General features: G+C 42.2%; 53 protein-coding genes and 1 CRISPR repeat array (1 of these 54 running past the window's edge). Of the genes, 20 read left to right on the forward strand and 33 right to left on the reverse strand.

Features of this window, described 5'->3' with window-relative positions:
- Positions 1-169: 169 nt before the first annotated feature.
- The 7 genes from LKE01_RS04765 to LKE01_RS04795 all read right to left on the reverse strand — a co-directional run bounded on the left by LKE01_RS04765 (position 170) and on the right by LKE01_RS04795 (position 8714).
- Positions 170-430 (reverse strand): hypothetical protein, encoded by a 261-nt coding sequence (locus LKE01_RS04765; RefSeq protein ID WP_054769766.1) that lies wholly within the window; start codon positions 428-430, stop codon positions 170-172.
- Positions 431-855: 425 nt separating this feature from the next.
- Entirely contained in the window at positions 856-1818 is a 963-nt protein-coding gene (locus tag LKE01_RS04770; protein ID WP_056981988.1) for an ABC transporter ATP-binding protein, read from the reverse strand.
- Positions 1815-2912 carry an ABC transporter ATP-binding protein gene (locus tag LKE01_RS04775; RefSeq protein ID WP_054769768.1) on the reverse strand — a complete coding sequence of 366 codons (1098 nt, stop codon included), beginning with the start codon at positions 2910-2912 and terminating at the stop codon, positions 1815-1817. Before LKE01_RS04775 ends, LKE01_RS04770 begins: the two co-directional genes overlap by 4 nt.
- A gap of 10 nt (positions 2913-2922) precedes the next feature.
- Positions 2923-3951 (reverse strand): ABC transporter permease, encoded by a 1029-nt coding sequence (locus LKE01_RS04780; protein WP_056981989.1) that lies wholly within the window; start codon positions 3949-3951, stop codon positions 2923-2925.
- Between the two features lie 14 nt (positions 3952-3965).
- Positions 3966-4886, reverse strand: a complete 921-nt coding sequence (gene opp3b, locus LKE01_RS04785) for an oligopeptide ABC transporter permease (RefSeq protein ID WP_056981990.1) — start codon at positions 4884-4886, stop codon at positions 3966-3968.
- Positions 4887-5004: 118 nt separating this feature from the next.
- The gene (locus tag LKE01_RS04790; RefSeq protein ID WP_056981992.1) at positions 5005-6621 is read right to left on the reverse strand and encodes a peptide ABC transporter substrate-binding protein; all 1617 of its coding nucleotides are present in this window, start codon (positions 6619-6621) and stop codon (positions 5005-5007) included.
- Positions 6622-7091: 470 nt separating this feature from the next.
- The gene (locus tag LKE01_RS04795) at positions 7092-8714 is read right to left on the reverse strand and encodes a peptide ABC transporter substrate-binding protein (RefSeq protein WP_054769770.1); all 1623 of its coding nucleotides are present in this window, start codon (positions 8712-8714) and stop codon (positions 7092-7094) included.
- A 297-nt stretch (positions 8715-9011) separates the two neighbouring features.
- Between LKE01_RS04795 and hflX the strand changes: the two genes are divergently transcribed.
- On the forward strand, positions 9012-10298 hold the full coding sequence (gene hflX / locus LKE01_RS04800; protein ID WP_056981993.1) for a GTPase HflX: 1287 nt from the start codon (positions 9012-9014) through the stop codon (positions 10296-10298).
- A 59-nt stretch (positions 10299-10357) separates the two neighbouring features.
- On the forward strand, positions 10358-11731 hold the full coding sequence (locus tag LKE01_RS04805) for an APC family permease (RefSeq protein WP_054769769.1): 1374 nt from the start codon (positions 10358-10360) through the stop codon (positions 11729-11731).
- Positions 11732-11791: 60 nt separating this feature from the next.
- On the opposite strand, the gene LKE01_RS04810 is transcribed toward LKE01_RS04805, so the two are convergent.
- Together LKE01_RS04810 and LKE01_RS04815 are read right to left on the reverse strand one after the other, a co-directional pair.
- Positions 11792-12745 carry a zinc-binding dehydrogenase gene (locus tag LKE01_RS04810; RefSeq protein WP_056981995.1) on the reverse strand — a complete coding sequence of 318 codons (954 nt, stop codon included), beginning with the start codon at positions 12743-12745 and terminating at the stop codon, positions 11792-11794.
- 11 nt (positions 12746-12756) lie between these two features.
- On the reverse strand, positions 12757-13743 hold the full coding sequence (locus tag LKE01_RS04815; protein ID WP_056981997.1) for a LacI family DNA-binding transcriptional regulator: 987 nt from the start codon (positions 13741-13743) through the stop codon (positions 12757-12759).
- Positions 13744-13966: 223 nt separating this feature from the next.
- Between LKE01_RS04815 and LKE01_RS04820 the strand changes: the two genes are divergently transcribed.
- Both LKE01_RS04820 and LKE01_RS04825 read left to right on the forward strand, forming a co-directional pair.
- Complete coding sequence (locus LKE01_RS04820) at positions 13967-15634, forward strand: glycoside hydrolase family 13 protein (RefSeq protein ID WP_056981999.1); 1668 nt, start codon at positions 13967-13969, stop codon at positions 15632-15634.
- A 110-nt stretch (positions 15635-15744) separates the two neighbouring features.
- A complete protein-coding gene (locus tag LKE01_RS04825; RefSeq protein WP_056982001.1) occupies positions 15745-16593 on the forward strand; it encodes a hypothetical protein in 849 nt (282 codons plus the stop codon).
- A 120-nt stretch (positions 16594-16713) separates the two neighbouring features.
- Here the strand turns inward: LKE01_RS04825 and LKE01_RS04830 are convergent, their stop codons facing one another.
- Positions 16714-17457, reverse strand: coding sequence for an SDR family NAD(P)-dependent oxidoreductase (locus LKE01_RS04830; protein ID WP_054769138.1), 744 nt, complete (start codon positions 17455-17457; stop codon positions 16714-16716).
- Positions 17458-17667: 210 nt separating this feature from the next.
- Here LKE01_RS04830 and LKE01_RS04835 point away from each other — a divergent pair, with 210 nt between their 5' ends.
- Positions 17668-18354 carry an MgtC/SapB family protein gene (locus LKE01_RS04835; RefSeq protein WP_054769137.1) on the forward strand — a complete coding sequence of 229 codons (687 nt, stop codon included), beginning with the start codon at positions 17668-17670 and terminating at the stop codon, positions 18352-18354.
- A gap of 91 nt (positions 18355-18445) precedes the next feature.
- On the opposite strand, the gene LKE01_RS04840 is transcribed toward LKE01_RS04835, so the two are convergent.
- The 13 genes from LKE01_RS04840 to uidA form a co-directional block, all read right to left on the reverse strand.
- Positions 18446-19150 carry an amino acid ABC transporter permease gene (locus LKE01_RS04840; protein WP_054769136.1) on the reverse strand — a complete coding sequence of 235 codons (705 nt, stop codon included), beginning with the start codon at positions 19148-19150 and terminating at the stop codon, positions 18446-18448.
- Positions 19151-19165: 15 nt separating this feature from the next.
- On the reverse strand, positions 19166-19804 hold the full coding sequence (locus LKE01_RS04845) for an amino acid ABC transporter permease (protein WP_054769135.1): 639 nt from the start codon (positions 19802-19804) through the stop codon (positions 19166-19168).
- Positions 19801-20631 carry a transporter substrate-binding domain-containing protein gene (locus LKE01_RS04850; RefSeq protein ID WP_056982004.1) on the reverse strand — a complete coding sequence of 277 codons (831 nt, stop codon included), beginning with the start codon at positions 20629-20631 and terminating at the stop codon, positions 19801-19803. Before LKE01_RS04850 ends, LKE01_RS04845 begins: the two co-directional genes overlap by 4 nt.
- 26 nt (positions 20632-20657) lie before the next feature.
- Positions 20658-21398 carry an amino acid ABC transporter ATP-binding protein gene (locus LKE01_RS04855; protein ID WP_056982005.1) on the reverse strand — a complete coding sequence of 247 codons (741 nt, stop codon included), beginning with the start codon at positions 21396-21398 and terminating at the stop codon, positions 20658-20660.
- A gap of 469 nt (positions 21399-21867) precedes the next feature.
- Positions 21868-22536 carry a type 1 glutamine amidotransferase gene (locus tag LKE01_RS04860; RefSeq protein ID WP_056982006.1) on the reverse strand — a complete coding sequence of 223 codons (669 nt, stop codon included), beginning with the start codon at positions 22534-22536 and terminating at the stop codon, positions 21868-21870.
- Between the two features lie 16 nt (positions 22537-22552).
- A complete protein-coding gene (locus LKE01_RS04865; protein ID WP_054769133.1) occupies positions 22553-23377 on the reverse strand; it encodes a DUF6681 family protein in 825 nt (274 codons plus the stop codon).
- A complete protein-coding gene (locus LKE01_RS04870) occupies positions 23377-24003 on the reverse strand; it encodes a hypothetical protein (RefSeq protein ID WP_056982007.1) in 627 nt (208 codons plus the stop codon). Before LKE01_RS04870 ends, LKE01_RS04865 begins: the two co-directional genes overlap by 1 nt.
- Positions 24004-24077: 74 nt before the next feature.
- A complete protein-coding gene (locus LKE01_RS04875) occupies positions 24078-24521 on the reverse strand; it encodes a Fur family transcriptional regulator (RefSeq protein ID WP_054769132.1) in 444 nt (147 codons plus the stop codon).
- An 80-nt stretch (positions 24522-24601) separates the two neighbouring features.
- The gene (locus tag LKE01_RS04880; RefSeq protein ID WP_056982008.1) at positions 24602-25159 is read right to left on the reverse strand and encodes a guanylate kinase; all 558 of its coding nucleotides are present in this window, start codon (positions 25157-25159) and stop codon (positions 24602-24604) included.
- A 3-nt stretch (positions 25160-25162) separates the two neighbouring features.
- Positions 25163-25591, reverse strand: a complete 429-nt coding sequence (locus LKE01_RS04885; RefSeq protein ID WP_056982014.1) for a bis(5'-nucleosyl)-tetraphosphatase — start codon at positions 25589-25591, stop codon at positions 25163-25165.
- A 14-nt stretch (positions 25592-25605) separates the two neighbouring features.
- Positions 25606-26745 carry a cation:proton antiporter gene (locus LKE01_RS04890; protein ID WP_056982023.1) on the reverse strand — a complete coding sequence of 380 codons (1140 nt, stop codon included), beginning with the start codon at positions 26743-26745 and terminating at the stop codon, positions 25606-25608.
- A 278-nt stretch (positions 26746-27023) separates the two neighbouring features.
- Positions 27024-28475: an MFS transporter gene (locus tag LKE01_RS04895; RefSeq protein WP_054769131.1), complete on the reverse strand. Its 1452-nt coding sequence runs from the start codon at positions 28473-28475 to the stop codon at positions 27024-27026.
- 106 nt (positions 28476-28581) lie between these two features.
- Positions 28582-30396, reverse strand: a complete 1815-nt coding sequence (gene uidA, locus LKE01_RS04900) for a beta-glucuronidase (protein WP_056982029.1) — start codon at positions 30394-30396, stop codon at positions 28582-28584.
- A gap of 154 nt (positions 30397-30550) precedes the next feature.
- Here uidA and LKE01_RS04905 point away from each other — a divergent pair, with 154 nt between their 5' ends.
- The 6 genes from LKE01_RS04905 to LKE01_RS04930 all read left to right on the forward strand — a co-directional run bounded on the left by LKE01_RS04905 (position 30551) and on the right by LKE01_RS04930 (position 37983).
- Positions 30551-31780 carry an AraC family transcriptional regulator gene (locus tag LKE01_RS04905; RefSeq protein ID WP_054769130.1) on the forward strand — a complete coding sequence of 410 codons (1230 nt, stop codon included), beginning with the start codon at positions 30551-30553 and terminating at the stop codon, positions 31778-31780.
- Positions 31781-31819: 39 nt separating this feature from the next.
- Positions 31820-34255: a Xaa-Pro dipeptidyl-peptidase gene (locus LKE01_RS04910; RefSeq protein WP_056982036.1), complete on the forward strand. Its 2436-nt coding sequence runs from the start codon at positions 31820-31822 to the stop codon at positions 34253-34255.
- A 45-nt stretch (positions 34256-34300) separates the two neighbouring features.
- The gene (locus LKE01_RS04915; RefSeq protein WP_056982045.1) at positions 34301-35212 is read left to right on the forward strand and encodes a proline-specific peptidase family protein; all 912 of its coding nucleotides are present in this window, start codon (positions 34301-34303) and stop codon (positions 35210-35212) included.
- A gap of 189 nt (positions 35213-35401) precedes the next feature.
- Positions 35402-35770, forward strand: a complete 369-nt coding sequence (locus LKE01_RS04920) for a cupredoxin domain-containing protein (protein WP_054769129.1) — start codon at positions 35402-35404, stop codon at positions 35768-35770.
- A gap of 15 nt (positions 35771-35785) precedes the next feature.
- The gene (locus tag LKE01_RS04925) at positions 35786-36058 is read left to right on the forward strand and encodes a cupredoxin domain-containing protein (RefSeq protein WP_054769128.1); all 273 of its coding nucleotides are present in this window, start codon (positions 35786-35788) and stop codon (positions 36056-36058) included.
- A complete protein-coding gene (locus LKE01_RS04930; RefSeq protein WP_082619734.1) occupies positions 36058-37983 on the forward strand; it encodes a copper-translocating P-type ATPase in 1926 nt (641 codons plus the stop codon). Before LKE01_RS04925 ends, LKE01_RS04930 begins: the two co-directional genes overlap by 1 nt.
- A gap of 98 nt (positions 37984-38081) precedes the next feature.
- On the opposite strand, the gene LKE01_RS04935 is transcribed toward LKE01_RS04930, so the two are convergent.
- Together LKE01_RS04935 and LKE01_RS04940 are read right to left on the reverse strand one after the other, a co-directional pair.
- Positions 38082-38825, reverse strand: a complete 744-nt coding sequence (locus LKE01_RS04935) for a sulfite exporter TauE/SafE family protein (protein ID WP_056982059.1) — start codon at positions 38823-38825, stop codon at positions 38082-38084.
- 334 nt (positions 38826-39159) lie between these two features.
- Positions 39160-40734 carry an ABC-F family ATP-binding cassette domain-containing protein gene (locus tag LKE01_RS04940; RefSeq protein ID WP_491015927.1) on the reverse strand — a complete coding sequence of 525 codons (1575 nt, stop codon included), beginning with the start codon at positions 40732-40734 and terminating at the stop codon, positions 39160-39162.
- A gap of 139 nt (positions 40735-40873) precedes the next feature.
- Between LKE01_RS04940 and LKE01_RS04945 the strand changes: the two genes are divergently transcribed.
- Together LKE01_RS04945 and LKE01_RS04950 are read left to right on the forward strand one after the other, a co-directional pair.
- On the forward strand, positions 40874-41227 hold the full coding sequence (locus LKE01_RS04945) for a VOC family protein (RefSeq protein ID WP_056982070.1): 354 nt from the start codon (positions 40874-40876) through the stop codon (positions 41225-41227).
- Positions 41228-41902 carry a CPBP family intramembrane glutamic endopeptidase gene (locus tag LKE01_RS04950; protein WP_056982072.1) on the forward strand — a complete coding sequence of 225 codons (675 nt, stop codon included), beginning with the start codon at positions 41228-41230 and terminating at the stop codon, positions 41900-41902.
- A gap of 49 nt (positions 41903-41951) precedes the next feature.
- Here the strand turns inward: LKE01_RS04950 and LKE01_RS04955 are convergent, their stop codons facing one another.
- Positions 41952-42311, reverse strand: coding sequence for a YxeA family protein (locus LKE01_RS04955; RefSeq protein ID WP_054769125.1), 360 nt, complete (start codon positions 42309-42311; stop codon positions 41952-41954).
- Positions 42312-42395: 84 nt separating this feature from the next.
- Positions 42396-43577, reverse strand: coding sequence for a DUF2075 domain-containing protein (locus LKE01_RS04960; protein WP_056982074.1), 1182 nt, complete (start codon positions 43575-43577; stop codon positions 42396-42398).
- A 134-nt stretch (positions 43578-43711) separates the two neighbouring features.
- Between LKE01_RS04960 and LKE01_RS04965 the strand changes: the two genes are divergently transcribed.
- Complete coding sequence (locus tag LKE01_RS04965; RefSeq protein ID WP_054769124.1) at positions 43712-45292, forward strand: amidohydrolase; 1581 nt, start codon at positions 43712-43714, stop codon at positions 45290-45292.
- On the opposite strand, the gene arfA is transcribed toward LKE01_RS04965, so the two are convergent.
- From arfA to LKE01_RS04980, 3 genes are all read right to left on the reverse strand, one after another.
- Positions 45274-46854, reverse strand: coding sequence for an arabinosylfuranosidase ArfA (gene arfA, locus LKE01_RS04970; protein ID WP_275452996.1), 1581 nt, complete (start codon positions 46852-46854; stop codon positions 45274-45276). The two genes, LKE01_RS04965 and arfA, sit on opposite strands and share 19 nt — an antisense overlap.
- A gap of 234 nt (positions 46855-47088) precedes the next feature.
- The gene (locus LKE01_RS04975) at positions 47089-48360 is read right to left on the reverse strand and encodes an oligosaccharide MFS transporter (protein WP_056982076.1); all 1272 of its coding nucleotides are present in this window, start codon (positions 48358-48360) and stop codon (positions 47089-47091) included.
- Positions 48361-48383: 23 nt separating this feature from the next.
- Positions 48384-49349 (reverse strand): glycoside hydrolase family 43 protein, encoded by a 966-nt coding sequence (locus LKE01_RS04980; RefSeq protein WP_056982078.1) that lies wholly within the window; start codon positions 49347-49349, stop codon positions 48384-48386.
- Positions 49350-49620: 271 nt separating this feature from the next.
- On the opposite strand from LKE01_RS04980, the gene LKE01_RS04985 reads away from it, so the two are divergent.
- On the forward strand, positions 49621-50511 hold the full coding sequence (locus LKE01_RS04985; protein WP_054769123.1) for an ArsR/SmtB family transcription factor: 891 nt from the start codon (positions 49621-49623) through the stop codon (positions 50509-50511).
- 29 nt (positions 50512-50540) lie between these two features.
- A complete protein-coding gene (locus LKE01_RS04990) occupies positions 50541-51140 on the forward strand; it encodes a hypothetical protein (RefSeq protein WP_225364662.1) in 600 nt (199 codons plus the stop codon).
- Positions 51141-51221: 81 nt separating this feature from the next.
- Here the strand turns inward: LKE01_RS04990 and LKE01_RS04995 are convergent, their stop codons facing one another.
- Positions 51222-51935, reverse strand: a complete 714-nt coding sequence (locus LKE01_RS04995; protein WP_056982080.1) for an alpha/beta hydrolase — start codon at positions 51933-51935, stop codon at positions 51222-51224.
- Between the two features lie 299 nt (positions 51936-52234).
- Between LKE01_RS04995 and LKE01_RS05000 the strand changes: the two genes are divergently transcribed.
- The gene (locus tag LKE01_RS05000; RefSeq protein WP_056982082.1) at positions 52235-53302 is read left to right on the forward strand and encodes an SGNH/GDSL hydrolase family protein; all 1068 of its coding nucleotides are present in this window, start codon (positions 52235-52237) and stop codon (positions 53300-53302) included.
- A gap of 108 nt (positions 53303-53410) precedes the next feature.
- Positions 53411-54157 (forward strand): CPBP family intramembrane glutamic endopeptidase, encoded by a 747-nt coding sequence (locus tag LKE01_RS05005; protein WP_056982083.1) that lies wholly within the window; start codon positions 53411-53413, stop codon positions 54155-54157.
- A 66-nt stretch (positions 54158-54223) separates the two neighbouring features.
- Here the strand turns inward: LKE01_RS05005 and LKE01_RS05010 are convergent, their stop codons facing one another.
- Positions 54224-54607: an ASCH domain-containing protein gene (locus tag LKE01_RS05010; RefSeq protein WP_056982084.1), complete on the reverse strand. Its 384-nt coding sequence runs from the start codon at positions 54605-54607 to the stop codon at positions 54224-54226.
- Between the two features lie 133 nt (positions 54608-54740).
- Between LKE01_RS05010 and LKE01_RS05015 the strand changes: the two genes are divergently transcribed.
- Positions 54741-55301, forward strand: coding sequence for a TMEM175 family protein (locus tag LKE01_RS05015; RefSeq protein ID WP_054769120.1), 561 nt, complete (start codon positions 54741-54743; stop codon positions 55299-55301).
- A gap of 165 nt (positions 55302-55466) precedes the next feature.
- A complete protein-coding gene (locus LKE01_RS05020) occupies positions 55467-56513 on the forward strand; it encodes an SGNH/GDSL hydrolase family protein (protein ID WP_056982085.1) in 1047 nt (348 codons plus the stop codon).
- A 115-nt stretch (positions 56514-56628) separates the two neighbouring features.
- Positions 56629-57378: direct repeats of the CRISPR family, unit length 36 nt; unit sequence GGGTTTAACCTTATTGATTTAACATCCTTCTAAAAC.
- A gap of 28 nt (positions 57379-57406) precedes the next feature.
- Here LKE01_RS05020 and csn2 read toward each other — a convergent pair.
- Positions 57407-57671: the final stretch of a type II-A CRISPR-associated protein Csn2 gene (gene csn2 / locus LKE01_RS05025; protein WP_054769119.1), read on the reverse strand. It continues 407 nt past the right edge of the window; only the last 265 of its 672 coding nucleotides appear in the window; its start codon lies beyond the right edge, outside the window; its stop codon occupies positions 57407-57409.

Consider the following 57671-nt stretch of genomic DNA (forward strand, 5'->3'; position numbering starts at 1 on the left):
AAAAAAACACATTGAATTGATTGGGAGAGCTTCTCATTCCCCTTCTCGATTCAATGTGTTTTTTAGTTTTTGACCAACTTTGTTTTTAAGTTTGTCATAGGACCTTTGCATCCTGGTTAACCGCTCCCCGAGCTCGGAGTGGACTTTAAGGCAATCTAATTCAGACCATTCAGGCTTCCTGTCTTGGAACCTGCCAACCATCATCAAGTGTCTGATGATATTTACGGCCAACCGGAATCCAAATCTTTGACCGCATAATCAGCTTCATTGATTCCCAGAATAATGGATCGTGCTTTTCTTTATTGGACAAATTAAGCTGCCAGTATTGGCCATCTTCGGTTTTAATCATAATAAATGGATAAAATACTTTAGCAAGTTGAGCAGAAACAACGTTTTTAATCATTTTAGTATCATCTAGTAGTGTTGACATAATACATGCCGCCTTTCATTCATTGAATAACTATATGTTATCCAAGGTGGCTTAAACCAAGTTTAAAAATAAAGAACACTCTCTAAATTGAGGGTGTTCTTTAGGATTACTTAATGAATGGTTGGTTTGCATCTTGGTCCACCAAGCAGAAACTTGCATCTAACAAGGGCCAACCAAAAATCAAACTCGATTTTCGGTTGGAGCTCCCCTTTTACCTAGCCGAATCGTGCTCCACCAAGCAAGGACTTGCATCTAAAAGGCGTCAAGCAAAAATCAAACTCGATTTTCGGTGGCTCCCCTTCTACCTAGCCGAATCGTGCTCCACCAAGCAGAGACTTGCATCTAACAAGGGCCAACCAAAAATCAAACTCGATTTTCGGTTGGCCCTTGTTAGATTTCAGTCTCTAAACGCTTGGTTCCGCACACTACTTCTTTAACCTTGAATCCTCTTGTGCGCGTTTCTTATACATTGGAATTTCGTCTTCACTGGCACGTACCCAATGATGTGGAACGATTTCAACCAGTGAACGTTCCTTGCCGTCAAATTCTTGACTGGCATCGTATGGAATCTGCACACGAGCCCGCTCGTACTCAGGATCTGGAACTGGGACCGCAGACAGTAAGCTTGCTGTGTAATCGTGCAGCGGGTGAGCATAAATCTCATCTGAGCTGGCGATTTCCAACATTCTTCCATAATGCATAACCCCAATTCGGTCACTAATGTACTTAACCATTGAAAGGTCATGGGCAATGAACAGATACGTTAAGTTTCGTTCACGCTGCAGCTTTTTCAACAAGTTAACCACTTGGGCCTGAATGGAAACATCCAAAGCTGAGATTGGTTCATCGGCAATAATAAATTGTGGTTGAACCGCTAACGCTCTGGCAATTCCGATTCGTTGTCGCTGACCACCTGAGAACTCATGTGGATAACGGCTGGAATGGTCTTTGTTCAAACCAACAGTTTCCAATAAATCTTCAACCTGTTTAGAACGGTCCGCATCATCTTTTGCCAAATGATTAATGTCAATCCCTTCAGCAACAATATCTTTAACCTTCATTCGAGGGTTTAATGATGCATAAGGATCTTGGAAAATCATCTGCATGTTTCGTCGGAAGGTCTGTTGTTGCTTTTTAGAATCGAGCTTTGAAACATCCTGACCATCAAAAATGATCTTTCCTGCAGTTGGTTCATACAGATGGATGATTGCCCGACCGGTCGTTGTTTTACCGGATCCGGATTCACCAACCAAGCCAAAGGTTTCACCACGATAGACATCAAAGGTAATGTCATCGACAGCTTTAACTTCGTTTGGTTTACCAATGTTGAAGTACTGCTTCAGGTGTTCAACTTGCAATATTTTATTTTCGTCTGAATAATCGATCACAGTTGTTCCTCCTGTTCTTCAACATGTTTGCCCTTGCTCTTATCAATTTCTTGATGAACAAGTTTAGCATAGTGCTTTTGACGTTCGATAATTGGTTCTGGTGGCGTCACTTTTGGCGCTCTTGGATCCAATAACCAGGTAGCAGCATAATGCGTATCCGATACCTTGAAGAATGGTGGCTGCTTTTCAGTATCAATTTTAAGGGCATATTTGTTTCGGGCTGCAAAAGCATCCCCAACTGGTGGTTCCAATAAATCTGGAGGTGTACCAGGAATTGAAGGTAACTCTGTACCACTGGTATCCATTGTCGGCATTGAGTTCAAAAGTCCCCAAGTATATGGGTGCTTTGGATTATAGAAGATTTCATCAACCGTTCCATATTCAACAATCTTACCGGCATACATAACAGCAACCCGATCAGCCATTCCGGCAACAACACCCAAATCATGGGTAATAAATATGATCGAAGTGTTGGTCTTAGCCTGTAATTCCTTCATCAAGTCCAAAATCTGTGCTTGGATGGTTACATCCAAAGCAGTTGTTGGCTCATCAGCAATCAGGATTTCAGGATAGTTAACCAAAGCAATCGCAATCACGATCCGCTGTCTCATACCACCTGAAAATTGGTGAGGATAGTTGTTAATCCGCTGTTCAGCATTTTCAATTCCAACTAACTTCATCATTTCCAAGGCTTGGGCATAAGCTTTTTCACGTTTCATACCTTTATGAATAATGAGTGGTTCGGCAATTTGCTTACCGATCTTCATAGTTGGGTCAAGGGAAGTCATTGGGTCCTGGAAGATTTCTGCAATATCTCTACCACGGATCTTATCCATTTGCTTACGTGACTTCTTTAATAAGTCTTGGCCTTTAAACATAATCGTTCCACTGTCAATGACAGCGTTGGGTGAATTTAGCCCCATAATACTTCTTGTAGTAACAGTTTTTCCTGAACCGGATTCCCCAACAATCGCAAGGGTTTCTCCTTTTCTCAGGTCAAAGCTGACATCTCTAATCGCTTTAACAGTACCTGCATAAGTATTGAAGTTGATTTTGAGATTTCTTACCTCAAGAACATCTTTATCGTTTTCCATCTCAAAACACCTACTCTCTACTCTTTGGATCAAGGGCATCACGAAGTCCATCACCCAAGATATTAAATGCAATCATTAATACTGAAAGAACAATCGCTGGATACCACATTTGATATGGCAGGAATTGGAAGTTCTTCTGTCCATCATTGATTAAAGTACCAAGTGATGCCTGTGGCGCACTGATACCAATACCAATGTATGAAAGGAAGGCTTCGAAGAAGATCGCCGTTGGAATGGTGAACATCAAGTTAATGATAATCACACTACTCAAGTTTGGTAACAAATGCTTGAAGGCAATCTTCCAAGAACTTTCTCCCAACGTTCGAGCCGCCAGGACAAATTCCTGGTTCTTGAGCTCCAGCGTTTGCGCTCGGACCAGCCGGGCCATGTTAATCCAACTGGTAATCGCAATTGAAAGGATGATTGCGGTCATACCTGGTTTCAAGACCAGGATCAGCAGAACCATGACAACCAGGTTAGGAATTGACAACATGATTTCAATGATTCGTTGCATCAAAGTATCAACCCGGCCGCCAATCCAGCCTGAAGTAATTCCGTAAACAACTCCGAATGCCAAATCGAAGAAACTGGCAATCAAAGCAATTTCAAGTGAAATTCGAGTACCATATAAAATTCTTGAGAACAAGTCACGGCCAAGATAATCAGTTCCTAGAATATAGAAATGATTTCCGGCGTTTGCCTGGGCATACGCATTAATTCGTGAACCAGACTGTTCGATTGTTCCATTAAACCCATTAATGTCAATACCAGGAATCTTAGGAGGCAAGTTAGCCAGGTTCGGATTGGTAGCATTAGGATTATGTGTTTCGAAGAATCCTGAACCAAATGCCAGGATGAATAAGATGATCAGGATAATCAGTGCGATCATCGCTGCTTTATTTTTTCTCAATCGACGCCACGAGTCTTGTAAGAAAGTTAAAGATGGCGTTGCGATTTTTTCGTCGTCCAGCTTGGCCCGATCCGCACCGGCAATCGGTGTGAAATCAGCAGCTGAAGTTTGTTTTGCATTGTCTGCCATTATTATTCTCCCTCCTACTTATTAATTCTGATTCGTGGATCAATTAATCCATAAACGATATCGGTAATTAACAACACAACACAAAGCATTGCACTATAGACAATTGTCAGTCCCATGATAGTTGGATAATCGTTAGTCAAAATTGACTTAACAAATTGTTCACCAATACCAGGAATTGAGAAGATATTTTCAACAACCATTGAACCGGTCATAATGTTAACGGCCAAAGGTCCAATAATTGTAACAACTGGAATTAAACTATTCCGTAATGCGTGATGATAAATGATCCCAACTTTGTTAAGACCTTTGGCTTTGGCAAGTTCAATATAATCCGAACTCAAGACGTCCACCATTTCCGTTCTCATAAATCGAGCGGTTTCAGCTAATGGTGACGCGGCCAGTGCCAACGTCGGCAGGACGGTATACATAAACCCGCCCCAGTCAGCGATTGGAAACAATCTCAACTTCAAGCCCAGGTAGTACTGCAAGAGTACCGCCAAAACGAATGAAGGAATTGAGATAAACAGAATTGAAATGATTGTAGCTGAAGTATCAACCCAAGTGTTGGCTCTGATGGCACCAACAGCTCCAACAATCAATCCTGCAAGAACTCCAAGAACCATCCCTTGGCCACCAATAATCAATGATGGTCCAAGTCGGCTGGTAATCAAGTATGAAACTGGTTGGTTACTAAACTGGAATGAAGTACCAAAGTTACCATGGATAATTCCACCAAGGTAGACCAGGTATTGTTGCCACACCGGCTTATCCAATCCATACTGCTTATAAATCTGATGAATTTGTGTCGGTGTCAATTTGGCTTGGTTAGTCAATGGAGTACCAGGCATTAATTTCATCAAGAAAAAGGTAATTGTACTGACGATAAACAAGGTCAGAATAATGTAAAATATTCGTTTTCCCAAGTATTTTGCCATAAGTGTTCCTCTCATTTCTAATTATGTTGTAACTGTTTTTTCATAAACCCCATAATAATGTAAAAGAGGCCGGATTTCAATAACCAGCCTCAAATACATCGAACTGTTCATTTAATAATTACTTAACGTAAGCCTTTGCCCAATCATATTGTGGTGAAGTTGGGAATGGTTGAACACCCTTAACAGAAGGCTTGATCAAAGCTGCTTGACCTTGTTGATAAAGAGGAACTAATCCTTGTTGGTTCATCAAAAGCTTTTCAGCTTGAACCATATCACTCCAACGAGCTGATTCATTGTTGGCATCGGTTGTTTCTGATTTCTTCATCAAAGCATCATATTGCTTGTTTGACCATTTACCATCATTTTGTGGGTTATCTGATGTCATCAAGTCCAAGAAGTTACTTGGATCTGGGTAATCGGCAATCCATGCAGAAAGTACCAGGTCAAATTGTTGGTTCTGTGCACGAGTCAATTTTGACTTGAACGGAATGTTTTGGTTGGTAACCTTCAAGCCAGGCAACTTGGTTAATTGACTTTGAACGAATTCAGTTGCTCGCTTGGTATCATCATCATCGGCACCCAATAAGGTTAAGCTCAATGACTTCTTACCAACTTGTTTCATACCTTTTGCGAATAAGGCTTTAGCTTCCTTCAAGTTGTAATCGGTACCGGCTTTTACATATGCTTCATTAGCAAAGTCTTTGCCGCTTCGTTTAGCCATATCAGCTGGAACAAAGCCCTTAGGTGTAATGTCTCCACCTTGCATAACCTTGTTAACCATTTGCTTCTTATCAATTGCTAAAGCCATGGCTTTACGGATATTGGTATTACGAAGTGCTGGAATCTTCTTGGTGTTGAATTCCATGTATGAAGTTGAAGCTTGAGGATAAACGGTGTAATCCTTGTTCTTCTTGTTGTTGGCAGCTAAGGTTCCACTCAAAGTAGTAAAATCAAGCTTGCCACTGTTGTAACTGTTCAAAGCAGTTGATGGTGTCTTAACAGCTTGGAACTTAACATCCTTAACCTTGACGCTCTTGGCATCCCAATAATTCTTGTTCTTGGTTAATGTCCAAGTATCGTTGGTACCGTTCCAACCCTTCAAAATAAATGGACCATTGTAACTGTTCTTAGTTGCATTGGTTGCAAAACTGCTGCCGTATTTAGCAACGGTCTTAGGATTTTGTGGGAAGAATTCTGGTTGAGTAACCATGTACTTGAAGTAACTTTGTGGCTTTGAAAGAGAAACAACAAACTTGTAGTTTCCTTCAGCCTTCACACCAAGCTTGGATACGGCCATCTTTCCGCTGCTGATCTTGTCTGCGTTCTTAACGTTGGCAAATATGTATGCATATTGTGACGCAGTCTTTGGATTAACGGTTCGTTGCCATGAAAAGACAAAATCTTTTGCAGTAACAGGATCACCATTGCTCCACTTGGAATGACGTAAATTAAATGTCCATGTCAATCCATCTTTTGAAACACTGTAGCTTTTGGCAACCCCAGGATTAACTTTGTTATCCTTGGCAATTCGAAGGAGTCCTTCGTTGGTACCATTGGCAACCTGTGCTGAATACAAATCAGTCATTTTTGATGTGTCCATCGTTGCGATTGGTGATGGTGTCATCCAACTGATTTCTTGTTTCTTCGACTGTGACGACTTACTTCCACACCCTGCGAGGATAAGGCCAGTAACAAGGGCAACCCCACCGAGCTTCGCTAATGAATTAATTTTCATATTGCGATACTTCCCTTCTGAATTATGAAATATATCATTTGTGATGCTCTTATTTTAAATTAAAATTTGATTAAAAGCAAATACAATCTGAGCATTTAACTCATTTAAAGATAATTAAATTGGTATATGCATTTATTTATGCGTATACGAGTGTTGTATTACCGGCAATTCATGGCATTTGCACGTTTACATTTCACAAAATAATTTATTGGTAAAAATATTTTTGATGTTAAGACAGCTCATAATCGTTTCGAAAGTTCACACCTCAGGTAAACCGATTCACATTTTTAGCCATTCTTTTACTAACAATATGAGGAAATTCCGGATCAAACAATTATGCAGTCAATCCTGCATAAAGGGAATCTGACATCGATGTAGCAGTAATAGCCTTGATATCACAAAAAATCTGGTAGGAAACGTTGGATCGCTTCCTACCAGATTTTATGAGTCAGGTTCAAATTTTCACCCGATTATTTAACTGAAATCTTGCTCCAATCCCATTGTGGTGCGGTTGGGAAGAATTGGACACCATGAATCTTTGGCTTCATTAATGTTGAAATAGCTGGTTGATACAGTGGAACAATTCCTTGATCGTTCATCAAGATCTTCTCTGCTTGAACCATATCCTTCCAACGAGCCGTCTCATTAGCGGCATCTACGCCTTCAGACTTCTTAACCAATGCATCGTATTGTGCATTGCTCCATTTACCATTGTTGTATGCGTTCTTGGAAGTCAAAATATCCAAGAAGTTGCTTGGATCTGGGTAATCGGCGTTCCATGCGGTGATAACCAAATCAAATTGGCCAGCAGCTGAACGTGCCAAACGAGTCTTGTAAGGAACGTTTTGATTGGTAATCTTAACGCCAGGTAATTTGGTCAATTGACTTTGAACAAATTCAGTTGTCCGCTTGGCAACGTCGGTATCGTCAGAAAGCAATGTCAGGCTGACTGACTTCTTGCCAGTCTCCTTCAAACCTTTTGCCCAGTACTTCTTAGCTTCGGCCAGGTTGTAGTCAACGGCGCCCTTAACGTATGATTCATCGGCAAAGTCTTTACCATTTCGTTGTGACATGTCATCAGCGACAAATCCCTTAGGGGCCTGTGAACCATCCGCAAGCACTTTGTTGGCAAGCTGTTTCTTATCAATTGCCAGTGAGAATGCTTTTCGAAGGTTCTTATTCTTAAACATTGGGAACTTCTTTTCGTTCATTTCCAGGTAATAAATTGAAGCCTGTTTGTAAACGTGGTAGTTCTTATCATTCTTATATTGTTTAACTTGGGTTCCACTTAATGTCGTGAAGTCCAGCTTACCGCTTTGATAACCATTCAATGCGGTATTTGGATCCTTAATTGCCTGAATGTTTAATTGATCAAGCTTAATCGATTTGGCATTCCAATATTTAGGGTTCTTAACCAACTTCCAGCTGTCGTTGGTACCGTTCCATCCCTTTAAGACAAATGGGCCGTTATAGCCGTTCTTTTGAGCATTGGTTCCGTATGATGAACCGTACTTCTTAACAATCGAAGTTTCTTCTGGGAAATAGTAACTTTGAGAAACCATGTATTTGAAGTAACTTTGTGGCTTGATCAAATGAACGACCAGCTTGTAGTTCCCCTCAGCTTTAACACCAAGTTTTGAAAGAGCCATCTTGCCGGCATTAATCTTTTCAGCATTTTCGATGTTATTGAAAATGTACGAGTATTGTGATGCCGTCTTTGGGTTAACAGTCCGCTGCCATGAGTTAACAAAATCTTTGGCAGTAACCGGCTTACCGTCGTTCCACTTTGAATGACGGAGATTGAATGTCCAAGTCTTGCCATCTTTAGAGACGGTATAGTTCTTGGCAACACCAGGAACAACTGAATTGTCCTTGGCCATTCTCAAAAGTCCTTCGTTGGTTGCGTTAATATGTTGACTGGAAATCAAATCAGTCATCTTTGATGCATCCATTGTGTTGATATTGGCGGCAACCATCCAATTGGCCGTCTGCTTTTTGGTACCTGAATCGGAAGACTTGCTGCCACATCCTGCTAATACAAGTGCAGTGAGCAGTCCAACCCCACCGATCTTTAACATTGCTTTAGTTCTCATAAACATGAAACTTCCCTTCTGTTATTATGTATTTATGTGAATAGATTTATTCTAAATTAGATTTTGATTAAAATCAATGGTATTTTCATTATTATTGAAATTCTTTTATATCGGCATTCTATATCAATAACAGCTGGTTTTTTACTTTAATATCAAGGCTAAAATAACATTTACTTGTGTAAATTCTAATTTCTTCTCATAATTTATCATTTAACCTATCAAATCTACCCACTTTGTCTACGATTTATTTACATTTGTGTGTTATACTTGAACACATAATTTATTAGGAGGCACCGCATGGATTTACAAGAAACTTTAACACCTGTTGTCACAATTGGGCTCAATCGAGGTTCCAGCAGTTTTGATTATTCAATGACCGAATTGAATAACTTGGCTGAAGCCAACAATATGAAAGTTGTTGAAACTTTGGTACAGAAATTGGACAAGCCCGATCCTGCCACATACTTCGGTAAAGGCAAGATTGAAGAATTGTCTCAGGTCATTATTGATGATGGTGTCGACACCGTTGTCGCAAACGATGAATTATCACCCAGTCAAATTCGGAATATTGAAAAAAATACCCACGCTCGGATCATTGACCGAACCGGATTGATTTTAGAGATTTTTGCCAACCGGGCACAATCCCGGGAAGCCAAGCTACAAGTTGAATTGGCCAAATTAAAGTATCAGCTGCCACGGCTGCATACCAGTGCCAGTCAGCGTTTGGATCAGCAAACCGGTACCAGTAGCGGTGCCGGTGGTGCAACCAACCGTGGTGCCGGTGAATCTCAATATGAGTTAAATCGTCGGACACTCGAAAAGCGAATTACCCACGTCAACCAAGAGTTGAAAGAAACCGCCAAGGCTGACCAAACCAAGCGCAAGCAGCGTGACCGCAGTGAAATGCCGACCGTTGCTTTGGTTGGTTACACCAACGCCGGTAAATCAACCGTTATGAACGGCATGATTAACCTCTTCGGTGAAAACGAAGATAAGCAGGTGATGGTAAAGAACATGTTGTTTGCCACTTTGGACACATCCGTTCGAAAATTGACCCTGCCAGATCAAAAACGTTTCCTATTAAGTGACACCGTCGGATTTGTCAGTCAATTGCCTCATCAATTGGTTCAGGCATTCAAATCAACCCTTTCAGAAGCTGCCAACGCAGATCTGTTGATTCAGGTTGTCGATTACTCAGATCCTCATCAGGAATTGATGATGAAAACGACTGAAGACACTTTAACTGAAATCGGCGTAACTGGTGTTCCAATGATCGTCGCATTGAATAAGGCCGATAAAATGGATATTTCATTTCCATCACGTGAAGGTGACAACTTGATCATGTCTGCCAAAGACGAAAAGTCCCTTCATGAATTAACCACAATGATCAAAGAACAGATTTTTAAAAATTATCAAAAGCTGACAATGCTAATTCCATTTAACGCCGGCGACGTTGTTTCATACTTAAACGAAAATACCAACATTGAAAAAACTGATTACCGCGATGATGGCACACTCATCACAACGGAATTAAACGATACTGATGCCAAAAGATTTGAAAAGTATGTTCTGCCAGTTGAATAACGTTTTGACTGACAGTTTGTTTGAGTCATTCTTAAGATGAGAAGAGAGGAAGAATAACCATGAAAGAACAAAAAGAAGTAACGTTGGACAGAGACCTTGGCCTCTGGTCAGCGTTAGCCCTTGTTATTGGAACGATTATCGGTGCCGGTGTCTTTGTTCGCCAGTCCGCTGTACTTGACGACGCCGGCTCAACATCAATGGCCTTATTTGCCTGGCTGGCAGGTGGTATTTTAACCATTACCGCCGGATTGACCATCGCTGAAATTGCCTCTCAAATGCCTGAAACCGGTGGCCTCTATGTCTATATGGAGCGAATCTATGGAAAGCTTTGGGGCTTCTTATCCGGCTGGATGCAGATTATCATCTATGGCCCGGCGATGATCGCGTCGCTTGGCGCCTACCTGGCAATCTTATTATCCGATTTCTTTGGTTTCCCAAGTAAATATAATGCCATTTTGGCAATTGTAACCGTCATTTTAGTCGGAATTCTTAATTTATTTTCTAATCGATATGGTGCAACGTTTGCTATTATTACGACTATCTGTAAATTGGTTCCAGTTGCCGCTTTGATCATTTTTGGTCTGTTCTTCGGAAACGAAAATGCATTCGGCCAAAGCCTGGTTCACGTTCATCAATCAGCCGGAAACTTCGGTGTCGCAATTTTGGCAACGTTGTTTGCTTTTGATGGATGGATTCTGGTTGCCAACTTGGGTGGTGAAATTAAAAATCCACGCAAGCTGCTTCCTCAAGCCATTACATTTGGTATTTTGGCTGTGTTGGTCGTTTACCTTCTTGTTTCTTACGGTGTTTACCGTTCCGTACCAGCAGAACAGATTCATCGTCTGGGCACCAGTGCCATTCCTTATATTGCCAACCAAGCCTTTGGTGAAGTCGGTGGTAAGATCTTGAGTATCGGAATTATTATTTCGATTGTCGGCTGTATGAACGGTAAAATCATGACGTTCCCACGGATTATGTACGCAATGGCCAAACGTGGCCAGTTGCCATTCTCAAAGACTTTGTCATACTTACATCCAAAGTCACATACCCCAATCTTCTCGACCGTTGCCGAATTAATCATCGTTGCCATCATGATTGTCTTCTCCAATGCCGATCGTTTGTCAGAACTATGTATCTTCACCGTTTACTGCTTCTACGTTATGGCATTTGTCGGCGTCTTCTTGTTAAGAAAACGCAATCCTAATCAACACCGAGTATTCTCAACCCCATTCTTCCCAGTTACGCCAATCTTGGCAATTGGGGGTTCACTGTTTGTAATTGTCAGTGAAATCATGTCGGATCTGCCTGGTGTATTGACCTCATTTGTCTTTGTTGCTGTAGGAATTCCGGTATTTTATTACGAAACCAAGAAATATCGTGAACAACAAGCTGCGATTGATAAAGCTAATTCATTAGAGAAACAAGATAACTAATTAAAATCAAAAGGACTGGAACAAAGTAAAAACTTTGTTCCAGTCCTTTTTTGCGATTATTTACGGTAAAACGATCACTTTACCAAAGCTGTCGTGGCTGTCCAAATAAGCTTGGGCATCCGCCGTATGTTTCAAATCAAAGGTTTTGGTTGGGGCAACATCAATCGAACCCCGCTTGATAAGGTCAAACAACTGATCAAACGTCGATTGGTTCAGTGCTCCTGATGAGAAGCTTGTGAGGTAAGCCCCGTGCAGACCATAAATGGGTTCCCAATGTGTCAGGTCCCAGACGCCACCAAGTTCACCGGTGATGCAGGCAATGCCATCTTCTTTAACCGCCATCATCGAGTTGGGCAGCGTTAATGGGCCAACCAGTTCAAGCAGGCGGTCATATTTTTCACCGTTGGTGTCGATCCGATTATCTTTATCTAAAACCACTTCGTCAAAACCAGCTGACTTTAACTCATCAGTCTTTTCCAAGTGACGGGTTGAACCAACTAGTTTAATTGAAGGAACCATTGCCTTGGCCAGCTTTGCAGCAGCAACCCCGACACCACTGGTCGCACCACGAACCAACAGCGAATGGGCATCCCCCAGCTTGAGCTTCAGTAAAGAGCCAAACGCCGTGCCGTATGTTTCGGGAACCGCAGCTAATTTGGAAATGTCCAGACTTGTCTGAACAGTAAATATCCGCTTGTTGGGTAACAAGGCGTATTCAGCGTAACTGCCGTCAAAGTCTCGGCCCATTCCACCCATTGTGGCGATCACCATTTCACCTTTCTGCAGGCGATCCGGATCAGTGGTTTTAACCACTTCTCCGACACACTCAATCCCTAAAATGCGGGGCAGCTTAACTGTCGGTGACCAACCATTTCTAGTGAAAATTTCAGAACGGTTAATCCCAAATCCCTTAACTTTCAGCAACGTCCAGCCATCTTTGACCTCTGGCATCGGTACTTCTTCATAAGATAAGGCGGTCGGTCCACCCGGGTGACGTAATACGATTGCTTTCATTATATCGTCTCCTAGACACTTTCACGTTCAACTATTTTAATTGGGGTATACATCGAATAGAAATCTTTAAAGGATTCACTGACCAACATGTCCATCCCTTTAGCCCCCATCTCATAAAATGACTGGGTAACACTCGACAACTTGGGCCGGACAATATCGCAGAGCTGGGTTCCGTCGACGGTCAGAATTGCCAGCCGATCCGGAACTCGCATCCCATAACTGTTTGCCTGATTCAAAATCCCGATGCCTGCTATATCACTTGAAGCAATCACAGCGGTTAAAGGTGTTTGGCTGCCATAATGCTTCATTGCCGAAACGCCATCCTGATAAGTAAAATGACCATCACAAATCCAGTCATCTTCAAATTGGAGCTGGTTATCACGCATCGCATCACGATAGCCCTCATAACGTAAATTACCAACAAATGAGTGCAGGTCGGTTGCGGCAAAGCCAATCTTCCGATGTCCCTTGGCGATTAAATATTTTGTCGCCTGATAACCAATATCGAAATCATTAGACGAAATAAACGGGAATTTACCATTCTTTAACGTCATTGAAATGAAAATAAACGGAATATTGGCGCTCTCCAACAATTCGTCATTTGACGGATCCAAGTCAATGGCAACCAACAAGATTCCCATCACCGATCGTTCAATCACGGTTCGAATGGCTTTTGCCTGAATATCAGCGTCACCTTCACCGGCAAAAATAATCATGACACTCAAGTCACGAACTTTGGCCCGTTCCTGAATACCTTTTAGAATCTGATCGGCAAAGTTGGTTTGCGTCGAGCTTACCAAAACGGCAATCACCTTACTGCGCTGGGTGACTAATTCAACCGCACTTGTATTGCGTCGGTAGCCAAGCTTTTTGACTGCCGCACGGACTTTTTTGGCGGTTTTCTCTGAATAAAACTCTTTTTGATTCGATAAGACCCGGGATACAGTTGCCGGAGAAACCCCGGAAACACGGGCAACATCTTTAATTGTGGCAGCCATGGATTCACCCCTTTACCAGCATTATTTTCGAAAATTCATCAAAATTAATTATACCACAGAGCTTAAATTTCATTTTTTACTCAAACGTTTGTGATACCATGAAATAAGGATGGCAGTCACTTGGAATTCAAGTTGAATCATCAAAAAATGGGTGCTGGATTTTACAGAACCGATTGCCTAATCCGATTAATCTATATGAAGTAAAGCGGAGGTATCGATATTTATGACACACAAATGGTGGCAAAACGCCGTAGTTTATCAAATCTATCCACAGAGCTTTCAAGACAGCAATCACGATGGCATCGGCGACCTTCCCGGGATTGTTAAACGTTTGGATTATTTAAAAAAATTGGGCGTCGATGTATTATGGCTCAACCCAATCTATGACTCTCCTTTAAAAGACAACGGGTATGATATCGCTGATTATGAAAAAGTTCTGCCAACGTATGGATCCATGGCTGACTTTGATGAAATGCTTAAACAGATCCACGCTCACGGACTGAAACTCCTGATGGATCTAGTCGTCAACCACACGTCAGACAAGCATCGCTGGTTCCAAGAAAGCAAACAGTCAAAGGATAATCAATACGCCGACTACTACATCTGGCGTGATCCAGTCGACGGCCATGAGCCCAACAACTGGCACGCTGCCTTTGGTGGCCCTGCATGGACGTATGTCCCTGAACGGGGCCAATATTACCTGCACTTGTTTGCGCCGGGTCAGCCGGACTTGAACTGGGAGAATCCTAAAGTACGAGAGTCAGTTTGGAACATCATGCGCTTCTGGTTGGATAAAGGCGTTGACGGCTTTAGAATGGACGTTATCAATTTAATTTCCAAACCCGCCGGATTGCCGGATGCCCCCGAACCTGCAACCTATGGAATGGTGGAAGATTTAGTCGCCGATGGCCCAAAATTAAACGATTATCTGCATGAGATGAACGATAAGGTCCTCTCACACTATGATGTTATGACCGTCGGGGAAATGCCCGGGTCAACTCCTGAGGATGCTATCGCGTACACTGGTTTGGATAGTCATGAGCTCAACATGGTCTTCCAATTTGAACACGTCCACCTATCCCCCAACCCCGATCCGCGCTTGGGAAAATGGGATGACACGCCTGTTAAATTAACCGAACTGAAAAAGGCCCTCTCACGGTGGCAAAAGGCCTTGGACGGTAAAGGCTGGAATAGTCTGTATTGGAACAACCATGATCAGCCGAGAGCCGTTTCACGGTTCGCAACCGATGATCCAAAGTACCGGGTCCGAGCTGCTAAAATGCTGGGTACCACCCTTCACATGATGCAGGGAACCCCATTTGTCTATGAAGGTGAAGAGTTGGGCATGACCAACGTTAAGTACACCAGACTGGACCAATATGAGGACCTGGAGGCTCTCAACTCCTATCATCAGATTGTTGATCAAGAAAAAATCATTGATGGTAAAACCATGCTCAAATATATGGCTTGCCGTTCCCGTGATCATGCAAGAACGCCAATGCAGTGGGATGATAGTTTGAATGCCGGCTTCTCCGATGTCAAGCCCTGGTTTGCATTGAATCCCAACTACAAGCAAATTAACGCCAAAGAAGCAATCGATGATAAGCAGTCAGTCTTCTACCACTATCAAAAGCTGATCCAACTGCGTCATCAGTCTGATTTGATTAAGTTCGGTAGTTATGAAGAACTTGATCCCAGTGATGATCAAGTATTCGCCTATCGTCGCCGTTACCAAGGCAAAACATTATTGGTATTGAGCAACTTTACCGCCCAGGCCGTTAGTCGTGATTATAGCCAAGCAACCGCTTCTGATTTGCTGATTAGCAATTACGATGATGACAAAGGGACAACCCTTCGGCCATACGAAAGCAAAGTTTATTTATTTAAATAATAAGATTGGATTGAGCAGCTATCTTGGGCTGCTCTTTTTTTGCGGTGGCAGTTGTGTGGTATTCTACACGTAATGACTATATACAATACTTTTGAGGGGGGATATTCATTATGAAGAAAAGAATCATGTTGGTTGCGCTAGGATTGCTTGGCAGCGTCTGCTTAACAACTTCCAACGTCTCGGCCCAAACAAAGGGGCTTCACAGATTGACATCTCACTGGGTCAATCAACATGCAAAAACTCAAAACAATATTAATCGTTATTACCGATTGAACCAAAACACCAAATCCGGCCCATTCAAAGGTTCGAAGGTCATTCTTCCAAAGGGAACCATTGTGAGTGGCAGTATTATCAATGATAGTGCCAGCAAAACGCACAACGCCTTTGTGAACGGCCAGACCGGTTTGAGTTATGCCCTTAAAAAACGGGTTGGCATGAAGAAACCCTGGACCCAACTTGTTTTCTGGCAAACATACATGCTATCCAGGTATCCGCGGGTCAAAAAGCCTGCATTTATGCCGGCACTTGGTGAAGGCGTCTTTTATACCGGCGGTGTCAAATCATTTACAAATATGGCCAAAAGATACAAATCATCCAGCAGTGCGCTTAGGCTTACTTCAGATGGTTATGTCGAGTTCTATCAGCATCGAAATCAGCCTTTGATCACCACTTATTATGAAACTTTTGCATATAATCAAAAGCCGATTTCATATGCCAAAATTAACCATACCCTGGTGAAGGGATCCAAAACTTATCTTTATTACAGTCACAATCTTAAAGGCGTTAATGATCAGAAAGTCCGCAAGTCAGGCGCGTACAAATACCGTTTAACAATCCACAACTTGCATACGCCTTATCGCTACACGATTCACTACGACACTGCCTATGGGAGTATGTACACCATTGGTGGCCATCACTTTTATAGCATGCCGTTAAAATCTGAAAACTCCGGAGAGTAATCTTCACAAATCAAAAAGGTTTCCGTTCAGTCTGATCTAAAAACTGAATGGGAACCTTTTTAAATTCAATAAATGCTAATTTCAATTGATCCTCAATACTTTAAACTGACAATTTATGAGCTAAATCGAAGTGTACCCACCGTCCATTACCATGGTGTCACCTACGATAAAGGAAGCATCATCACTTGCAAGGAAGGCAACACCCTTGGCAATTTCTTCCGGTTTGCCCAGTCGGCCAAGTGGGTGAAGTTTTGTCAATTTCGCCTTAAGCTCTGGATTAACCGCACTGAGTAATGGGGTGTCAATATAACCTGGAGCGATGGCGTTAACCCGAATGCCCTGCTTTGCATATGTTGCAGCCAAGGTTTGAGTTAAGATCTTAACCCCACCTTTGGCAGCTCCATACGCGGTAATACTTGGCATTGCAACTAAACTGTGAATGGAGCCGGTATTAACAATTGCACCGCCATTTCCTTGTTTCAGGAATTGTTCTACGGCGTATTTGTCAGCCAGATATACACCAGTCAGGTTAATGTTGATTGTTTTTTGCCATCTCTTCAAATCCAAGTCGGTGATGTCACCGTCGTCAAGGATGCCGGCATTAGCAAACATTACGTCCAATTTGCCGAACTTCTCAACAGTCTTTTCAATCAGGTTTTTAATCTGATCTTCTTGAGTCACGTCTGTCTTAACGAATAAGGCGTTGTCATCAGTATTCAAATCTTCAATTACTTGTTGTGCTTTATCTGAAAAATCACCAACAGCAACTTTTGCACCTTCTGATAGAAACTGTTTTGTTGTTGCCAAACCGATTCCAGAACCACCACCGGTAAAAATTGCTACTTTTCCATCAAATCTTGCCATAATGATGCACCCCTTTCAGTGACCCATAGCGTGATTAAGCATTTGACAAGCATATTGTAATCGTTTACACCGTTTTTAACAACCAATTAGTCCTAAAAATGACAACTTTTTTGATGCCTAGAGTGCAGATGATTTAAGCCAATTATCTTTTTATTTTTGGCAATCGACGGTCTATAATCGAACTTAGTAATAATAAAAGGAAGGATGCCCATGACCTCATACGTTTTATATCAATTGGAATGGATATTAAGGCTACTTGTGTCCGCAATCTGTGGTGGAGCAGTCGGCTATGAACGTAAGGTGCGACTGAAGACCGCCGGGATTCGAACCCACATGTTGGTTGCGGTTGGATCGGCATTATTCATGATCATTTCCAAATACGGGTTCTTTGACCTAATGGGCCGAAAAACAATTGCAATCGATCCTTCACGAATTGCCGCTCAAGTTGTAACCGGAATCGGGTTCATCGGTGCCGGTGCTATCATCACCCGCAATCATAAGATCGATGGATTAACAACTGCGGCCGGCTTGTGGGCAACCGCCGCAATCGGCCTGGCAATTGGTGCCGATATGTATGTGATCGGAATTGCCGGTACTTTAATTATTCTAATTACCCAGACAATTGTCCGCCGAATCAAAGCCCTCAAGCACTATCCAAACCGTTCAATGATTCGACTCCAAGTCACCATTACCGGTCAACTAGCGGAAATGAATGAGCTTCCCGCAAGGCTAAAAGAGATCGGCGGTTTAGACAGTAAAATGCGGATTATCGAATATAAGCCGGACTCATTTTCATTGGAAATGCAAGTCAGATTAAAGCGAAAAACCAATCCTGACGAGTTCATCAAAGAAATGAGTGACTTGTTGGATGTTCGCCAAATTGACGTATTGGATTAACACACTGAATTAATCAATAAAGAGGTTTGCCTCAACCATTTCAATAATGGCTGAAGCAAACCTCTTTATTTTAACTATCTATTCAATGATTCTATCTTTCGACACTTTGAACAACTTCTTCAACTTCACCCGACTTCTTGGCAGTGCCAAGTCTGTGGTCGAGGTATTGAGAAAGCAGTGACAGTGAGTAACACACGATAAAGTACATGACGGCCAATGCCAGGAACATTGGAATCGTGTAGTTGGTGTTTTGCCCATAAATGATTTGCGCGTGGTTCATCAAATCAGGCAGCACAATGATTGTGGCCAATGATGTATCCTTAACCAAGGAAATAAATTGACTAACAATCGCTGGAATCATGTTCTTAATCGCTTGAGGCAAAATGATGTATCTCAATGCCTGCCAATAAGTCATTCCCGTTGATCGGGCACCTTCCATTTGACCCACTGGAATTGAAACAATTCCGGCACGGACAATTTCGGCGACCATCGCCGACTCAAAGACGGCCATCGCAATGACTGACGCCCAAATTGGATCCGGCTTGAAGCCGATATTTGGCAACCCAAAGTAGGTAAAGAAGATAATCAGAATCAATGGTAAGTTCCGAATAATATCGATCACAAAGCCAACGATCGCTGATAAATATTTAATTTGAACATATCTGATAATTCCTAAAATTATCCCGAATATGTAACTCAGAATAATCGAACAAACGGAAACCAGGACAGTAACCCAAGCCCCTTCAAGAAGGAACCTGATGTTAATCCATGAATAAGCACCTAAGACTGTTAACATATCTCGATTCCTCCTTTATGCCAATTTCTTTTCAAGATAACGCATGTAATAACTCAACGGCAAAGTCAAAATCAGATATAGAACACCGACACACAAGTAAGTGCTCATACTTTGCAATGAATCAGAAGCAATGACGTTACCTTGATACATCAAATCAAATCCGGCAACAAAGGCTAAGACAGACGAGTTCTTAACCAAGTTGATGAACTGGTTGCCCAGTGGTGGAATAACGTATCTAAATGCTTGCGGTAAGACGATGTAACGCATCGCCTGCCAGAAACTTAATCCATTGGCACGAGCGCCTTCCATTTGTCCGGGATCAACTGATTGAATACCTGAACGAACGGTTTCGGCGATAAATGCTGAAGAGTATAAAATCAACCCGATTGTCCCTGAAACAAAACCACTGATTTCCACAACGTACATTGGAATAACAACGTAGAAGAACATCGTAATAACCAGCAATGGAATGTTTCGGAATACCTCAATATAAACTTTAGCGATAATTCTTAAAAACTTGTTAGGCACAACTTCCAAAATGGCAAATCCTGAACCAATGATCAGGGCGAAAATCAATGCAATAATACTGCAGAGAAGCGTTTGACCCAAGCCATACAGGAGCGCACCACCATAATTTTGAAAAATACTTATCATCGTTCTGCCCCCTTAAAGTCAAATCCTTTAACTTTGTGGAACCATTTGTAGAGAAGCTTGTTGTACTGGCCGGATTGTTCAACCTTGGTCAACGCGTTGTTCATGGCATCCCTAAACTTGCCTTGGCCTTTGTCAACCGCAATTCCATAAGGTTCTTTGGTGAATGTCCCACCAACAACCGAATAACCTGGGTTTTCAATTGACATACCATAAAGAATACCGTTATCAGTCGTTAACGCTTGACCCTGACCAGACTTCAATGCAGTTAACGCTTGAGAATAATCGGTTAACTGAAGCACCTTGGCTTTCGGCGCAAACTTCTTAATATTTTGAACTGAGTTGGAACCAACAACTCCAAGAACGACATCGCCATTCTTGTTTAAATCTCTAACGTTTTTGATTGGACTGCCGTTCTTAACAAGGATCGCTTGTCCGGCATCAAAGTATGAACGAGAAAAGTCAACTTGTTTTGCCCGCTCCGGCGTGATGGTCATGGTTGCCATGATGGCATCGATATTACCATTTCTCAACAGCGGCATCCGGGTCTGACTGGTAACTTGAATAAAGCGGGCTTTGCCATCCTTACCCAGGATTTGCTTGGTCATCGCTTTTGCCAGGTCAATTTCAAATCCTTTAATCTTATTGTCTCGTACATCCATCAAACCGAAGAGCTTGGTATCGGCTTTAACACCCCAAGTAATCGTCTTGGTCTGTTTGTCATCACGCAACACATTTTTCTGGGATGCGGAACTCGAACAGGCGCTTAAAGAGACGACCATTAAGAGCAGGGTTAACAATAACCCAATTCTTGATATGATCTTTTTCATGACGCAACCTCCAAATAATGAAATTTTTAATGTGTAATGATTTTTCCAAGGAATTGTCGTGCACGCTCATTGGAGGGTTCACCATCAAAGAATTTTTCACTGGAATCGTCTTCCAAAATTCTGCCGTCATCCATAAAGATAACTCGGTTGGCAACTTCACGGGCAAATCCCATTTCGTGGGTAACAACCAACATTGTCATATCGGAATCTTGCGCAATTTCTTTCATAACGTTCAAAACATCATCAATCATTTCAGGATCCAACGCACTGGTTGGCTCATCAAACAATAGGCACTTTGGCTTCATGGCCAATGAACGGGCGATGGCGATACGCTGTTGCTGACCACCTGATAATTGAGCAGGTAATTTATTAGCTTGGCTTTGAAGACCAACCTGATCCAACAATTGCATTGCCAACTCTTTATTTTCCTTTTCAGGACGTTTCAAAACAATTCGTGGTGCCAACATAATGTTTTCAAGAACTGTCTTATTTGCATACAAATTAAAATGCTGGAACACCATGCCGACGTTCTTACGGATCCGGTTAACATCCGTTTTCTTATTAGCCAAATCCTGCCCGTTGACGATTAACTTACCCTTTTGAATGGGTTCAAGTCCATTAACCGTTCGAATCAATGTCGATTTACCAGAACCTGAAGGACCAATTAAAACAACCGTTTCACCGGCTTCAATCTTTAAATTGATGTCCTTTAATGCATGGAAATCGCCATAATACTTTTGTACGTCTTGAAATTCGATCATTGCCATGTCATTTTCCTCCAATGCTTTAGGCTAATTATTAAAATTGCCTAAGAATGTTACTACATCCATGATATGTTAAAAATTTTGATAGGTCAAAAAAATGTTCCAAAAAGTTTGGCCTCATGTTACATTTTCTTCCAATCGCCAAGTCAAGCAACCATGCGAACTGTTGCCCCCACGCATCATAAATGTATATTTTTGGGTAATTACTTAATTATAATTCACAAACCATGAAAAAGGAAACCCTAAGTTGCATAAAATTTAATTTAATGTTCATTTTGAGTGCGAAAAATGAGAATGTAAATGGCAAAAAGGAAGAGAGTGGGACAAAAGGCGTTTTGATCCCAGAATTTATGTTCTTAAATGGCCGGGATCAGCCGATTGATCCATGTTTTAGCAAAGTAATATGCCATTACAAAAAAAGAGGATGAGGCAAAAGCATACACTTTTGTCCCATCCTCTTACAATTAAAAAGCTATTTTTCTGAAATATAATCAAGAATCTGAAACATCACATTCTTATTTTCTGCTGGAACTTGGCGTGCTAAAATCTCATCAGCCGTTTGATGAAGAACCGAGCCTTTAATATACGGGAAATCGTTGACCACCATTTCTCGGACATTGTCTTCCTTGGGTTCGAAATGAAACTGTAAGCCGACAACCTGATGATTTAAAACAAAACCCTGGTTAGCCAGATTATCACTGGAAAATAAAAGATCAGCGTTTTTTGGCATTTCAAACATATCTTCGTGCCAGTGCAACGCAGTCAGCTGACTCGGCAAACCGGGAATAACTTCGGACTTCCGGTACACCGGTGCCCAGCCGACTTCTTTAGCGGGGCCTTTGGACACTGAGCATCCCAGTGTTTTTGCAATTTGCTGGGCCCCAAAGCAGGCACCAAAAATGGGTGTGCCATTATCAAGCAGTTCCTTAATCAAGTCCCGTTCTTGTTGGATCCACGGTAAATCATCGTTGGGACTCATTGGTCCTCCGAGAACAACTAACATATCCGTCTGTTCGACGGTGGGCAAATGTCCAAATTGATATGGATGATAAATATACATTGTGTGGCCCTTTGCGTGAGCCCAATCCTGAATCGAACCGGGTCCTTCATTTGGGGTGTGCTGCAAAACGTTGATTCTCATGATAATTCCCTTTCACTTACATCTTCTTGTAAGCAACCATTGCTCTTAATTTATAATCTTGAGGGTCCTCGATAACACCGGCACGGCCAATTTGTTTGTACGGGCCGCCAACCAATGTCACGGATGCCAAATACAGCTTAACGTGGGTTAAATCCAGTGAACTGACTGATTGAAGTCCAACCCGTCTAATTTCACCGACCGGATAAGTTTCCGCTTGATTTAAGCCACAGTAAACAACCAGCGATGCGCCCTGACGCTTCATTTCGAAGTATGGAAGTAAGACACCCTTGCCAATTGCATAAACCGGCTTACCGTTAACCTTCAACAATTCAAAGATTTTCCGGTCGCTCATTCCGTTATAGTCGGCATGAAACAGCTGCTGTTGTTCCATTTGAGCGACAAGCCGGTCAACGTTAGCCTGTTGAGTGGGGCTGACTTCGATTTTTGCCGGCAGCAAATGCTGGTCGTCAAATAATCCATTAGTAGGAACATTACGTGTTTCAGGGATCACCGTTGTGCCCATTTTTGAATCAACCTGGGTTTCTTGAGAATGCTCCTGAATATGCAGTGTCTTGGCCAATTTTGGTGAAATATCAAACCACGGCTGTTTCTTCGTAAAGTAATAGAAGAAGTTGCAAACAGTGAAGTACATCAAAATAATGGCCACCAGCAATAACAGAATGCCTTTGGTGAACATCTGATTATGCAGGAATCTGAAGCTGACGTAGAACAAATAGATATCGCCAAAGAATCCAAGGACCGTGTAAATTCGGCTTTTAAGGGTAACGTTAATATTAAAGTACCCCAGGTAGTGGTTAACCATGTCCAAAAAACTAAACATTAGTTACTCCCCTCCCCTGAATTACCGGTAACGACATCCGCATCAGCGTTGGCATTCGTGTTGGTATTATTTTTTTGAGTCGTCGTATCATTGGTGCCAGACGTCGTATTACTGCTGTCACTATTGGTCTGGGTATTTGAATTGGAATTCGTGTCACCATTAGTATTATTGGTGCCACCACCAGTCGTTGTCCCTTTGTTGGTCGAGGTTCCCTTATTGGTTGTCCCGCCATTTGTAGTGGACTTGTTTGTATCCGTATTCGTGTTGGTGTTGTCATTGGTATCGTTGTCGGTTGTCTGGTCACTAGATGAATCGGCGTTCTTTTCACTCTCAGCTTTTTCAGACGAAGCTTTGGCTGCAGATGATTCTTCAGCCGCCTTTTTCTTCTCAGATTCTTCTTTTGCCTTTTCCGCTTTGTCTTTGGCATCAGAATCTTTATCTTTGTCCTTATTCTTCTTGCCATAAATTGAGTCCGAAATTTTCTTTTGATGGGTCGTTTGAGTGGTCCTAGGGGTTCCTTCATTGGTGGACGTCACATTATTGACCACAACGTTGGTAGCGCCAAGTGCCAAAGAAATGGACAGAATTGCAAACGGCGTGATTAATGGTGGAATTCTATTATCCATTCAAAAAACTTCCTTACTAAAATTTTGTAGCCTCAATTATCGCACAATAATCTGAAGGAATTCTAAATAATTCGTTAATTATTCATTAAGTTGGCACATTGTGGGCACAGGCCATAGATCTGGAACAGATGACCCGTAACTTTGCAGCCGGCTAACTGGTTGGTGATTTCAGGGCTTAATGGACAGTCCTTAAGCTCAATCACCTTGCCACAGTTACTGCAGATAAAGTGATGGTGATGCTCGTGTTGAAAATCACACTGGAACTTAACGGAAGCCCGATCGCCCTGGACTTGTCGTTCAACAATCCCGAGATTGGCAAATTCGGAAATGTTGCGATAAATCGTGTTGTGACTCATTTTGGGAAATGTTTTCCGCATGAAATCATCAATGCTGGTCACTTCTACGAATTTATGCGTTGCAGTTCCCACCAGAAATTCAATCATGGCCCGACGTTGTTTTGTGATCTTAAAATTATTTTCTTTTAAAACTTGAGTAGCTTGTTCAATTGATTCAGGCATACTGGTCACCTCTAATAAGTAATAATTACTGTTTATTGCATACTACCATAATCCCCGTGCGGCAACAACCAAACGGTCGTCTAGTGCTGATACTTTTCGACGATCTCATCAATCCGGCGGCGGGTTTGATTCAAATCATGGTTGATGACTTTATAGGCTTTTTCCTGCAATTCATACGGCATTTCCAAATCACGATTGTATTCCTTGCTGCTGATCCGTTTGGCAACCATTTCCGCATTGTCGCCACGGCCCTGCATGCGTCGTTGAAGTTCATGAGTATCTCCGACCTGTAGAAAAATGATGACAGCCTTATCACCCAACTTTTTCTTATATGTAATCGCTCCTGCCGTGTCCAAGACAATTGTAGCGAACGGTGATTTTTCCCAGGCATTTTCAAGGCCTTCATAAGACGAGCCATAATAATGGCCGGCGTAGTGGACTGATTCCAAGAAGTGATTGTCAAAAAAAGACTTATCATCTTCGAAATAATAGTCGACTCCGTCTCGTTCGTTAGCCCGCGGCGGTCTGGTGGTATGGGTAATTACCCGTGCCATTTTATATTTATCATGTAAGTAGTCACGTACGGTTGTCTTGCCGCTGCCGGCTGCTCCCGTAATGACAAACACTCGATTTTTCATCGCTTAGTCCTCAATATTTTCTTTATCACGAATGTATTCATCGGCACTTTTGAGTAGTTGACGCAAGTTATCGTAGGTCAACTTTTTGTAGGCATCTTCGTAATCAAACCAACCAAAAGAATTGATTTCTTCGTCCTGCTTGCGCACTTTAACTTCTGGTGCAACCCGGCTGACGTAGAAAGTCACGTCTTTGTGGTGGCCATTCTTCATATCATATTCAACTTTTTGCTTAAAATTCGAGTCAATTTGAGTTTTTAAGTTGGTTTCTTCCCGAATTTCCCGAACGGCAGTTTGAATCAAATTTTCGTTCGGCTCAACATGACCTTTAGGCAGCCCCCAGAAGTCTGACGTTGCACTTTGCAATAACAGATACCAAATCTTACCATCTCTAATTTGATAAACAACTGCTCCACTTGCATATTCAGTAACCATATTAACTCTCCCCTTTATACCTTCATCGTTTTCTTAAGTAACAGCGGTGCCACAATCGTTGACAGGACAATGACAATAATAATCTCCGAGTAAAGATTCTTGGCCATCAGGTTGGCTGACAACCCAATCTGGGCGATGATCAATGCCATTTCACCCCGAGATACCATTCCGGAACCGACGATAAATGCACTGCTCCAATTCATTTTGGTCATCCAAGCACCAAGCGCACCACCAAATAGCTTCGTGGCAATCGCCAAGAGCGTCATGATAATAATGAAGCCTAAATTTTTAATGACGTTATTAAATTCCATGTCCAATCCGATGCTGACAAAGAAGATTGGAATAAAGAACGTGTATCCAACCGAACTGACACTGCTGGAAATTTCAGACTGAAATTTAGTCTGAGAAACGGCAACCCCGGCAAAGAATGCACCGACTACCGAGCTTAATCCCAGTGCGTCCGCCGACCAAGCCATTGTTAAACAAAGTGCCAATGACGTGATGGCAACCGATCCGTGAACCGGCAAGCGTTCTGCCACCCGTAAAATGACCGGCACTACCCATTTGACCAAGATGATCACAACTAAAAAATAGATCAATTGATAGATGGTTGCAACTAATAAATTAGAGGAACCTCCGCCACCAACGCCAAATGAGCTGACGAAAATACTCAGCAGGACAACGGCGATAATATCATCAACCACCGCGGCTCCCAAGATAGTCGCCCCTTCTTTGGTGTTCAGCTTCTTAAATTCCCGAAGAACTTCGACACTAATTGAAACGGATGTTGCGGCAAAAATAACGCCCCAGAATATTGAACGTTCAAAACCCTGGCCCATTATTTCACCATAGATGTAAAAGGTTGCCATCGGGGAAAGAACCCCGATCGCCGCAACACTGATGGCCGGCTTGAAATATTTTTTTAACAGATCAAGGTCACTTTCAATTCCGGCAATAAACATTAAAATAATCACGCCGATTTCTGCTCCGGCGTGCATTAATTCCGTATTGTGAAGGACCCCGAGAATTCCCGGTCCCAAAATAACTCCGGCAATTAATTGACCAATCACGGCAGGCATCCCCAAACGTTGACTGATCGCAGCCGCTAGTAATGTTGCAATTAAAATTAACGCAATTTGACCCACAAACGCCATGTAAAAACCCTTTCTATAATTGAAGAAACTTCCTTAATCGACTTTTATATGTTGCACTAATCTTAACATATGAATGAGGCGGGTTCTAATTAGAAAACGATAAATTCAGGGATCCAATTGATTCGTTGTTGAGGAGATAAAAACCAGCTTTTCTTTTAGTGTCGTTTCTAAGATGGAATATAAAGTTGCAAATAAAATAATCCAAACACACTGTGTGCAAAAAAGGTCCTCAAACGATGAACGCTGAGAACCTTTTGTTTTTTACCTTCTATTTCTGTTTACCCCTGTGGATGATTGATGACACCTGCATCGGTCGTCTCTGCTTCCAATGATCCCAGAATCACATTTCCTTCACTATTATCTGATTCCTCATCCATTTTCTGGACAGCTTTTTGTTCTTCCAACTCTTTCACAATGGCATCATGTTTCTCATCGGTCAAATCGTATCCAAAGTAAAATACCAAACATGAGATTGCGCTAGCAATTGCGGGAATCAAGAAGTAAACGGCACTGATTCCTGAAATTGTGGAAGCTGATTGCTGCTGGTTGGCAACGTAACCTGTCATTGTCAGTGCTAGGCCTGGAATAAAACCAGCCACACCTTGCGCAATTTTACGAACAAAACTGTACCCGGAATAAATAATACCTTCGGAACGAATACCAGTTTGAAGCTGTCCATATTCAATCACGTCATTAACAAATGCAAAGGCAACTGTGCCACTGAACCCCAAGAACATGTATGAAATAGTGTTTACGACCAAATATGGAACAACTTGACGGCCGGTCACAAAGAAGTTCACAAGTTCCGCAATGATAAAACCAATCGTAGCGTAAATGGCAACGTTCTTCTTACCAATTTTCTTTACCAAAGGAGTTGCAAAGATCACGGCGGGGATAATTGACAATGCACTTAACAAACTCACAAGACTTACCAAGCCAACCTGTCCCAAGACGTATTGGAAGTAGTAAAGTTGGATACCCATTTTGAGGAACATCGAACCAACACTTAAAATTGTAAAAATTGAGAGAATGATGAAAGGCCGATTGGTTAGTAAACCTTTGATTGATTTGACGCCATCCCCCTTCTTACGTGGGGTATGATCAATTATCCGCTCGTGGGTTCCGGTATAACAAAGAATTTGAGAAATCACCCCAGCTGCGGCAAAAAGCGCAACAGTACTAATATACCCAATTTTTGGAGTGGCAAAGATTGCTACCATGGGAATAACCACTGCACCAGTTAATAAAGCTGCCATTTGACCAGTCAAATTCCGTGCAGCAGCCAATGAAGTCCGATCACCCGAATCCATTGTCATAGCTGCTGCTAAAGATCCATAAGGAATATTTACGACTGAGTAAAAGAATCCCATGATGTTATACGTCACAAAGGCGTAAACAATTCGACCGGTTTCACTAAAGTTTGGCGTAATAAAACAGGCAACCGTGGCAATTCCCAAGAATAGCAATCCATATAGAATGTATGGCCGGAATTTACCGCGTTTGGAAATGTGCTTTCGAGAATCTACGAATGCACCCACACTTGTGTCAACAAACGCATCAAAGAATTTGGCAATCAGAAATATTAAGCCTCCCCAATATGCAGGAATTTGCAGTACGTCCGTATAAAACTTCAATAAGAACAGCTGAGCAAATTGAAACATTAACCCATTTCCCAAGTCACCAAGCCCATACGCAACCTTTTCGCCCATTTTTAACTTTTCCGATTTCATTGTTAGTTCCTCCTTTAAACCTATCAGGGTTCTTGTTAAGCGCTTCCATTTTTGCAATAAAAAACCGGTCCGCGCGGAATCACGTGTTCCGGTTCAAATAATCACACTATTTCTTTTTATAATCAAAGTTGGGAATGTTTGTCCATCGATTCTTCAAGTAGCGCACAACCATCTTCGGCTCACGGGAGCGAGTGAAGATTCCCTTCTTGTTCCCTTGAACACGTTGAATACCGAATTTTGTCTGGAAGTCAGCAAAGTTCCAAAGCTGTTCGCCGACAAAGTGTGGAAATTCATCAAAGACTTTGCTTGCCATCCGATAGTAATCTTCTTGGAACTCTTCGGAAAACGGCTCGTCGTAGTTGCTGTGAAGTCCTGGAATTGTGTCGGCACCATACTCGGTATACATAATTGGTTTATCCGGGAATTTCTCAGAATATTCTTTTAACTCATCACGTGTTGCCCTCTCTGCAGTTTCGAGGTCGCCATTACCAACGTACCAACCGTAATAACGATTCAAAGCAATAACATCAACTAATGAAATGCAATTGTCAGTTTTTGGATTGGCCATCATGATACTCGTGTATGTGCATGGACGCTTTTGGGGATCTAGTTCATGCGCTTCATCAAACAATGGTTTGAAGTATTCATAAGCACCCTTGGAAAATGTTGCAGCTTCATTGGCAATCGACCACATGGCAACACAAGCATGATTCTTGTCACGATCGATAATCTCTTTGATGACCTGTCTATGAGCTTCAGCCGTCTTTAATTTGGTCCAAGTATCGTCTTGGTAGTCGTCGCTTTCAAGCATTGAAACATCAAATCCAAAGCTTGTCATCAAGCCAACAGCAGGTGTTTCGTCAATCACAACAATTCCTTCTCGGTCACACAAGCGCATCATTTCTTCTGAATATGGATAATGGGAAGTTCGGAACGAGTTTGCCCCCATATCTTTCATCAAGTGAATGTCCAATACGTTCACGGGTTCATTAAAGCCACGTCCATGGACATACGAATCTTCATGCTTACCAAATCCTTTGAAGTAAAATGGCTTGCCATTAATCAAGAATTGGGCATTTTTCACTTCAATTTTTCTGACACCAAATTCTTCCGAGTAAGTATCAACGACTTCTCCATTTTCAATCGCATCAACTTTTGCAGTATAGAGATAAGCATGCAGCGGTTGCCACAAATGGGCATCAACAATTTGTAATGTCTGATCAACACCGGTTCCACTGGCAACTTGAACACCATCTTGGTTCAACAATGTAACCTTAACCTCATCAAAATGACCTTCGGTTGCAACCTTGATATGAATATCCGCGTTGGATTTTTCCAAGTCAACATCGGGAACCACAGTAATGTCACCAATGTAATCTTTGGGAGTTGAATAAATTTTGACAGGTCTTTGTAATCCGGCGTAATTGAAGAAATCAAAGTTTTCGTCAACGTGACGCTGAATATGCCCATCTTTATCTCTGGTTTCTGAATAATTTCCAACAGGCAAAGTCGTGTAATCAAGAATGTTACTCAATTTAACAGTTAAACGGTTGTTACTATCTTTTAAATAATCGTTGATTTCAACCTCAAACGGTGTAAAGCCGCCCTTATGATGGGTAATTTCTTTCCCGTTTAGATAAACCCATGCTTCATGAGTGGCCGATCCAAATCGCAAAACCAACCTTTGGCTTCGTAATGGCTTAGCGATATCAAAGTTGGTTTCACACCAAACAAATCCATTATGTTCACGAATCTTTTTGGAAGCCGTTTGGTCATTGAACGATGCTGGAACTGATATCACATCTTCAATTGGTAATGGCTTTTTCGGATCGATAGGGTTAATTTCTTCATCGATCATAAACTTCCATAGGCCTGATAAGTCCAATAATGTTCTGCTGGGTGTTGTAAGTGGATATAACATTTTTAATTTCCTCCATTTGGCTAGTAATCTTTAAATTATTTCTTTTCAATGTCTTTACTATAGGCTAGAATCAAGATAGATGCTTATCCTATTTTTACATTTGTATCACTTTAATGACTTTTTATGTAACCGCTAACAAAAAGAAGAATTGCTTATGCTAACGAACAATTATGGTTCAACTGCTGATTTGATCCATTCTCTAACCCATATTGACATCATGGTTCTTGAAGCCAGTGGTCATCCGATGTTTAAGATTCAGGAGAATTGGTTACCAGAATTCCAGCAATCTTCAAAGCTGCAGACAATATTCACTTACGCGCAAAAGTATCAATATCCGGACTACTTTACCTACACCGACCCGGGACAACTCAACTACGTGACTCTCAAGCTACCCACCTCGGCAATTAAACAGCCAGTTGTGATACTCGGCCCATTTCTGACAACTGCATTTACGATTGATGAGGTGAATGACATTATCGCTGAAAATGGCTATAACATTAGTGAGCGCAGTCAATTAGAGCAGTTCTACCAAAGCTTACCGGTGCTTTCATCGACCCAAATCAATGATCTGGGGACGTTACTGGTGAATTTATTTTCCAAACCTTTGGTTCCAGCAACGCAGGGAGCTAAACTCATTAGTAATAATCCACCAACTCCCAAGGCGGGTAAAATCATTGACACGGAACATCAGCAGCAAATTGTAAACAACTATTTAAATGAAGAAAAGATCACCAATGCGATTGCATCGGGAAATGAAGTCGCCGTCAGACAATTAAGCCAAACGATGACTAAAATATTTGATTCTTTTTCAAATCGGATTCCCAATAAACCACTTCGATCATCTAAAAATATCTGTTTTGTGTTCAACACAATCTGCAGAATTGCCGCCCATAAAGGTGGGGTGCATCCCCTTTACCTAAATGACATTTCCGAAAAATATGCCCTATTGATTGAGAAACAGGTTAACTTACAGGGGCTCCACACGTTGGTCGTTTCAATGACGGATGAGTACTGTAAGTTGGTTCAACAAGTTTCCACCAACGACTTTTCGCCGATGATCAAACGGGCAGCAGACTATATTTTATTAAACCTTGGCCATCCCATTGTTTTAGATAAAATTGCCGAGTCAATCGGGACTAATCCATCCTATCTTTCCAGAAAATTTAAACAGGAAGCCGGGTTGACGATAACCGAATATATCAATACCCATCGGATTAAGGAAGCTAAGCAGTACCTGAGTAGCAGTCAGCCATCTATTACCGACATTGCCATGATGGTCGGATTTAACGATTTAAATTACTTCATCAGGGTATTTAAGAAAGTGACGGGTAAAACGCCATCACAATTTCGCCGCAAGACAACCGGTGCACCGGCTTCAAAGTAATGTATAATAGCGATAACAATCATTTCAGGAGGCTATTACATGAAAATCAATCAGTTTGCTTATGTTCCTACTAGTCACGAAAAGATCGTTCAAGAACTTGCAGATATCCATTTTCTCACTTCAAGAACCAAGAAAATGGCCGATCCGGTGATGTTGTACCGGCAATTATTACTCAAGTTCTTCATTGAAAAACAAAGTTTGGCTACCCGGATTCAAAAAGTGTCTAATTTGATGGCAACTCCCAAGCTCAATGCTTATGAGTACACCACCCAATCGGACTCGGTATCCAAATTAGCTTTCTATAATGTAGCTCTACAGTTGCTGGGATTTGAAGTCGGCTTGGATTTTGAGCTGACCGATCCATTTAAAGCAATGAAGGAATTCCATCTGCCAACTGCCATTGTTGATGACACCCTGGACCGCAACCAGGTCATTGACGCCTGGTATAAATTACTTAATACCCGCACAAAATTTGGTCAAACTTTAATCGACTACTTAGCAGGCCAGGGCTACTATCACCAATTTTTCAGAACGAATGACTTAAAGCGGCCATTGATTTTTAACGGCAAAGCTCAAGCGGTCTCCGATACCAGCAAGCTGATTCATGACGTCGTTTACGTTGAGGCCCCGCTGGATACCGATCATGACGGTAAACGTGATCTATTGAAGGCCGAAATCATTCGTCCTGCCGATACCGAAGATGGGATGAAGGTCCCGGTTGTCTTCACTGAAAGCCCCTATGATCAAGGAACCAACGATAAACAAGCTGACGCTCTCACCCATGATGTCAATAAAGAAAAATTAACCCGCAAAGAACCCAATGATTTGACCTACGACGATATCAAGTTCGATTATGATAACTCCAACCTTCCAGCTCCCCGTGAAGTCAAGGAAACCAGCAAATCAGCCGAAGAGTCATTCGTTAAGACATGGACGTACTCATTAAACGACTATTTCCTGGCTCGCGGTTTTGCGGTTGTCTACTCATCAGGTGTTGGAACTAAAGATTCCGATGGTGTCCGGACAACTGGAACCCCTGATGAAACACTGAGTGCCACCTCAATTATCGAATGGCTGCATGGCGATCGTCATGCATTTACCAATCGAAACGACCAAATCGGTATCGAAGCATGGTGGTCCAACGGCAACGTCGGCATGACCGGCCGTTCATACTTGGCCACTCTTGCCACGGCTTCTGCCTTAACCGGGGTTAAAGGATTAAAGACAGCCGTTGTTGAAGCCGGCATTTCAAATTACTACGATTATTATCGTGAAAACGGTCTTGTCGTTGCTCCCGGCGGCTTCCAAGGTGAAGATGCCGACGTTCTGGGTGAATTAACATTCAGCCGTGAACAATCAGCTGCAGACTATCTAAAAATCAAAGACACTTGGCTGGATCAACTCAAGAAGCTGACAAGCGGCCAAGACCGAAAGACCGGCAGTTACAACAGTTTCTGGGACAACCGGAACCTGCTTAAAGACGTGAATGTTAAGGCCGATTTGATGTTGGTCCACGGCTTAAATGACTGGAACGTCAAGCTGTCACACGTTTACAATCTCCGCAATACTTTGAAGAATGAAAATATTACCCAAAAATTAGTTCTCCACCAAGGACAGCACGAGTATTTGAACAATTTCCGTTCAGTTGATTTCACGGATATGGTCAACCTTTGGCTAACCAACAAATTGTTGGATGTTGATAACCAAGCCAACAAAGTGCTTCCGGATGTTTTGGTTCAAGATAACGCCGAACCCGAAACATGGACGACTTACAAGGATTGGGGTGGTGATGCTGACGTCAATAACATTTCACTAAATGACGGCCGCTTTACCAACCTTAACGAAAACCACGTCTTCAGCGACAAGTTACCGGATGATTTGTTTAATGAATACATTGACAACACCAAGAAATGGCAAAAGGCACTCTTTACCAAGAACCACTCCAAGTTAGACAAGCACGCGATTAAATTAGTTTCACAACCGTTAGATCGGGATATTACAGTTGATGGTCGGGCAAAGATCACTCTGCTGGCTGCAAGCAGTGCCGATCTCGGTTTACTAAGTGCCGCTTTGGTGGACTACGGTGATGAAAAACGTCTGACGGCCGTTCCTCAAGTTCTTTCGGCCCAAAAGATCATTACCGGTTATCAATGGCGCAAGGATGATTTGAAAGAATTCCTGCCAGAGAAGCAAGTTACCGCGTACAAGAAATTTACCGACTGCCACATGAACATGCAAAATCGAACCAATAATTACAAATCAGACGATTTAAAGCCTGGCCAGTATTATAATTTCACAATGGCCTTTCAACCAACCTTCTGGCGCTTGCTTAAAGGCCATCAATTAGGGATTATCATTTACGCAACCGATATGGATTACACCATCCGCAGTAACCAGGACATCTCATATACATTTGATCTTGGTGCCTCAAAAATTAAGCTTCCCCTACTGCCTTTCGATGATAATCAACAGTAAATGTGATATGCTTTTTATAAATAATAATAAGGATAGGTGATTTTGATGAAACAGGGAACAAAGATCATTACTTTGGATAATGGCTATCACTTATGGACCAATACCCAAGGAACCGGTGACATTCATTTGTTGGCATTACACGGTGGACCCGGCGGTGAACATGAATATTGGGAAGACGCTGCCAAGCAATTGAAGAAGCAAGGCTTGGACGTTCAGGTAACCATGTACGATCAATTGGGTTCATGGTATTCAGACAGTCCTGACTTCAGCGATCCAAAGAACCGCAAGGATATCTTGAACTACGACTACTTCTTAAATGAAGTGGATGAAGTTCGTGAAAAGCTCGGTTTGGACAACTTCTATCTGATTGGCCAATCATGGGGTGGATTACTGGTTCAAGAGTACGCTGCCAAATTTGGTCAACACTTGAAAGGTGCTATTATTTCTTCAATGGTTGATCGAATCGATGATTACACCAAGCACTTGGAACAAGTTCGTGAAAAAGCCTTGACCCCTGAGCAAGTTGCCTACATGAAGGACTGCGAAGCCAAAGGCGATTACGACAATGACAAATATCAATCATACGTTGATATTTTGAACAAAGGTTACATTGACCGTAAACAACCTTCAAAGCTTTCACATTTGATCGACGTTACCAACACCGATATCTACGGTGCCTTCCAAGGTGATAACGAATTCGTTGTTACCGGAAAGTTAGCTGAATGGAACTTCACCGACCATTTGAAGGACATCAAGGTTCCTACCCTGGTTACCTTTGGTGAACATGAAACTATGCCTATCGAAACCGGTAAGCGAATGGCTAAGATGATTCCAAACGCCAAGTTCGTTTCAACTCCAGAAGGCGGTCACCATCACATGATCGATAATCCGGATGTTTACTATGATCATCTGGCAACCTTTATTCGTCAGGTGGAAGCAGGTACGTTTAATAAATAATAGTCACATAGTCGTTTGAACAATAAATAGTTGGGATTCAACCTCGTTAAAACCGGCATTAAGCTAGTCTTTAACCAGATTGAATCCCATCTTTTTGCTTTTTAAGTTGACAGATGTAAACTTCAGAGATATGATAATCACAGTTAAAGTTTACACATGTAAACTTAAAGAAGAAATGGAGATGTCGTTTTGAAATTAATTGTATTGATTATCGGACTTTCAATCATCGGATTTATTGGTTGGTGGTTCTTTGGTAAACATGAAGTTGCCGAAGAAAGTGCTGAAGTCGCAGATGATCGTCAAGTGGTCAACGTTGAGGTCAAAGGTGGTTACTCACCCGAAGTCGTGATCCTGAAAAAAGGGGTTCCCGCCACGCTGAATTTTACCCGAAAGGATTCATCATCCTGTTTGGATCGAGTAGTCTTTTCAGACTTTGGCGTCAATCAAGCACTTCCCCAAAATGAAAAGCAGTCAGTCGAAATCGACACAAGTAAGCCCGGCGAATACCAATGGGCATGTGGAATGGATATGTTCCACGGTAAGTTGGTTATCAAATAATTGGAGGAATTCATTATGAATGAAAATAAACAAATAGTTAACGTAACAGTTGCCGGTGGCTATGAACCATCAGTCGTTAAATTAAAGAAAGGCGTCCCCGCCGAAATCAATTTTAAGCGAACCAACGCCCAGGGTTGTTTAGATGTCGTTCATTCAAATGATCTTGGCTTCTCCGAGGAACTCCCACTCAACGTTACCAAGACCGTTCAGGTACCAACGGATCAATCCGGCCAATTCACATTCAGTTGTGGAATGGACATGTTCAGTGGAAAAGTTGAGGTGGAATGATGAGTATTACAAAACGTTTTTGGATTTCATTGGTATTTTCCCTACCAATGTTACTCGAAATGATTCTCAAACTCTTCGGCTGGATGATGCCGGGTGGTGAGTGGACCATGTTTGCCTTAACAACGGTCGTCATGATCGTTGCTGCCGGCCCATTCCTACAGAGTGCCTGGTCATCATTTAAAAAGCACCATTCCAATATGGACACCTTGGTTGCCATCGGGACCACAACCGCATACGTTTACAGCATCTATGCAATGGCAACCCATCAAGCAGTCTTCTTTGAAAGTGCCGCCTTTGTGACGACTTTTGTCCTATTGGGTCAGGTCTTCGAAGAGCGGATGCGCAATAATGCATCCAATGCCGTTGAAAAATTGGTTAACCTTCAAGCAAAGGATGCTGAAGTCATCCGTGATGGCAAAGTTGTGAAGCTGCCGGTTTCTCAGATTGTCGTTGGCGATGAGATTAAGGTTCGTCCTGGTGAGAAGATTGCCGTTGATGGTCAGATTGTCAGTGGATCCTCAACCATCGACGAATCCATGATTACTGGTGAAAGCATGCCGGTTGAGAAAAAGATTGGTGATTCAGTCGTTGGTGCCACGGTTAACGGGACTGGAACGTTCACCTTCAAAGCCAGCAAAGTTGGTAAAAACACGATGTTGTCACAAATCGTTGAGCTGGTTAAAAAGGCCCAAAATAGTCATGCCCCAATTCAGGGATTAACGGATAAGGTATCAGAAATCTTCGTTCCACTGGTATTGATGATTGCCATTTTGACCTTCTTGATTTGGTATGTCTTTATTGGTGCCAGCGTTGCCAGCTCACTGATTTTTGCAGTGTCCGTCGTCGTAATTGCCTGCCCATGTGCACTGGGGCTTGCAACCCCAACCGCATTGATGGTTGGAACCGGCCGCAGTGCCCGGATGGGAATCCTCATCAAAAATGGTGAGGTCTTGGAAGCCGTAAACGATGTTAAAACCGTCATCTTCGACAAAACTGGAACCATTACCGTTGGAAAACCACAAGTAACCGATATCGTCGGTGATAATGAAAAGGTCTTGGCAATTGCCGCCAGCTTGGAACAATCTTCCGAGCATCCCCTGGCAGCTGCGATTATCAAGAAAGCTAAAGATGCCGGAATCTCACTCACCCCTTCACATGATTTCAAAGCCATCGAAGGAAAAGGCATTCAAGCAGTTGTTGAAGGCGAAACATCATTTGTCGGTAACGATAAATTGCTCAATGATGTCAGCGTTAGTGCTAGTCTGAGATCAACTATGATCACCCTCCAGCATGAAGCCAAAACAGTTGTCTTCGTTGGCCAAGGTGATGAAATCATTGGCTTAATTGCGATTCAAGATACGCCAAAGCCAACTTCAAAAGACGCCATCTCTGCTTTGAAGTCTCAAGGATTGAAGACCGTCATGCTGACCGGTGATAATCATGCGGTGGCTCAGGCCGTTGCCGATCAGGTTGGCATTGACCAGGTGGTTGCTGACGTATTACCCGCAGACAAAGCAGAACAGGTCAAGAAGTTTCAGGAATCCGGTAAAGTTGCCTTTGTCGGTGATGGTATCAACGACGCCCCTGCTTTAAGTACCGCTGATGTTGGAATTGCCATGGGATCAGGAACTGATATTGCCATTGAATCCGGTGGCATTGTCCTGGTTAAAAATGATCTTAGAGATGTCTACAAGGCATTGGAGTTGAGCAAAAAGACGTTCAATCGAATCAAGCTCAATTTATTCTGGGCCTTCGTATACAATGTCTTGGGAATCCCAGTAGCTGCCGGTGTCTTTTACTTCATCGGCTTGGCACTCAGTCCTGAATTGGCCGGCCTGGCAATGGCATTAAGTTCATTGTCAGTTGTTACCAGTTCAGTCCTATTGAATCGAACAAAGATTACGCCAAGTGCTGAAGTCGCTTAGGCAGACTTAACTGAAAATGATTTCTCAATATAAAAAGGTTGATCATAAGTGAAAAACTTATGGTCAACCTTTTTTCTGTTCAATCATTTCATAAATAATTACAAATAAGCCTGATACCCCAACACAATGGCCAAGACAACAGCAAATATCCCCACTGCCCGCTTAATGACTGTGGATGGAATATATCTCACGATGATTGGGCCAATATAACCGCCGGTAAACAAGCCAATCAGTAGCGGAATGATGACTCGCCAATCAATTGGAATCGTGCAGATAAACATGATTGCGGCCACGATGTTGTTGCAAAATGATGCGAAATTTCGCATTGAATTATAAATTGCATAGTTTTCATGAACGATTTTGGATAGCACCGCAATCATCAAGAGTCCAGACGCAGCACCAAAATACCCGGCATAAATGCCGACTAAGAATGTACTGAGCCAGCTCACAAAAGTAACCAAGCGAGTGTTAACCGCCTGACGGCCAGCCCGCTTCGGTGTCAAAATCATGATCCCGGCTGCCATGATAAAGACAGGTACAATTTTTTTAAATCCGGAATTGGAACTATGGATCAGAATAATTGCCCCAAACACCCCACCAAGGGTATTTAAGACAGCAATCTGAAATGCTTGTTTCCAGTGACCGTGAAGTTCCCGCAACGATGAGGTAACGGTCCCTAATCCACCACCAACCTGAGCAACCGTAATGGTCGCGTTTGCGGTAATTGGGGCAACGCCAACCGACAGTAAAACCGGATACAGCGTCAAAGATGCCATCCCGACAATCCCGGTCAAAATTCCTGCCAATAAACTCATCAGTACCAAATAAACAATTGAAAGCATCCTTCTCCCCCTCACAGCAACAGCATGTCTGCTCAAGTCGTGCCGACGCTTACTAATAGTTACTTTCATATTAACATTAATTGGCCAAAATTCGGTGCTAAGAACTCATCGGTTATTCATCATGCTGACAAGCTAATGTTGATTGCCAAAAGAAAACGTTTGCATTTATTTTCTTAGACAAACTCAAGGCACTGAACAGTCAGTAGGGGAAAACTTAATATGCCTTGAGTTGTTGGTGCAAATTTATTTTACAATAAGTTAACAGCGTAAATCAAGGATTATTTTTGGTATAAAAAGTCCCACACGGGTTTATTTCCGCATGGGGCTCATTTGATTATCTTTGTGATTCATCCCGGATAACCGGTTTTTCTTTTAAACTTAATTGTTCAACATTCAAGACCTTATCAACCAAGCCGTCGTAAAAACTCGACTCATGGCTGACGATAATCAGGTTGCCGGGGAAACGGTCAAGTGCCCGCTTCAAGGCTTCCTTGGTTTCTTCGTCCAAATGGTTGGTAGGCTCATCCATGATCAGGAAGTTGGTTGGTGTAAATTCCATCATCGCCAACTTGACCTTGGTCTGCTCACCACCGGAAAGCTCGCCAATCGGCTTAATGGCGTTGGCCGCATCCAAACCACACTTGGCAAGTTTAGTCCGGATGGTCCGTTGATTAAGCTTTGGAAACTTGTCGGAAATAATCTGCATAGGGGTCATGCGGTTATTATCCCATTCAAGTTCCTGACTGAAGTAACTGATGTGAGACGATGGCGAAAACTTGGCGGTTCCGCCCTTTGCGGGAATCTTGCCTAAAATCGACTTGATCAAAGTTGATTTACCAACTCCGTTGAAACCGGCAAAGCCGAATTTCTCACCCATCGAAATGGTGAAGGTTACGGGCTTTAATAATGGCTTATTGTATCCAACCGATAAATGATCAACCGTCAAAGCTTCGTGAGAACCAGTTTCTTCATACGGAAAGTTGAAACTTACCTTGATATTAGTTGAAGGCGGATCAATTTTCTCCATATGCGACAGCTTTTTCTCTCGTGATTTGGCCATCGTTGACTTTGAACCAGCCTTGTTCTTACGGATAAAGCGCTCGGCCTTTTCAATTTCAACCTGTTGCTTATCATATTCACGCTGCTGGAACTCTTCACGTTCGGCACGTTGTCTCATGGCCTGCTTGAAGCTGCCACGGTACTTGGTAATCTTACCAAAGGCAACGTTGATGATACAGTTGGTGATCTTTTCCAAGAAATCATAATCATGGGAAACCACCAGTGCTGAACCGGAGAAACCGTTCAAATAATCAACCAGCCAGTCAATCTGGGCTGTATCCAAATAGTTGGTAGGCTCATCAAGCAGGATGACATCAGGATCGGCAAGCAGCATTTTCGCCAAAATAATCTTGGAACGCTGACCACCGGACATCTTTCCAACCAAATGATCTCGGCCGATGTTAACCAAGCCCAAGCCGGTAATGGTCTGTTCAATTCGGGTATCAATGTTATAAAAGTCGCTGGAATCCAAAATATCTTGAAGCTTCCCAGCTCGTTCCAACAATTTGTCATCGGCGGTTTCAGCGTACTTGTTATACAGTGCGTTCAACTGGTCGTTGGTTTTATAAAGGTCGGCAAATGCCGTTCTCAAAAAATCAATGAGGGTAATGTCCTCATCAACGTCGGCATACTGATCCAAATAACCAATTTTGACGTTTTTCTGCCACTTTATATCTCCAGAAAGAGGCAGTTCACTTCCGGTAATGATCTTAATCAGCGTTGATTTTCCAACTCCGTTTTGACCTACCACGCCCATGTGCTCGCCTTTTTCAAGCGTAAATTCGGCATCTTTATACAGATCTTTCTCGGCAAAGCTCATTGAAAGATTTGATACGGATAATAATGGCAAAAAAGTTCACTCCTTAATTAAATCGAATACTACATACATTTTGTTACGTTACTCTTGTTTCCTATTGTAGTCGAACTAATCGTGCGAAGAAAGGCTGAAGGGTTATAATATAAATATCACTTTTAAAGGATGAATAACAATGAATATTAGAGAAATTGAGTATATTACGATCCCCGTATCAGATTTAGAAGCCAGCTTACGCTTTTACCATGAAGTTTTTGATCTTAGAATCGTTGATTTACCAAATGGTGATAAGGGTGCCGACTTGAACAAAATGTTTTTGGATTTTCGTAAGGAAGATACAGTAGATAATCCAATCTCATTTGGCTTAATCGCTAAAGATAAAATGGCCGACATCAAAGCGCACCTGATTAATTATTTTGTCGATATTGTTGACGAACCAACCCAAAAAACTGAAGTAAGGAGAAACGTTAACTCGATTACGATCCTTGATCCCGATAAGAACCGCATTGAGGTTAACGAGTTTAGATAAATGGACAAAACCAGGTATCTCACAACTAAATCACTCCAGATTCTAAAATTCGTGGGATTTCTGGCAGTTTACCTGATCGTCGAATCCGTGTTTGAAATTGCCAGCGACTACATTAAGAATCCCTTGTCGGCCCGTCATCTGCTTGGCTTGTCATTAGTACTGATTGCTGGTGGACTGTCACTAATTGGTTGGCGCTACGGCAAACAGCTCGAGGCAAACAATCCCAGAAAGATTGGCAGAAAGAAGCCGACAGCGAAGCGAATCTCCCAGTTAATCTGGCTGTTTATTTTGATGACACTTGTCCAAATGGCTTGGCAATGGTTAATTGCCAAGCACATTCTCACCATGCCAAGCAACCAGCAGGCGGTCAACGCTGCCCAAATGAAGAACCCAGTACTAAATATTTTCTTTGCCGGTTTTTTGGCACCGATTTTCGAGGAACTGATCTTCAGAGGAATCTTTATGAATTACTTTTTCAATAACGATAATCGGCTGAATAATATTTTGGCCGTTCTTGTCAGCGGAGCGATCTTCGGCTTTGCCCATGAATTAAGTTTTGATTGGACTTGGATCATGTATTCATTGCTGGGCTGCTGCCTGTCATTTGCCTACATGCATTTCAGAGATATTCGCTACAGCATTGCGCTTCACATGATGAATAATTTAATTCCTTAGTTTAAAGGAGGCAGCCATCAACTCGGCTGCCTCCTTTATTATCTCAAAATTATTTTGCATTCGTAATCTTTTCTCTTGCTGTCTTGGGGATTTGGTTATAAGAAACCTGTTCGTATCCGGTAACCTTTTTTGCCCGTGACCAGCCAATCTTGATAAACCGATTCTTTACAAATTTATGGCCGCCAATGGAACCGACTTCCATTTGTTTATGGTTGCCATCTTTATCCCAACCGTCAATCTTGTAATAGTATCTGTTGTGATAGCCTGCAGGGGCCTTTTCGGTTCTTTCGATTTGGCCACTAACCTGACCATAATAATAGGTTTTACCGTAATTATGGTGGTACCAAACACCACCCAGGACACCTAAAACAACAATCACCACAAGAACAATCATACTATTTTTCTTCATTTTAAATCTCCTGTCAATTAATCATGATTTGAACAAAGGATAACGAAATAGTAAATATATGTCAATCAATCCGAATTCGAAAGATTAGCCGTTCATCCGTTCCAAATAGCTTTCAAGCTTGGGATCATGGGCATGCAGATACATTCCCTTAATCCCTCGACGCAATAACACGTTCAGCGAATTTCTCAACAGTTCGACTTTGCTGGCCTCATAGTCTTCGGGAGTCATATCCGACCGGTGCTTGAAAATCTCAACGTCGGTAACCTTGCTTGGGTCAACCCCCAACCGGTTATCGTCGGTCAAATAAAATGGCGGGCCGATAATGATGCCAATATAGTTCAAATCAAATCCCTGAACAGTATAAATACTACCGACTTCATTAATCGTCTGTGGCTGTTCTGCCCAAGGGGTGCTGGTGAAATTGTACTGATCCCAGGGCAGATGGAAGTTGCCTTCGTTAACCAAATGCTTACCGCCATCCAAAGTTGATGGATAGCCACTGGTTGAGGTCATCCGTGACAAGCCATACTGATTATTCTTCTTGATAATTGTTTGAAACATTTTTTGCGCATCAGCAAATATCTGAAAGTCATAATCACCAATATCTTGGGGAACCGGTCCAATCACATCACCATCGATAAAATGATCCAGCCAATCCATCAATTTGGGACTGGCCTGCATCCGAAACTGTTGTTTCAGGTGTACCAAATCATGAGGATATGGTGCGATCAACTTTTCCAGGCGGGCTTTGTTCCAAAAACTCTTGGTCCGCAATACCTGGTGGGGATCAAACACAACGATCGTCACCCGGCTTAACTGGATAATATCTTCCAACTGATTCTGGCCGTAATAATTGTTGTAGTGATCAGGCTTGCTCAATAACAAATGGGCCTCGTCAACGACTGTTAAATTAACGTGTTTATCCTGCTTATGCATTTGATTAATGAAGCTGGTTGGACGCTGATAATATTTTTTCAGCATATGTGGGGTCTGCCCAGCAAGTTCCCGATAGACCTTCAGCAATTCCGGATGATTAACCAGGAAATATGAATCATCAACTTCCTGAGCCAATTTGGTGAACAACTGATTTAAAATCAGACTTTTCCCGGTTCCGGCATCCCCCATCAAAACAAACACCGCGTGCCCGTCTTCCTTGAGGTGTGTCCGAGTGAACTCATCAATTTGTTTGAGGACCGCCTTTTGATGATCGGTCAGTTCAATGTTTTTCGAAAATGCATTTAAAGTGTGCGATTCCAAAGATTCCATCAGTCTGCTCCTTCACTAAAGCTAATACTTTAATGATAGCTTTTTACGAATTCAATTTCCACAAAGATAGGGCTTGCAATCGCTACCATTATGACTAAATAATAGACTTAAATCGATCTTACAGGAGAATTGCTATGTCAACTTTCATTAACGGAAAAATATTCACCGGAGCTGATGCCAACACTTTTGCTTCGGCCATGACAATCAAAGACGGTCAAGTGGTTTGGGTTGGCGATACAAGTGACGTCAACGACAGCGATGCCATTGATTTGAAGAATCAAACTGTCCTGCCGGGCTTGATTGACGTTCATACGCATCCCAAATACATTGCGGATGCCCTTCACGGGGTTGCCTGCACACCGCCGAACGTCAACAGTATCGCTGACATGCAGGAGGCGCTGCGAAACTCACCGGCATTTGGTCAGGGCCCCAACACCTGGATCGAAGGCTGGGGATTTGATGAAACGAAATTAGCCGAACATCGAACACCGACTGTGGATGACCTGGATAAGGTTTCCACCACCCAGCCGATTTTTATCTATCGTTCCGACTGTCACTCCTCTGTCGGCAATTCCAAAGCCCTTGAAATGGCGGGCATCACGGCTACGACACCGGATCCGGTGGGCGGCTTTATCGGCCATTTTCCAGACGGTAGGCCCAATGGCTACATGAAGGAAGTCGCCGCCACCCAGCTGCTCATCAAAGCCAAATCGGCTCAAAGTTACCAAGCCGACGTGGATAACATGGTCAACAGCTCCGATCATTATCTGAAAAACGGGATTGTTGCCATTGGTGAAATGATGGGCCGAATCCGCCCATATGATTCTCTAAAACTCTATCAGGATTCTGTTCAAGCTGGCTTTAAACCCAAAACATCAATTTACTACGTCTATGATGAGGTTGCCGGCAACAACCGGCTCCAGCCGACCAATGACGATCAGTTGCGAATTGCCGGGATTAAAGTCTTCATGGATGGCAGTATTTCCGGCGAAACGGCTTATAACAGCCAACCGTATCCCAGCGGCAAGCAAGGCGTCAGCTTAACCAATGCGACCAAGCTCAAACAAGCTGTCGAATATGCCAAGCAACATGACTTACAGGTTGCCATTCACGCAATGGGTGACGCCGCCATTCAATTGATCCTGGATACGACTGACAATATGAAGCCGTGGCTGTCCGACCAGCCTTCGATTCGAATTGAGCACGCGTCAATTCTATCAGACAGGATGCTTGATCAGATTCAAGCGGCAACCATGAATTACGCCTTGGTGACTCAGCCAATTTTCTTCTTTGCAGAAGACGAATCTTATCGCAGCTACCTTTCACCTGAGCAGTTCAAGCAAATCTACCGAGTGAAATCAATGATGGCCACCAAAGCCGAGTTTGCCCTGAGTTCCGATGCTCCCTGCACGCCTTGGGCCGAACCAGACAGCCCATTTGTCAATATCTATGCAGCTGTGACCAGAACCGCGGTCAACGGTGATATCGTTAATCCATCGGAAGCCATCAATGTGCCTGATGCAGTCTTTGCTTATACCAACTGGCCGGCAAAAATCGGTGGTTTTCATCAAAACGGCTTGCTGGCGCCAGGTTATGCCGGTGACTTTGTTGTGCTGGATCAAGATATTTTCACGATTCCACATAATGACATCAAGAACGTCCGAGTCAAAGAAACCTGGATGGTTGGAAAACGAGTTTATAAAGTAACCAAATAGTCATGCAACAAATAATAAAAAGTCGGGTACTGAATTTCTTCAGTACCCGACTTTTTATACTTTATTATTTCATCATTCACATTAATTCGAATAACATCCCAAGAAAGTGGTTGCAATTCTGCACTGACTTTATCATCAGAAACGGTGACGTTATCCAGTGAGTTAACTTGCATCGACTGATCCTCGTTTGTTTTCATTAAATCATAACCACAGAACTGAGTAGCTTCCTTCAATCCTTTAACATCAAAGTTTTGAATTGTTGACTCAAAGTCGACTTTTTCTTTTGACTTATTCACAACAAAGATTGTCAGTACCCCGTTATCGTCATACGTAGCGACTGAGTCGGTATACGGAACCTCATAATCTTTTGCTTGATATGTCGGCACATCGGCTTTAACGCTCAACGCAGTTCCCCGACCAAAGTTTGAAGCCTGCATAAACGGATAGAAAATGGATTGATACCAGACAGAAGGCGTCCCATCGGTATTTGTCATGATTGGTGCAATGACATTGACCAGCTGGGCAAGGCATCCGATCTTAACTCGATCGGCATGCTTCATGAGTGTAATTGCCAAGCTGCCGACCAGCAAGGCGTCCATAAAGTTGTAATGATCTTCAAGCAGATGTGGCGCTACCTGCCAAGGAGCCTGCTTTTCATCTGCTGCCTTGGAATGATACCAAACATTCCACTCGTCAATGGAAAGGTTAATTTGTTTCTTGCTGTGGCGACGCGCTTTAACGGCATCACAAATGTTGGCAACGTCTGTAATGAAGTGATCAAAATCAACGGATTTCCCTAAGAATTCTCCCAAATCATGATCGGAGTCATCGTAGTACTGGTGTAAGGACAAGTAATCAACATTATCATATGCCTGGTCCAACAATGTTTCTTCCCAAGTACCAAAGGTATTGATTTGGTGAGATGAGCTTCCACATGCAATCAATTCAATATCCGGATCAATCAGGCGCATGGCTTTAGCCGTTTCGTCAGCCAACCGGCCATATTCATAAGCGGTCTTATGACCAATCTGCCATGGACCGTCCATTTCATTGCCTAATGACCAAACTTTGATATTAAATGGCTTTTCCGCACCGTTTTGACGACGCAAGTCACTCCAATAAGTGCCTTTAGGGAAGTTGCAGTACTCAATCAAGTTGCGGGCTGCATCAATACCCCGAGTTCCAAGGTTGACAGCCATATCTGGTTCAGTACCAACCTTCTTTGCCCACTTCATGAACTCATGAATGCCAAATTGATTGGTCTCTTTGCTTCGCCATGCCAATTCAAGTCTGGTTGGCCGCTGGTCTTTAGGGCCAATACCATCTTCCCAGTTATATGCGGAAACAAAGTTCCCACCGGGATAGCGGACCAATGGCACGTTCAGCTTTTTAACGGCATCAATAACATCTGTTCGAAAGCCGTCTTCATCTGCAGTTGGATGATCCGGTTGATAAATGCCTTCATAAATTGATCGACCAAGGTGTTCAGCGAATGAGCCCCATATTCTGGGATCGATTTTTGAAACGACTTGATCGCGGTCAATGGTTAATTTTGATTTGATAATGAATTCCTCCTTAATTTAGTAGAGAAAACCTGGGAAAAGTCCCAATACATAAATTATAAAAGTACCCTATTTAAAATCAAGTTAATTATGAATGCCCTTTCAAAATGTTTTGAAGTATTAAAAAAACGCAAGTGAGATCACTTGGACTAAATTCAGCTTTCAAAAGAAAAATGACACCCAATTGAATTGGATGTCATTTTGATTGTTTATTGATTGAAAAGCTTATCTAAATCAAGCTTTAGTGTTTCCTTCTTTATCAACTTCACCTGCTTGAACAGGGTCTTCCTTCTTCAAAGTAAATGCAGCGAAGATAGTAACAACGGCAACGATTGCACCAAGAATTAAGTATGTGTGGTAGAAACCAATTGAGTCGTACATGTTACCTGCCAATGCTGAAAAGACGAAGACTGAAATCTGTTTGGCAAAGTTTGAAGCCAGTGCGTAAACAGTAGCATAAACTCGAATATCGAAAGCTCCGGCAATATATTTCATGATTGAAACAAGTACCAAAGGCATTTCGAATCCGGCCAACAGACGAAGGACGATAACCCAGATTAAACTTGGTGATAAGGCACTACCGATAATCCGAACAGCCAAGATACAGCCATAAGCGATCAAACCATTTCGTGAACCAATCTTGTTAATGATCCATGGCATTGGGATCATAAGTAAGAATTCCAATCCAATTTGTGCAGTGGTCATGTAGCTGTATGCCTGTGTACCTTGGGCAGCTGTGTTAAAGAATGTCTTGAAGAAAATAATGAATTGTTGATCAAAAACATCATAAATCGCTGAAGCACCGATGTAGAAGATTGATAGGTACCAGAAGTTCTTCATCTTGAAGATTTTACCGATTTGCTTCATGTCAAGCTTGTTTGAAGTGTTACCAGCAGCTGCAGCGTTATCCATATCGATTTTGTCACTGAACAACAGTAAACCAGTCAAAATGGTTGCTGAAATTGAACATGCCCAGAAAATTGCATTTGGTTGCCAAATGAATAATTGACCACCTAAGAATGAAGCGCACATTCCGGCTAATGAGCCACCCATTCGTGAGTGACCATATTCAAAGTGGTTAGCCAAGCTGGCACGTTGAACATATTGTTCAATAACTGAAACACCTCCGTTGAAGATGAAGCAAAGGAAGATACCTGTAATAATGGCAACTAACATTGAGTTAATGTGCATTAATGGTAAGAAGACCCACTGGAAGTATGGTCCAATTAACATAGCAGCGATGGAAATCATAAATAGCAAATTCTTTTTGAAAACTAATTTATCTGACCAGATACCAAATACTGGTTGGAATAATAATGAAAGTCCTGACATAGCTGAGAACACAATCCCGGCTTCGGCGCCGTTCATATGACCAACTTGTTCCATCCAAAGTGTTAAATAACCGAAGATAATCTGCCACATGAAGAAGTAAGTAAAGTGGGTAAATGGGAATCCCCAGAAATTCTTACTCTCCTGTTTTTTAGGTGCTTTTGCACTATTTTGCATAATTAAATGCATCCTGAAGTTTATTAATCATAGTTATAAGGAACTGGTTTACCAAAGTTAGGGGTCCCATCGTCATTCCAAGTGAATGCTTGAACCTTTGTATGACGGTTTGGATCGTATAATGGATCACCCTTAATTTCGGTATAATCACGGCAATGGTAAACAAGAATATCGGTCTTGCCGTCTTCACCGATCGTAAATGAGTTATGCCCTGGGCCATATTGATGAGTAGCCATATCACTTTGGAAAACAGGCTTCTTAGATTTTGTCCAATTGCTTGCATCCAACAGATCCTGGTCATCAGGAATACTTAACATTCCCATTGCATAGTGTTCATCGGTTGCACTTGCTGAGTATGTCAGGAAGAAACGTCCATTACGGTGAATAACTGCTGGTCCTTCATTTACCCAAAATCCGATGGTTTCCCAATCAAATTCAGGCTTTGAAAGCATGACCGGTTTTGTTTTGAGTGTCCATGGATTTTCCATTTCAGCAATGTACAAGTTCGAATTGCCCTTAATGGCCGGATCCTTTTGTGCCCAAACGTAGTAAAGTTTGTCATTTGCTTCAAAGCAGGTTGCATCCAGCGAAAAACTGTCCATGCCGGTTTTTACCTGACCATGTTCTGTCCAATCATCCTCACTACGCATTGGATCTGGATTATCACATTCGATACAGAACATTCTGTGTTGGAACATGCCGTTCTTATCTAAAGCGGTTGTTTCAGCAGCGGCAAAGTAGATAAACCACTTACCGTCAATATAATGAATTTCCGGTGCCCAGATCAGTTGGCTCATGGGACCGCTTTCATGCTTGCGCCAAATTGTCCGTGGAGCAGCATGAGCTAATCCTTCCAAGGTTTTAGCTCGGCGGATTTCAATTAAGTTGTATGCAGGGACTGACGCGGTGAAATAGTAGTAACCATCCGTATGCTTGTAAATGTATGGGTCTGCCCGCTGAACAATCAGCGGATTCGTATAGACTGTCATATAAAATCCTCTTTTCTTTTAATTATTTGGTAACCGTTCGATCACCAATGCACATACTTATAATATTTCGTGTTTGTACTTTCAACAAGCTATTATGTAAATGTTTTGAATGTTTTTGACTTAAAATCGTAGTTTTGCTAAGATAAAGGTGTTTCGAAAACGGTTTCAGCTTTACGATCAACATTTATGTTGATTTAAAAGCTTAAAATATCCATGAATTAAAGAATAACTAATTTAACAATTACCAAACTTTGAACAGGAGGTCACAAATTTGGACTTAGATATTTCCAACGACTCTCTGGAAGTCTATAAGGCGCTGGCAAGCCCAGTTAGAATCCAAATCATCCAGGCACTGTCATCTAAACGAATGAGTGTCCAGGAGTTATCACACAAATTAAAGTTAAGCAGTACGATCATTCTGATGCACCTCAACAAACTTGCAGATGCTGGAATTATCGGCTTTGAACGCCAAGGCCACAGCAAAATTTCTTATCTGAAAGTCGACAACATTAATGTTCATTTTCCAACAACAATCTATCCGGCATTTGCGGAATACCAGACTCAAGTTCCGGTTGGCCAGTTTACGGATTATTCCGTGACTCCCTCTTGTGGCCTTGCCGGTAAAAACGACTACATTGGAAGAGTCGACAACCCCAAGTATTTCATGAGTCCAGACCGCATTAAAGCCGGAATGATCTGGTGGACCGATGGGTTCGTTGAATACCAATTTCCCAACTATCTGGAAGAAAAAGACAAGCTGGAAATGCTGGATCTCTCCATGGAACTGGGTTCCGAATTCCCATTTTCCAACAATGTTTGGCCTTCTGACATTACCTTTTACATTAATAATGTTGAAGTTGGGACATGGACGAGTCCCGGCGATTTCTCCGATATTCGTGGAAAATACACCCCTGCCTGGGTACCAGATAACGTTAACCAATACGGTCAATTAAAAGTCGTTCGTGTTACCGATCATGGAAGCTACCTGGATGGTCAACCGTTCACCGACGTTTCAATTGATGACATTGATTGGAAACAGCCAACCTTTACCGTCCGCTTTGCCATCAAAGACAATGCAAAACATAAAGGTGGCTGCACAATTTTTGGCCATGGGTTTGGCAATTATGATCAAGATATTCAAATGAAGCTTTTTCATAGCTAACAGAAATAAGAATAGGATGGCGATTATTTATGGAGTTTGAAGATCGGATGCGGGAATTCATTTTAAGCTTCCTGGAGACTCAGCCCAATCAGGTTAATTTAAAGACCGTTCAGAAATTAATTGATTACGGCAAGAACAATAACTATCGAGCCCCAAGGATTTTAAATGAGTTGGCAAAGTTGGATCAAAAGCATGAACAGGTATTAACGGCTACCTTTGATATTGATTTCGTAGATGGCGTAAAATTATTTGATAATCATGCAACAAAATGGCTAACCCCAAAAGGAGAAGCCTACCTGCAAGAACTTAAACAGCAACAAAGCAAAAATGATGCCATCAACTTCCCCCATGAAGAAGCCGTGTCAGAGGCAACCCAGTTTGACGGTTATCTCTCACAATTGACTTCTATTAGTGGCTCGTTAAAAAGTCACTCTGAAAAAGTCACTCTTCAAGAATTTGCGTTGGAATTGCGCCACTTACTAGCTGATACTAAGAAGCTGGACAAAGGTGCCCTCAATAAATTCAAACCATTTGTCGACCGCAATTGGAACCAGCTTTCAATGCCGATGACTCCAATCCTGGTTGAACTGTCGCGCCGGTTCTTAATCGAAAATAGTTATGATGATTAAATCATCTCCATCAAAAATAGCACCAAGCCCGGTTAAACCCGTAGCTTGGTGCTATTGTGTTTTAAATTAAATCAATTTAATTTACTTCAAACTTGCCAACCATTCCAAGCATAATGGGAACCACTTGGCAAAGTGCGCATCGGTTCGATCCCGGTTGACAACCCCAACAAATTTGTTGGCTAAGCTAAAGCCGTGGCCACCGGTACTGAATAGGTGAACTTCAAAGTTAACACCATCCTTATACAAAGCATCGGTGTACGGATAAATATGGTCGACATAAGGAGCCAATTCATCCCCACGGGCACCGAAAATAAAGGTTGGTGGTGTGTTCTTGGTTACCTGCTTGGTAACATCTTCACTTTGAATGCCAATCTTTTCATCCAAAGCTTGAGTCAAAACTGGGTAGCCTAACACGGCAAATTTAGCTTTGGTGTCAGGTTCGTTTGAATAAGCAGCTGCCAATTGACCACCGGCGGAAAAGCCGATGATACCGAGCTTATTGGTATCAACGTTCAAGTCCTTGGCATTCTTTGTAATGTAGTCAAAAGCCATCTCAATGCTCTTTTTGGCTTCTTGATAATTTTTCTTTTCATTAACCGGATATTCAACCACAAATGCTTGATAACTCTTGGTCAAGAATGTCAAAGCAACTCGGGCTGCATCCCGTTCTTTAAATGTTTTGTAACTACCGCCGGGAATCACAACAATCCCGGGTAAGGCAACGTCGCTGTCAGCGTCATAAATATCTAATTTGATGCCTTTTTCTTCATCAAATACAACTTGTTTAAAATTCATAAAATCACCTCATCTACTATGATAAGTTGCGACTGGCCAAAATACCATTAGAAAAACTTTCCATCTTCAATTAAGCTTACTCTCTCATAGCCTCAACACAGGTATTCTAATTATTTATAGGCATATTACAGAAATTTATAACCTTTACCGAGGTTTTGTCGTATAATATTAAAGTTAATTGCGAAAATGCGCCATAGAGCCATTTTCATCGATGAATTTAAAAAGAACCATTTGATTTCAATATGATCCAAATTGTTTTGGGGTTATATGTTCAATATTTTGTTCTGGGGAGAAAGTCAATGTTCAAATTTTTTAATAAGTATGTCGCTTACGGGGCAGTCTTTTTAGCATCGTTTGCCATCACTTCGTTTGCCTTCAATATCGAGAGTCAGCCCGCCAGCCGGACCACCGCGAACACATCGAAGGTTCAAGTCAGCTACACAACTCAAGTATTGCCGCATGCCTATGCATTAAAAAAGGATGCCAAAATATACACCGATGTCCACCTGACCAAGTCAATCAGTCCGAAGCATTATTTAAAGACGACTTGGTACCGAACCGAAGAAGTTGATCTGACTTTAGATGGTAAAACCCGAAAGGTCTTCAAGGTTACCAATACTGATCAGACCCACTCGTTCTTTGTTCTGGAATCTCAACTGATGGGGATTGATTCAAAATCATATAACGTGAAATTAAAAGTGGCTAAAAACCACTTCCTCGGTCAAAAGATTGGTGTCCTTGGCGACTCCATTCCAGCAGGCTGGGACGGTTTCCACTTTTATTCCCACAGTTCTTATCCTGACTGGGTTGGAAAATACCTTGGTACAGGTACAACAACCATTGATTTAGCCTGCCCAAGCGGTCGGATTGTTGGTAAACGTTGGGCTTATCTGGGAAAGGAACACCTTCCTCAAGACTTGCCGGCCGTGGTTGCTGCCCGTAAGAGTCAAATCAAGAAGATGAACATCATCTTCATTCATATTGGTACCAACGACTACACGAATGGTTCCGGATCAGGTTCGTTGACCAACGTCATTCGTCATCTGCGCACGAGCTTGAAAGCCGTTCAGGCAATCACCCCCCACGCTCAGATTTACGGTATCCTACCAATTTCTCGATACGATGCCAATGGTGAAAATCGTCAAAGCATGCGGGACATGTACGGCTATACCTATGGTCAACTCCGTCATGAGGAACAAAAGCTTTATCGTGCCCGAGGCATTAAAGTCATTAACTTCCAGCAAATTGCACCAAATATTATTACTGACCAAAATAAGAATCGTACCCTGCAGGATCACGAGATCCATCCAACTGCAGAAACAGCTCAAAAGCTGGGTTACGCACTAGCTAAAAAGATCGCCGACTAATTCATTCAAGCCTTTAAACCCCGTGGTGGTTTTAGGGCTTTTATATTCTGAAATGTGTTACCATACAGTATACTAAAGTAAGTAAATTTATTTGAGAGGCAACGTGATATGCAAAAAATATTATTTGAACGAAAAAATGAGCAGCGGGAATTCCCACTGCTGGATCAAAAAATTAGTCAGTGGCAATTGTGGGCAATTATCATCTTCGTGGCATTCGGCTTCATCGGCTGGATTACCTTTGCTGCAAATGTTCAGCCAAAGACCGTTTGGGGACTGATTCTCGCCACCAGCCTGTTACCATTTGCCATTATTTTAGGCGGCTTTTACTTCTTAAGTAACGGTGCTGCCTCAACTCTTTTCAAGCTTCCCAAGTTACGGGACTGGGGCTTTGCCCTGGTCATGGTGGTGCTCGAAACAATTTACAGCATCGTGATTGGCATGGTTTTGAACCACCTTCACATTGCAACAAACGTCAACGCCGTTGCCAGCAATATCTCGAACTCCGGTGACAAGATCAAAACCCTCCAGATAGTCCTTGGAACTGATCTGTTCAACCTGATGGGCGAAGAGATTCTCAGCATCAGTGTCTTCCTCGCAATTGCCGGTCTGCTGTTTCATTATTTTGGCCGGAATCGAAAAGTCGCACTGGGAATTGCCTATTTCCTGTCACTGTTCATCTTTGGCTTGCTTCACTATCATACGTATAATTGGAACCTGGCACAGTTATTGCTTGTGCTGCCGGGCGAACGGTTCTTCTTGACCGGAATCTATATTCGAACCAAATCAATCTGGCCTTCATTTGCGATGCACTACCTGTTTGACGGTGGCATCTTCTTAATCACAGCACTGGCCTAAACTAAAATTCAAATGAGGTAACCACGTGATCACGTGTGGATACCTCATTTTTAGTAGTCTGTTAAATTAATAAATGTATGGATCTATATATTTCTTCTGGTATTCATCCCATTGTTCCTGAGTGGGGTGATGATCATCATCGACTTCAGGATGGTAAACAATTTTATCATCCGGAACGTCATACAAATGCAATTTACCTTTGACTGGGAATGGCTCAATGTCGTAAATCTTGCCAAGCTGCCATTCATAGTCTCGTGGACCGGCTTTCTTGATGTCTACTAAATCAATGACGCAGGTGGCGTAACCTGGCATGGTCCCCCGAATTTTCATTGCTGAAGAACAAATTAACAATTTCCCCCGATAATCAGTCTTCCACGAACGATACTCAACGGTTTTTTCACCCGCTAAAATCATCATCGCGTAATCACCATGTAACGATAAAGCTTTCATAATAACACCCTCCATATTCCCCAAGGTCACTGCAACACTAACTATCTCCGTGATACTCCTGCAGAGAATTTGGGAAAACGATATTTTTAAACGATTGAGTCCGTGATGCTATACTAAAGCCGAGGTGGTTACTATGAACAAACCACGACTTGAGCTTTTTACCGATGCCATTATGGCAATTGCAGCAACGATCATGGTATTGGAACTGCGGGTGCCAAAGATCACGTCGCTGTCTGATCTGACCAGCCTATGGTCAGTCTTTTTGGCATATCTGGTCAGTTTTGTCTTGATCTATGTCGTCTGGTATTCACACTATAAAATATTTCAAAAAGCCAAGGTGATTTCCACGGCAACTTATGCGTGGAACGGTGTCTGGCTGTTCTTCATGACATTGACGCCGTTTACGACTGCTTGGATTGGGGAATTTTCCAACAGCATGTTGCCCGAAATTACATATTCCATCATCTTATTGCTGTGGTCAATCTCATTTCAGCTGATGAACCGACAAGTCCGCAAAGACAACCCTGAAATGCAGAAAGATCCAACCTCGTCACTCAAGTTCAGACTGCCGCTTTATGGTGGCATCCTCGCAGCCTTGGTGGTCTCATTCTTAGTGCCCATTTTGACCCTGATCATCGTTGGAATAACCACCATGTCACTGGCAATCCCGATGATGCGTGGCCGGCATATTTAAGATTCCGCTATGGAAATTAACTTTTATTTGAATTTATTAAATTTTGAATTAGTTTGACATATAATTGGAAACTCAGCAAAAGATATTATATGATAGACGTTATAAATTAGGTTGTTGAATGCCTAACTATCAAGCTTACGTTTAGTTTTCTGAGGAGAAAATTTAATGATCAAATTCTTTAACAAACATACAAAACTATTTGTCGCAGCGTTTGTTGTGGCATTAATTTCATTCGGTGTCTATAGTCACCCAACCGCCAATAAATCAGGCGTCCAAGTTGCATATACGACTCAGGCAAAGCCCCATGCATTCGCGTTGAGAAAAGGCGCAAAGCTGTATACTGACGTGCACTTGTCCAAAACGGTCAGCACCAAACAATTTGGTAACACCCCTTGGTATCGGAATCAAGCTGCCAAGCTAATTTATGGCGGCAAGGCTAAGGTCGTTTATCGGGTTACCAACAGCGATAATAAGCATACGTACTGGGTTTTGAAGTCCCAAGTTAAAAATATTACCGCCAAATCCTACCATATCAAGTTGGCAGCGGCTGGTACTAAATTTACCGGCAAACGAATTGGGGTCTTTGGTGACTCGATTCCTGCCGGTTGGGACGGTTATCACTTCTACTTAAACAGCTCGTATCCTGATTGGACGGCTAAATATCTTGGGACCAATACCAAGGTTGAAAACTTCGCCTGCCCAAGTGGTCGAATTGTTGGTAATCGTTATGCTTATCTTGGCACAACCTTGGTTCCCCAAGACTTATCGGCAGCGATTAAGGCTCATAAAACAGCGATTAAGCATATGAACATGATTTTTGTTCATATCGGGACCAATGACTACACAAGCTACTCGAATTCCGGGAGTTTGAAGAACGTCATTCGTCACTTACGTTACAATATCCGAGTCATTAAGAAGTTGAACCCATCCGCTAAAGTTTACGGTATCTTGCCAATCTCTCGTTATGACTTGAACGGCATGAACCGCGATAGCATGAGTGACATGTATGGCTACACTTACCACGACTTACGAGTCGCCGAAGCCAAGGCGTACAAGTCTCTGGGTGCCAAAGTTGTTAACTTCAACCAATTTGCACCGCATATCATTACCAACGAAAACAAGGACGTCACTTTAGAGGATCACGAAATTCATCCAACACCACAAACTGCCCAGAAGTTGGGATATGCTTTGGCGAAGGAATTGATTAAATAGAGATAACAAAACGAGTTCTTGGATCAGCTAACTGCTAATCTAAGAACTCGTTATTTGTTGTGGATCGTTTATAAAATTTCGTACGAAATTCTGGGGAGATCCTCCAAGCGAGCTAAAACTTAAGCTCATTGATTTAACATCCTTCTAAAACAGCAAGATAGTCAAACATAACACATGCTATGGGTTTAACCTTATTGACTTAACATCCTTCTAAAACTGGCAATATGGGCAATTCTCTGTTCGTCAGGGGTTAACCACATCCTTCTAAAACCACAAGCGTTCTGAGCCTTGAGATTGGTCAGGATTTAACCTTATTGATTTAACATCCTTCTAAAACGGGCAGTAAAACGAAGACTCATCAGTAAACGGGTTTAACCTTATTGATTTAACATCCTTCTAAAACATCAATAAAGTAATCAACAAAGCCGACATTGGGTTTAACCTTATTGATTTAACATCCTTCTAAAACGGATATGTGAGCAAATATTCTTCGCCGCTCGGGTCTAACCTTATTGATTTAACATTCTTCTAAAACATGTCAGACTTATTGAAGACCACCGGAATCGGGTTTAACCTTATTGATTTAACATCCTTCTAAAACATCCAAGCTTCAAACATCCGCAAATTATCGGGGTTTAACCTTATTGATTTAACATCCTTCTAAAACTTTCAAGCGCCGCCGTGTATATTGATCTGTGGGTTTAACCTTATTGATTTAACATCCTTCTAAAACGAATGGTGGTCAGTAACGACCACATCACAGGGGTTTAACCTTATTGATTTAACATCCTTCTAAAACGATTTTGAACGTCAAATGGTCGATCATCAGGGGTTTAACCTTATTGATTTAACATCCTTCTAAAACCGCTTTTTTATAATCCGATTTTAATAAGTTATGCATGCCAATCAACAAAGTCCTCGTCAATGTAGTAGAAGTCACAATTTGTATAAAGCTCCTGTGACTTCAAATCTGTGAACGCTACTAATATTGTCGAGATTCCAGTGGAACTTACAAGCTTGGACAAGTCATTTATCTGCTGCTGATTAAGATAATGAGCGACATTAGTTAAGCCAACAGCCGACTTCAATCCACACTCTAAATGGATTTTGATAATTGATTCAATTATAGCATATGGGTTCTGCATGGTTTGCGAATTA

This window comes from Lentilactobacillus kefiri (assembly GCF_007989105.1).
GTDB lineage: Bacteria > Bacillota > Bacilli > Lactobacillales > Lactobacillaceae > Lentilactobacillus > Lentilactobacillus kefiri.

Excerpts from the sequence above, each read along its gene's own strand:
- LKE01_RS04765 (WP_054769766.1), bottom strand. The coding sequence starts at position 430 with ATGTCAACACTACTAGATGATACTAAAATGATTAAAAACGTTGTTTCT.
- LKE01_RS04775 (WP_054769768.1), bottom strand. The coding sequence starts at position 2,912 with ATGGAAAACGATAAAGATGTTCTTGAGGTAAGAAATCTCAAAATCAAC.
- LKE01_RS04780 (WP_056981989.1), bottom strand. The coding sequence starts at position 3,951 with ATGGCAGACAATGCAAAACAAACTTCAGCTGCTGATTTCACACCGATT.
- opp3b (WP_056981990.1), bottom strand. The coding sequence starts at position 4,886 with ATGGCAAAATACTTGGGAAAACGAATATTTTACATTATTCTGACCTTG.
- LKE01_RS04790 (WP_056981992.1), bottom strand. The coding sequence starts at position 6,621 with ATGAAAATTAATTCATTAGCGAAGCTCGGTGGGGTTGCCCTTGTTACT.
- LKE01_RS04795 (WP_054769770.1), bottom strand. The coding sequence starts at position 8,714 with ATGAGAACTAAAGCAATGTTAAAGATCGGTGGGGTTGGACTGCTCACT.
- hflX (WP_056981993.1), top strand. The coding sequence starts at position 9,012 with ATGGATTTACAAGAAACTTTAACACCTGTTGTCACAATTGGGCTCAAT.
- LKE01_RS04805 (WP_054769769.1), top strand. The coding sequence starts at position 10,358 with ATGAAAGAACAAAAAGAAGTAACGTTGGACAGAGACCTTGGCCTCTGG.
- LKE01_RS04810 (WP_056981995.1), bottom strand. The coding sequence starts at position 12,745 with ATGAAAGCAATCGTATTACGTCACCCGGGTGGACCGACCGCCTTATCT.
- LKE01_RS04815 (WP_056981997.1), bottom strand. The coding sequence starts at position 13,743 with ATGGCTGCCACAATTAAAGATGTTGCCCGTGTTTCCGGGGTTTCTCCG.
- LKE01_RS04820 (WP_056981999.1), top strand. The coding sequence starts at position 13,967 with ATGACACACAAATGGTGGCAAAACGCCGTAGTTTATCAAATCTATCCA.
- LKE01_RS04825 (WP_056982001.1), top strand. The coding sequence starts at position 15,745 with ATGAAGAAAAGAATCATGTTGGTTGCGCTAGGATTGCTTGGCAGCGTC.
- LKE01_RS04830 (WP_054769138.1), bottom strand. The coding sequence starts at position 17,457 with ATGGCAAGATTTGATGGAAAAGTAGCAATTTTTACCGGTGGTGGTTCT.
- LKE01_RS04835 (WP_054769137.1), top strand. The coding sequence starts at position 17,668 with ATGACCTCATACGTTTTATATCAATTGGAATGGATATTAAGGCTACTT.
- LKE01_RS04840 (WP_054769136.1), bottom strand. The coding sequence starts at position 19,150 with ATGTTAACAGTCTTAGGTGCTTATTCATGGATTAACATCAGGTTCCTT.
- LKE01_RS04845 (WP_054769135.1), bottom strand. The coding sequence starts at position 19,804 with ATGATAAGTATTTTTCAAAATTATGGTGGTGCGCTCCTGTATGGCTTG.
- LKE01_RS04850 (WP_056982004.1), bottom strand. The coding sequence starts at position 20,631 with ATGAAAAAGATCATATCAAGAATTGGGTTATTGTTAACCCTGCTCTTA.
- LKE01_RS04855 (WP_056982005.1), bottom strand. The coding sequence starts at position 21,398 with ATGGCAATGATCGAATTTCAAGACGTACAAAAGTATTATGGCGATTTC.
- LKE01_RS04860 (WP_056982006.1), bottom strand. The coding sequence starts at position 22,536 with ATGAGAATCAACGTTTTGCAGCACACCCCAAATGAAGGACCCGGTTCG.
- LKE01_RS04865 (WP_054769133.1), bottom strand. The coding sequence starts at position 23,377 with ATGTTTAGTTTTTTGGACATGGTTAACCACTACCTGGGGTACTTTAAT.
- LKE01_RS04870 (WP_056982007.1), bottom strand. The coding sequence starts at position 24,003 with ATGGATAATAGAATTCCACCATTAATCACGCCGTTTGCAATTCTGTCC.
- LKE01_RS04875 (WP_054769132.1), bottom strand. The coding sequence starts at position 24,521 with ATGCCTGAATCAATTGAACAAGCTACTCAAGTTTTAAAAGAAAATAAT.
- LKE01_RS04880 (WP_056982008.1), bottom strand. The coding sequence starts at position 25,159 with ATGAAAAATCGAGTGTTTGTCATTACGGGAGCAGCCGGCAGCGGCAAG.
- LKE01_RS04885 (WP_056982014.1), bottom strand. The coding sequence starts at position 25,591 with ATGGTTACTGAATATGCAAGTGGAGCAGTTGTTTATCAAATTAGAGAT.
- LKE01_RS04890 (WP_056982023.1), bottom strand. The coding sequence starts at position 26,745 with ATGGCGTTTGTGGGTCAAATTGCGTTAATTTTAATTGCAACATTACTA.
- LKE01_RS04895 (WP_054769131.1), bottom strand. The coding sequence starts at position 28,475 with ATGAAATCGGAAAAGTTAAAAATGGGCGAAAAGGTTGCGTATGGGCTT.
- uidA (WP_056982029.1), bottom strand. The coding sequence starts at position 30,396 with ATGTTATATCCACTTACAACACCCAGCAGAACATTATTGGACTTATCA.
- LKE01_RS04905 (WP_054769130.1), top strand. The coding sequence starts at position 30,551 with ATGCTAACGAACAATTATGGTTCAACTGCTGATTTGATCCATTCTCTA.
- LKE01_RS04910 (WP_056982036.1), top strand. The coding sequence starts at position 31,820 with ATGAAAATCAATCAGTTTGCTTATGTTCCTACTAGTCACGAAAAGATC.
- LKE01_RS04915 (WP_056982045.1), top strand. The coding sequence starts at position 34,301 with ATGAAACAGGGAACAAAGATCATTACTTTGGATAATGGCTATCACTTA.
- LKE01_RS04925 (WP_054769128.1), top strand. The coding sequence starts at position 35,786 with ATGAATGAAAATAAACAAATAGTTAACGTAACAGTTGCCGGTGGCTAT.
- LKE01_RS04930 (WP_082619734.1), top strand. The coding sequence starts at position 36,058 with ATGAGTATTACAAAACGTTTTTGGATTTCATTGGTATTTTCCCTACCA.
- LKE01_RS04935 (WP_056982059.1), bottom strand. The coding sequence starts at position 38,825 with ATGCTTTCAATTGTTTATTTGGTACTGATGAGTTTATTGGCAGGAATT.
- LKE01_RS04945 (WP_056982070.1), top strand. The coding sequence starts at position 40,874 with ATGAATATTAGAGAAATTGAGTATATTACGATCCCCGTATCAGATTTA.
- LKE01_RS04950 (WP_056982072.1), top strand. The coding sequence starts at position 41,228 with ATGGACAAAACCAGGTATCTCACAACTAAATCACTCCAGATTCTAAAA.
- LKE01_RS04955 (WP_054769125.1), bottom strand. The coding sequence starts at position 42,311 with ATGAAGAAAAATAGTATGATTGTTCTTGTGGTGATTGTTGTTTTAGGT.
- LKE01_RS04960 (WP_056982074.1), bottom strand. The coding sequence starts at position 43,577 with ATGGAATCTTTGGAATCGCACACTTTAAATGCATTTTCGAAAAACATT.
- LKE01_RS04965 (WP_054769124.1), top strand. The coding sequence starts at position 43,712 with ATGTCAACTTTCATTAACGGAAAAATATTCACCGGAGCTGATGCCAAC.
- LKE01_RS04975 (WP_056982076.1), bottom strand. The coding sequence starts at position 48,360 with ATGCAAAATAGTGCAAAAGCACCTAAAAAACAGGAGAGTAAGAATTTC.
- LKE01_RS04980 (WP_056982078.1), bottom strand. The coding sequence starts at position 49,349 with ATGACAGTCTATACGAATCCGCTGATTGTTCAGCGGGCAGACCCATAC.
- LKE01_RS04990 (WP_225364662.1), top strand. The coding sequence starts at position 50,541 with ATGGAGTTTGAAGATCGGATGCGGGAATTCATTTTAAGCTTCCTGGAG.
- LKE01_RS04995 (WP_056982080.1), bottom strand. The coding sequence starts at position 51,935 with ATGAATTTTAAACAAGTTGTATTTGATGAAGAAAAAGGCATCAAATTA.
- LKE01_RS05000 (WP_056982082.1), top strand. The coding sequence starts at position 52,235 with ATGTTCAAATTTTTTAATAAGTATGTCGCTTACGGGGCAGTCTTTTTA.
- LKE01_RS05005 (WP_056982083.1), top strand. The coding sequence starts at position 53,411 with ATGCAAAAAATATTATTTGAACGAAAAAATGAGCAGCGGGAATTCCCA.
- LKE01_RS05010 (WP_056982084.1), bottom strand. The coding sequence starts at position 54,607 with ATGAAAGCTTTATCGTTACATGGTGATTACGCGATGATGATTTTAGCG.
- LKE01_RS05015 (WP_054769120.1), top strand. The coding sequence starts at position 54,741 with ATGAACAAACCACGACTTGAGCTTTTTACCGATGCCATTATGGCAATT.
- LKE01_RS05020 (WP_056982085.1), top strand. The coding sequence starts at position 55,467 with ATGATCAAATTCTTTAACAAACATACAAAACTATTTGTCGCAGCGTTT.